A 53,421-nucleotide genomic window follows, 5' to 3' on the forward strand; every position below is an offset into this window, starting at 1 on the left:
CTGCTGGTGCTGACAGTGGCCCTGCACGTGGCGGCGGCACTCTGGCACCACCAGGTCAGGCGCGACACGGTGCTGCTGCGCATGCTGCCCGGCCGATGGGGCCGGCGGGAGCGGCAGTCATGATGCGAGACTGGCTGGTGGCGCCGGCGATACTGCTGGCGCTGGTCATGGCCACGCCGGCGCTGGCCGGGCCGCCGTGCTGGACCCAGGACGCCGCGGACAGCCAGCTTGAATTCACCGGCAAGCAGGCCGGCGCCCCGGCACACGGCCGGTTCCGGCGCTTCACGGTGCAGGCCTGTTTCGATCCCGACCAGGCACAGGGCGAGCTCGAGGTCGAGGTCGATCTCGACTCGCTGGACACGCGCAATGCCACCCGCGACGCCACCCTGCGCGGCCCCGAGTTCCTCGACGTCTCCCACTACCCCCGGGCCCGCTATCAGGCGAGCGACTTCGAATCGCTGGGCGGGCAGCACTATCGGGCCAGGGGCACCCTGACCCTGCACGGCGTCAGCCAGCCCCTGGCGGCCCCCTTCACGTTCCGGGTCGACAACGACGGTCGGCAGGCCGAGGCCCGCGGCACGGCCGCCCTCGACCGTCGCGACTTCGACGTCGGCCAAGGCCGCTGGGCCGGCACCCGCTGGGTGGGCGCCGAGGTGGAACTGAGCTTCTCGCTCAAGCTGGTCCCGGCGAGCCCGCCATGATCCGCCGCCTCGGCCGGCCATCGCCTCACCCGGCCCTGTGCCGGCGCCCCCTCGCTCAGGCTGACGCCCTGCATGAAGCAAGCCCGACCGGGTGGCCGGGCTCGCTTTCATTCACGCAACGGGATGGACCAGCGAGGTCGTTCAGCCCTCGAGGCGCTCGGCGATCAGGCCCTCGAGCTTGCGCTGGTCGTCGGCGAAGCGACGGATGCCCTCGGCCAGCTTGTCGTTGGCCATGGCGTCCTGGTTGTGGCCCCAGCGGAACTGGGCCTCGGTGAGCGGCGTCAGGCGCTCGGTCTTGTCGCCGATATCGCTGACCTTGCGCTCGACCTCGCCGTCGCTCGAGGCCAGCTCCTCGAGCAGCGCCGGCGAGATGGTCAGGCGATTGCAGCCGGCCAGCGCCAGCACCTGGCCCGTATTGCGGAAGCTCGCCCCCATCACCACGGTGGCGTAGCCGTAGCGGCTGGCGGTGTCGCACACCCCGCGCACAAAGCGCACGCCGGGGTCGGTCTCCGGCGTGTAGTCCTCGCCGGTCTCCTTCTTGTACCAGTCGGTGACCCGGCCGACGAACGGCGAGATCAGGTACACGCCGGCGTCGAAGCAGGCCTGCGCCTGGGCTTCCGAGAACAGCAGGGTCAGGTTGCACTGGATGCCCTCCTTCTCGAGCACCTCGGCGGCACGAATACCTTCCCAGGTCGCGGCCAGCTTGATGAGGATCCGCTCGCGGTCCACGCCGTGACGCTCGTAGAGCGCGATCAGCCGGTGCGCCTTGGCGATGCTCGCTTCGCGATCGAAGGACAGCCGCGCCGGTACCTCGGTGGAGACGCGACCGGGCACGATGCCGGCGATCTCGCTGCCGATCGCCACCGACAGCCGGTCCACGGCCTGCTCGATGCGCGTCTCGGCATCGGCGACGTCCTGCTTCACCTGCGCCAGCGTCTCGTCGATCAGCGCCTGATGGCCGGGCAGGTCGAAGGCCTTGAGAATCAGCGACGGGTTGGTGGTGGCATCGTGGGGCTGATAACGGCGGATGGCTTCCAGGTCACCGGTATCGGCAACCACCAGGGAAAGGCGTTTCAGCGCGTCGAGTTGGGTCATGGCTTGTCGTCCTGACTGTCGTTCAATGAATGCATCCGCGATCACGGCGCCACGGCATGGTGCGCCTGCAGCGCCTGCCGGTAGCGGTGATAGAGCTCATCATACCGCGCCCCCTATCAACCAACCCAACCCTACCCGGCGTCATCGCGCTTGCCGATGCACCTCAGCGCCGCCCCGGCGTCCGTCCGCCGGGCAGCTCGACCCGTGCCGCCAGGCCACCGAGCGAGGCGGTCTCGAGGCTCAGCGAGCCGCCGTAGAGGCTCATCAGGTCCTCGACGATCGCCAGGCCCAGCCCCGAGCCCGAGCGGTGCTCGTCGAGGCGGGCGCCGCGCGCCAGCGCCGCGCGACGCTGCTCGGCGGTCATCCCCGGGCCGTCGTCCTCGATGCACAGTACCGCCGCGCCGGCCGCCTCGTGCAGGCTCAGCCGCACCCGCGAGTTCGCCCAGCGCAGGGCGTTGTCGAGCAGGTTGCCGACCAGCTCCTGGAGATCCTGCGGGTCCATGCGCACCGTCAGCGCGTCGTCCAGATCGCGCTCGAGCGCGATGCCCCGGCGCCCGGCCAGCCGCGCCAGGCCGTCGACCACCGGGGCGATCGCCTCGCCGACCCTGACCCGGCCGGTGAGCGTCGCGCCGCCCGCCGCCGAGGCCCGGGCAAGATGGTGACGCACCGCCTCGTCGATGCGCCCCAGCTCGTCGTGCACCTGGCGGCGCTGGGCCTCGGGCAGGCGCTCGGAGACGGTCCTCAGCACGCTGACCGGGGTCTTCAGGGCATGCGCCAGGTTGCCGGCGGCGCTGCGGCCGCGCTCGATCAGCCGACGGTCGCGCTCGAGCACCTCGTTCATGGCCCCGGCCAGTTCGCTGAGCTCCCCGGGCAGGCGGGTATCCAGACGCTCGCCCGCCCCGGACTCGACACGCTCGAGGTCCGCATGCAGGCGCCGCAGCGGCGCCAGACCCCAGCGGATCTGCAGCGCCAGGCCGCCGAGCAGCAGCGCCCCCAGCGCCAGCAGCGACAGGCCCAGCAGCCACTCGAAGCGCGCCACCTCGGCGTCGAGTTCCTCGCGGGAGACGGCGACGCTGACATGCAGGGTGCGGGGCCAGCCCGGCAGCCGCACATCGCGCTCGATGACGCGCAGCGGCTCGCCGCGCGGCCCCCGGATGTCGCGCACGCTGACCCCGTCGACCGTGGTCACCGGCAGCCGCTGATCCCACAGCGAGCGCGAGACCAGTGCGGTATCGTGACGGTCGGTGACCTGCCAGTACCAGCCGGAGAACACCCGCTCGAAACGCGCATCGCCCAGCGAGCGCGTCATCGTCAGCCGGTCGTTGCGCGCATCGTGGCCCAGGTCCGCCAGCACCACCTGCAGCAGCGAGGACAACCGCTGGTCGAAGGCGGCGGTCGCCGATTCGCGGAAGTTGTAGGCCAGCCCCAGCCCGGCCAGTGGCAGCACCACCAGCACCAGCGCCAGCGCCGCGGCGAGCAGCCGCTGACCCAGCGTCCAGCCGGCCGGCCGGGCCAGCCAGGCGCGCAGGCGTGCCGTCACCCCTCGCCCTCGAGGGCCACGGCGCGATAGCCCTGGCCGCGCAGCGTCTCGATGCGACCGCTGCCCAGCTTGCGGCGCAGCCGGCTGATCTGCACGTCGATGACGTTGGAGTCGGGCTCCTGATCACGGTCGTAGACGTGCTCGGCGAGCTCGGCGCGGCTGACGATGCGCGGCGCGGCATGCATCAGGTAGGCGAGCAGTCGCGACTCCTGGGCGGTCAGCGTCACCGGCCGTCCGGCGACGCTGACGCTGGCGGAGTGGGTGTCGTAGGTCAGCTCGCCGAGCGTCAGCACCGGGTGCGCGTGGCCGTGGCTGCGCCGTACCAATGCCCGCAGGCGGAACAGTACCTCGGCGGTCTCGAACGGCTTGGTGACGTAATCGTCGGCACCGGCGGAGAAGCCCGCCGCCTTGTCCGACCAGCGCTCGCGGGCGGTGAGCACCAGCACCGGCAGGTCGATGGCGTCGTCGCGCCACTGCCCCAGCCAGCGGGTACCGTCGCCGTCGGGCAGCCCCAGGTCGAGCACCACGGCATCGTAGCGCTCGGTGCGTACCAGAAAGTCGGCCTCGCCGCCGGTGCCGGCGATCTCCACGAGCAAGCCGGCATCGCGCAGGGCCTCGCCGAGCGCCTCGGCCAGCGCCCGATCGTCTTCGACCAGTAGAATCTTCATGATGTTGTCAGCGTCGTTTCATGGCGTCGATATCCTGCCCTCGACTGTCGACCAGCTCGCCGGTCGCGGCATCGAAGACGAACTCGACCAGCTGCCCATCGGGGCCGATCATCTCGATATCGTACCGGATGGCCTCGTCCTCGTGCTCGAGCTCGACCTCCAGAACCTGACCCGCGTAGCGCTGCTGCAGCCAGTCGAGCACGCCGGGCAGCGCCACCAGCCGCCCGGCGCGGACGGCGTCGTGCAGGCCGTGCCAGTCATCCTCGGCCGCGGCCGGGGGCAGGCTGACCAGCGCCGTGCCCAGCACGACGACGCCGGTCGCCAGGAGACGATTGCATGCGTTCATGGTCCCTATCCTGCCAGCGTCCGCCTGAATGCATCATGAATCGTCCCTGCCGCATGAACCCACCATGAACGCATTCTTCAGCTCACGGCAAGGTGACGCGGAGTACAACGGGGTCTGACGCCGACGGTCGACGGACCGACGCATCGGCATTCGTTGCACGACAAGGAGACTCGCCATGACACCATTGCGCCTGATGATGCTTCCCGTCGCCTTCACCGGCGGGCTTTCCGGTCTGGCCCTGGCCGAGGAGGGCGGCCTTTCTCCTGACAGGCTCGACGCCCTGCACGCCCGGGGCGAGCCGCAGAGTCGCCCGGCCTATCGGCAGCTCGAGGCCCGTCCCGGCCATCTGGCGCTGGAGGCACGCCACGACGACGCCTGGCAGGCCACGGCCGAGCGGCTGATGCGCGACGGCACGCTGACCGCCCGGGACGACGCCGCCGCCTGGCAGCTGTCCGGCACCGAACTCACCCGTACCCTCGACACCGCCCGCCATGCCCCCATGCAACGATTCGCGTCTCTCGCTGTCGACTCCACGGGGCATGTCGAGATCGGCGATCCGGCGACGTCCGTTCACACGGCCTGATCCGCACCGTCCCCTCTTCCCGGCCATCGGAGCGAACCATGACGGAACATCAAGAGACTCTCCATACCCGCAGCCGCCGCCACAATGCCGCCTGGCAGGCGGCACGCGACTGGCAGCAGCGCGCGCACCGCGCCCGCCCGTCGTCGGCCTCCGGTGGCCTCCGGCTGGTCGTCACCTGGCTGCTGTTCGGCGCCCTGATGGTGCTGGGCTCCCTGCTGGGGCTGTTTCTGCTGGTGGTGGGCTGGCTGATGATGCCACTGATCCGCCATCGCCTGAAAAAGCAGGCCGAGGCCTACCGGGCCGGCCACGCCCGCGACATAGGCGGCAATGGCGCGTCTTCCCGGGCGCCGGAAAGCGGCGGCCACCCTCGGGTTCTCGAGGGCGACTATCAGGTGCGAAAGCCCCGCGACTGAGCGCCGATCCCGCGCTCACCACCCTGCCTGCACGACAAGGATCGCCATCGCCCATCATGATCGGTGAGGAGTCTCCGGTGCCGCTATCGAGTCGTCGGGCACCTCCACGGGCGGCGGCTCGTCAGGCGCCATTTCCGGGTAGCGTCGTGCCAGCATTTCCCGCAGGGCGCGGACCTCCTCGTTGAGCATCGCCACCTGCTGATTGAGATGGCGCATCATCTCGCGGTCCGCGCGATGCTGACGCGATTCACGTTCGCCCTGGTCGGCGACGAACAGCGAGCCGATGTAGGCCGCGAAACTGCCGAACAGCCCCACCCCGCTGACCATCAGCAACACCGCTACTACTCGCCCCAGCGTCGTTACCGGGTAGTAGTCGCCGTAGCCCACGGTGGTCACCGTGACGATCGCCCACCACAGCGCCTCCTCGGCAGTATCGATCGGGCTGTCGGGATTGGGGCTCTCGACCAGCAGCATGGTCAGCGCGCCGAAGGCCACCAGCAGCACCGTCGCCGTGGCAGCCGACGCGAACAGCCCCTTGGCGCGATTGCGGAACAGGATGCGCCAGATCAGCTCCAGGGACTTGAGTGCCCGCAGCAGGCGAATCAACTGAACCACGCGGAACGCCTTGGCCCCCATCAGCCAGCCGGCGGGGATGCTCGCCAGCAGATCGATCCAGCCCCAGCGCATGTAGTGCCACTTGTTCTTCGCCGCGCGAAAGCGCAGACAGAAGTCGATGAAATAGAATACACAGACCAGCAGGTCGATGTACTGCAGTAGACGCGACACCTCCGGCGAAAGCGAGAAGAAAGTATCAGCGATCAACGCGCCGAGAACATAGAAGGACAGGGCGAGGATAAACAGCTTAAAGGGAGTGATGCGATCTTCCATGGCGCGGAACGCGTCTCCGGCTGGGGCAGGACGAACCGTGTCAGGATACTCGCGGGAAGCCAGGCTGGCGACCCCGAGGGTCAACGCGGCCGCGACGTATCGTGCCGCCCCATCCGGAAAAGGACCCGCCGTGGCGGGTCAATTAAGGACGCGAAAATGCCGGGTCACTCCAGGGCTTCGTAGGGCAGCCCCACGTAGTTCTCGGCGATGGTCGTCAGCCCGGCCCGGGAGCGGGTGTAGTAGTCGAGTTCGGCCTGCTGGATGCGCCGGTTGAAATCCTCCTCCGCGGAGAAGGTGTGCAGGTTGGAGGTCATCCACCAGGAGAAGCGTTCGGCCTTCCAGATGCGTCGCAGGCAGACCTCGGAGTAGCGGGCGACGAGATCGTCGCGCCCGTCGTGGTACACCTTGACCAGCAGCCGGTAGAGGGTGTTGACGTCGCTGGCCGCCAGGTTGAGCCCCTTGGCGCCGGTCGGCGGCACGATGTGCGCGGCGTCACCGACCAGGAACAGCCGGCCGTGCTGCATGGGCTCGGCGACAAAGCTGCGCAGCGGGGCGATGCTCTTCTCCAGCGAGGGGCCGGTGACCAGGTTCGCGGCGACGTCGTCGGGCAGACGCGATTTCAGCTCGTCCCAGAAACGCGTGTCGGACCAGTCCTCCACCTTCTCGTCGGCGCCGACCTGGACGTAGTAGCGGCTGCGGGTGGCCGAGCGCATGCTGCACAGCGCAAACCCCCGATCATGGGTGGCATAGATCAGCTCGTCCGAGACCGGCGGCGTGTCGGACAGCAGGCCCAGCCAGCCGAACGGGTAGACCCGCTCGAAGGTCTTGAGGCGATCGGCGGGGATCGAGCGCCGCGAGATCCCATGATAGCCGTCGCAGCCGGCCACGTAATCGCAGTCGAGGCGCAGCGTCTCGCCGTCCTTCTCGAAGGTCACGTAGGGATGGTCGGTCTCCAGATCGTGCGGTTGCACGTTCTCCGCCTCGTAGACAGTGGTGGCGCCGACGTCGCGGCGTGCCTCCATCAGGTCGCGGGTGACTTCCGTCTGGCCGTAGACCATCACCCGCTTGCCGCCGGTGAGCCCGGCCAGGTCGACGCGCACGCGGCGGTTGTCGAAGGTCAGCTCGAAGCCGTCGTGGGGCAACCCCTCGGCGTCCATGCGCTCATCGACCCCGGCCTCGCGCAGCAGGTCGACCATGCCCTGCTCCAGCACGCCGGCGCGAATGCGGCTGAGCACGTACTCGCCGCTGCGCCGCTCGAGAATCACGTTGTCGATCCCCCGGCGCTGCAGCAGTTGCCCGAGCAGCAAACCGGATGGGCCGGCCCCCGATGATGGCCACTTGTGTCTTCATGATTCTGCCTCCGTCAACTGCACTCGCCACGGCGAGCACGGCCGCGACATCGATGAATTGCATTTTTCATCGATTCTGCGCCGCGAGTAAGGCAAAATTCCTGCCCAGCCTTGGACTTTTACAAGAACCACCCCTGACTTTGGTCGGAGATCCCACGAACGGTGCGACATGCAGAACTGGCCGGATGACCGCGTCCCCGTCTTTCAACTCTACGGCGAAACCGGCCGCTGGCCGACGCCCGACCTGCTGCACTGCGAGTCGATCGCCGCGCGCAGTCGCCTGCACGACTGGCACATCAAGCCGCACCGCCATGCCGACCTGCTGCACCTGCTGCATATCCGCCACGGCGAGGTGCAGCTCACCCTCGAGGAGGACGAGCGCCGCCTCGACGGCCCCCAGGTGATCATCGTGCCGCCGGTGGTGATCCACGGCTTTCGCTTCTCGACGGACACCGACGGGCACATCATCAGCCTGGCACCGCCGCTGGCCGGCCACCTGCGCGAGCGCCTGGCAGCGCTCGGCGAGGTTTTCTCGCGGGCAGCCCACTACCCGCTGGCCGACCAGCCGGAGGCGCGCCCCATCGCCACGCTGATCGAGACCCTCGTCGGCGAATATCACCGCCCGGCCCCGGGACGCGAGCCGCTGCTGCACGCGCTGATGCAGGCACTGGCGGTACAGGTAGCCCGGCGCGCGTCACGCCGGCGCACGCGCCAGGCCACACTGCGCCAGGACCGGGGCCGGGTGCACCTCGAGCAGTTCCTGGCGCTGATCGACGACCACTATGCCGAGCAGCCCACCATCGACGATCTCGCCGCCCGAGTGGGCATCACCAGCGCGCACCTCAACACCCTGTGCCGCCGTCTGGCGGGGCGCAGCGCCCTGCAGCTGCTGCACGAACGCCTGCTGCTCGAGGCCAAGCGCCAGCTGACCTACACCAACATGACCATCGGCCAGATCGCCGACCAGCTGGGCTTTTCCGAGCCGGCCTACTTCACACGCTTCTTCAAGCGCCTGAGCGGGCAGTCGCCCAAGACCTTCCGGCAGTCGCGTTGAGTGGCAAATTTGCGGATCGCCGGGGAGTGCCGCCCTGTGGCCGGCCTCTTTGAGAAAGCAGGACGCGGCGATATCGTTGGCTCAACCCATCCCCGGCTTTCTCGACGCCTTTCCAGGAGTGACCGTTCATGATGTTGACACGCCGATCCTTCCTTGCTGCAACGTCTCTGGCAGGAGGTGCTGCGTTGGTAGGCCCATTCGCCTGGCGCCAGGCAATGGCCAACGAGCCCAGTGAGCTGAAAATTCCCGAGCTGATTGATGCTCGCGATCACGGCCAATCGATTTCACTGAAGGCGCAACCGGGGAAAACCTCGTTTTATCCTGGTCGAGAAAGCGAGACGCTTGGCTATAACGGAAGCTATCTTGGCCCGACGCTACGTGTCCATCGTGGCGATGACGTCGAGGTCGCGGTCAGCAATACTCTGGGCGAGGACACCACCGTTCATTGGCATGGCTTGCTGATTCCCGGCGAGCTGGATGGCGGCCCCCACCAGACCATCGCGAATGGGGCTACCTGGCGGCCGGTACTGCCTATCCGCCAGCCGGCCGCCACCCTGTGGTACCACTCGCATGCCCATGGCCGCACTGCGGAGCAGGTCTATGCCGGTCTGGCCGGTCTCATGATCGTCACCGATGACGAGGAAAAGGCCCTGGGGCTTCCCTCGGAATATGGCATCGATGATATCCCCCTGGTACTTCAGGACCGGCAGTTCGAGGAGGGCATCCTCGCGATTCCACAGGGCATGATGACGATGATGCATGGGCGTCAAGGCGACACCCTGGTGGTGAATGGAACGGTCAACCCATTCGCCCGTGTTCCTCGCCGACGGGTGCGACTGCGACTGCTGAACGGGGCCAATGCAAGGTTCTTCAACCTGTCCTTCTCGGACGGCCGAGCCTTTCACTGGGTGGCGTCCGAAGGTGGCCTGCTTGAGAGCCCCGTCGAGTTGCGCTCATTACACCTGGCACCGGGCGAACGGGCTGAAATCCTGGTCGACTTCTCCGATGGGCGCCCTGCCACTCTGGAAACCGGACAGAACGCCAGCACCGCCATGATGCGCATGATGTCCCGCACCGCCGGCGCTGAAAAAGAGGCCGTTGTCAGATTCGCCCCCCAGGGCGCTGAAGCCTCCCCCGTCCAGATTCCAGACCAGCTCTCGAGCCATGCACACCTCGAGGCCTCCCAGGCCATCCGGCGGCGCCATTTCGAAATGACCATGGACATGAGACAAATGATGAGCGGCAGATCGGGAAGTTTCGGCATCAATGGGCGCTCGTTCGACAGGGGGCGGATCGATCAGCGCATCGGCCTCGGCGATGTGGAAATCTGGGAAGTCTCGTCAGCGATGATGGTGCATCCGTTCCACATCCACGGCGTGCACTTTACCGTGCTGAGCCGAAACGGCTCGCTTCCGGATGTTCGAGACCGGGGCCTCAGGGACACCATCGTGGTCCAGGAACCCGTCGAACTGCTCGTGAAATTTACACAGCCGGCGGAAACCCTCCCCTTCATGTATCACTGCCATATCCTCGAGCATGAGGATAACGGGATGATGGGGCAGTTCTCCGTGAGTTGAAGCCGCTCGGGGCCGGCCGTTCAAGACTGGCTGGCCCATGGCTCACGGCAGATAAAGCACCACCGCCCCGCGTCATGGGCGGGGCGACGGCTCGACAAACACGCGACGGGCCATCAGTGGCGCTTGAGATGCTCGGCGTGATAGCGCAAGTGATCGTCGATGAAGGTGGCGATGAAGAAGTAGCTGTGGTCGTAACCGGGGTGACGGCGCAGGGTCAGCGGATGGTCGTGCGCCTCGCACACCGCCTCGAGCCGCTCGGGCCGCAGCTGCTCTTCGAGGAAGCCGTCGGCCTCGCCCTGGTCGATGAACAGCTTCTGGCGCGAGACGCCCTTGGCGACCAGCTCGCAGGCGTCATACTGGGTCCACAGGCCGTGATCGTCGCCCAGATAGTTGGCGAACGCCTTCTGTCCCCAGGGCACTACGCTGGGATTGACGATCGGCGCGAAGGCCGACACCGAGGCGAAGCGCCCCGGCTGACGCAGCGCCAGCACCAGCGCGCCGTGTCCGCCCATCGAATGGCCGCTGATCGCCTCCCGGCCGTTGACCGGGAAGTGCTGGCGCACCACCGACGGCAGCTCGTCGTTGACGTAGTCGTACATCCGGTAGTGACGCGACCACGGCTCGCTCTTGGCGTTGACGTAGAAGCCGGCCCCGGAACCGAAGTCATAGCTGTCGTGCTCGCCCGGCAGGTCGAGCCCGCGCGGGCTGGTGTCGGGGCAGACGATCGCCAGCCCCAGCTCGGCGGCGAGCCGCTGGGCACCGGCCTTCTGCATGAAGTTCTCGTCGGTGCAGGTCAGCCCCGACAGCCACCACAGCAGCGGCACCTTGCCCTCCTCCGCCTGGGGCGGCAGGTAGATGGCGAAGACCATCTCGCAGTCGAGCGAGCGGGCGTGGTGCTTGTAACGCTTGAGCCAGCCGCCGAAGGACTTGGTGGCGGAAACCAGCTCCAGCGATTCGGACATGGTCATGCGCTCTCCTCGTGTCGTGGGCGGCGGGCGCATCAGGCACCCGCCGCACGGGCTCAGTAATGCAGGACGGTACGGATGCTCTTGCCCGCGTGCAGCAGCTCGAAGGCCTCGTTGATCTGCTCGAACGGCATGTCATGGGTGACGAACTCGTCGATCTTGAGCTTGCCGTTCATGTAGTCCTCGACGTAGCCCGGCAGCTGCGAGCGGCCCTTGACGCCGCCGAAGGCGGAGCCCTTCCAGACGCGCCCGGTGACCAGCTGGAAGGGCCGCGTGGATATCTCCTCGCCGGCCCCGGCGACGCCGATGATGATCGACTCGCCCCAGCCCTTGTGGCAGCACTCCAGCGCCGAGCGCATGACATTGACGTTGCCGATGCATTCGAAGGAGTAGTCGACGCCGCCGTCGGTGAGCTCGACGATCACCTGCTGGATGGGATCCGCGTAGTCCTTCGGGTTGACGAAGTCGGTGGCGCCGAACTGGCGAGCCAGCTCGAACTTGTCCGGATTGACGTCGATGGCGATGATCCGCGAGGCCTTGGCCATCACCGCGCCCTGGATCACCGCCAGGCCGATGGCACCCAGGCCGAACACCGCGACGGTGGATCCCGGTTCGACCCTGGCGGTATTGAGCACCGCGCCGATGCCGGTGGTCACCCCGCAGCCCAGCAGGCAGATCTTGTCGAGCGGCGCCTCACGGGACACCTTGGCCAGCGACACCTCGGGCAGCACGGTGTACTCGGAGAACGTCGAGCAGCCCATGTAGTGATGGATCGGCTTGCCGTCCAGCGAGAAGCGGGTGGTACCGTCGGGCATCAGCCCCTGGCCCTGGGTGGCCCGCACCGCGCTGCACAGGTTGGTCTTGCCGGACAGGCAGAACTTGCACTTGCCGCACTCGGCGGTATACAGCGGAATCACGTGATCGCCCGGCTGCAGGCTGGTCACGCCCTCGCCGACCTCCTGCACGATGCCGGCGCCCTCGTGGCCGAGAATCGAGGGAAACAGGCCTTCCGGATCCTTCCCGGACAGGGTGTAGGCATCGGTGTGGCAGACGCTGGTCGCGGCGATCTTCACCAGCACCTCACCGGCCTTCGGGCCCTCGACGTCGATCTCGGCGAGCTCCAGCGGCTTGCCCGCCTCCCAGGCGATCGCGGCGCGTGTTTTCATCGAACCCTCTCCTTCTCGAGTGGTGAACGTCCGGGCACGGGCCCGAACGTGGCATCATGGACCTTGGGACTCCCAGTCTAGGTACTGCCGGACGCCCGATAAACGTCGCAACCGTCACAAGATTATTGCCAGGGAGCAACAATGCAGCGCTGGGATCGCATCGAAGCCTTCGTCGAGGTGGTTCGCCAGGGCAGCTTCTCCGCGGCCGCCCGTCATCTCAAGGTCTCCGGCTCCCACGTCAGCCGCCTGGTGGCGCAGCTGGAAGGCAGCCTGGAGACCCAGCTGCTCTACCGCACCACGCGGCGACTCAGCCTCACCGACGCCGGCACCCTCTACTACGATCGCTGCCGCCACCTGCTCGACGGCTTCCGCGAGGCGGAAACCGCGCTCAACGACTTCCAGGCCCGGCCGCGCGGCACCCTGCGACTGACCAGCGCCACCACCTTCGGCGAGCGCTACATCGCGCCGCTGGTCAACGACTTCCAGCGCCTGCACCCGCAGCTCGAGGTGCAAATGCACTTCACCAACCGCCAGGTGGACCTGATCGACGAGGGCTACGACGTGGCGGTCCGGCTGGGCATCCTCAAGGACTCGAGCCTGATCGCCCGGCGGCTCGGCGAGCGCCGCGAATATGTGGTCGGCTCCCGCGACTACTTCGAGCGCATGCCGCGACCGCACAGCCTGGCCGAGCTGGCCAGCCACAACTGCCTGCTCGGCTCCCGCGACAGCTGGCTGTTCAGCGTCGACGGGGCGCGCCGCGAGGTGCGGGTCAGCGGCCGCTGGCAGGCCAACTCCGGCCCGGCGCTGCTGGATGCCGCTCTCAAGGGGCTGGGGCTGGCGCAACTGCCGGAGTATTACGTCGCCCCTCACCTGCGCAGCGGCGAGCTGATCTCGGTGCTCGACCGCCACCAGTTCACCGACACGGCGGTGTGGGCGGTCTACCCGCGCCACCGGCACCTGTCCGCCAAGGTGCGCCAGTTCGTCGACTTCCTGGTGGAGCGGCTGGCCGCCGACTGACCCACCGGGCCGGTCATTGTCAGGTCTTGAGCGCCGCCGCGCCGTTGGACGGACGCATGGCGGCGGCATCCTCCTCGAGGAAGATCGGTCGCACGCTGTCGTTGAGATAGCAGGCATCGAATTCGGCGACATTCGCCAGTGCCTCGGGGTCGGGCAACGTCACCTTGTGGCGCTCGCGCAGCACCAGCTCTTCCTCGCGGAAGGCCGAGAAGGTACGACTGACATGCACGGCGCTCAGGCCCAGGGTGTCGGCCAGCTGCTCCTGGGACAGCGGCAGACGGAAGCGGCCATCGATGGCGGCGCCGGTCTGGTCGAGACGCACGTACATCTCGTAGAGGAAATGCGCCAGCTTCTGGTGGGCGGTGCGACGCGCCAGGTTCACCAACCGTTCGGTGAGCAGCGCCTGCTGGCGGCTCGAGATCGAGAACAGCACGGCGGTCAGGGTGGTCGACTGGCGAAAAATGTCGAGCAACCGGCGGTGCGGGAAGTGGCAGACGACCCCGTCGTCGATCATCGCGACCCCGGCCAGGCGCTGGGAAAAGGCGAATTCGCGCAGGCCGATGATGTCGCCGGGCAAAAAGACCTCGAGGATCTGGCGGCTACCGTCCCCGAGGTTGCGAAAGGAATACGCCCAGCCGCGACTGACGGTGCAGAACTCGGTGGCCTGTTCGTTCTCCTGCCACAGCACCTCGCCCGCCCGGACGTCCCGCGGGCTTTCCTCGAGTTCATGAAGCAGCGCCTTGTCCTGCTCCGAGAGCCGGCAGTAGTGGCTGAAATGGCGAATGATACAACTGTCGTGATTAGTCACGGTGTTACGCTCTCCCGTTATCCAGCGTATCGCGGCATGTTCTTCTTGGCGGGCCGGTGCGAGTCGCCCGGCCCGTGCCGTCAGACAGCGCGCCACATGGTGGCCCGTCACACCCCGGATCGCCGATAACTCAGGTTATCGTCACCCGAGCGCGATCACGGCAGGGAGAGAGGGCCCGGCAGCCAGTCATTTCTTACTAGCAGCCGAAGCCCGGGATACGCAAGCGTCGACCAATGGCGACGCTTGCGGCCATTCAGCACTCGATGGCATTGACGGCAAGGCCGCCGCGGGAGGTTTCCTTGTACTTGTCCTGCATGTCGGCGCCGGTATCGCGCATGGTGCGAATCGCCTTGTCGAGCGAGATGAAGTGCTCGCCGTCACCGCGCAGCGCCATCTGGGCGGCGTTGATCGCCTTCACCGAGGCGATGGCGTTGCGCTCGATGCAGGGCACCTGCACCAGGCCACCGACGGGATCGCAGGTCAGCCCCAGGTTATGCTCGAGGCCGATCTCGGCGGCGTTCTCGACCTGGGCGGGCGTGGCCCCCATCACCTCGGCAAGCCCCGCGGCGGCCATGGCGCAGGCCGAGCCGACCTCGCCCTGACAGCCCACCTCGGCGCCGGAGATCGAGGCGTTCTTCTTGCACAGGATGCCCACCGCGCCGGCGGCAAGCAGGAAGTCCACCACGTCGCGCTCGCTGGCCCCGCGCTGGAACTTCATGTAGTAGTGCAGCACGGCCGGAATGATGCCCGCCGCCCCGTTGGTGGGCGCGGTGACCATGCGCCCGCCGGCGGCGTTTTCCTCGTTGACCGCCAGGGCGAAGACATTGACCCAGTCCATCGCCGAGAAGGTCGAGGCGATCAGGCACGGGTCGTCCTCGGCGGCCAGCAGCCGCTCGTGCAGGCGCTTGGCGCGACGCTTGACGTTGAGCCCGCCGGGCAGCACGCCCTCGTGGCTCAGGCCGTTGTCGACGCACTCCTGCATCGCTTCCCAGATCGCCCACAGCCCGCCGCGGATCTCGGCCTCATCGCGCCAGGCGGTCTCGTTGGCCAGCATCAGCTCGCTGATGCGCAGGCCGTGCAGCCGGCACAGCGCCAGCAGCTCGCCGGCGCTGTTGAAGTCGTAGGGCAGCGGCGTGGTGTCGACATCCAGCTGGCCGTCGCGGGCCTGCTGCTCGTCGATGACGAAGCCACCGCCCACCGAATAGTAGGTGTTCTGGTACAGCTCGTCGCTGTGGCCGTGAGCGATCAGCCGCATGGCGTTGGGGTGGTGCGGCAGGCTCTCGTCGTGCAGCTGCATGTCGCGCGCCCAGAGGAAGGCGATGGCCAGCCGACCGTCGAGCATCAGGGTCTGCGCCTCGAGCAGTTCCTCGATGCACGGCGTGATGATCGCCGGATCGATACGGTCGGGACGCTCGCCCATCAACCCCATGATCACGGCGCGGTCGGTGCCGTGGCCGATGCCGGTCGCCGACAGCGACCCGAACAGCTGCACCTCGACACGCGCGACGCGCTCGAGCAGATCCCGGGACCGCAGCGACTCGACGAAGTCATGGGCAGCCTGCATCGGCCCCACGGTGTGCGAACTCGACGGCCCGACGCCGATCTTGAACAGGTCGAATACACTGATGGCCACGTTGCCTCCCTTGTCGTCGCGACAGTCGGATGAATCAGATTGGCTAAACCCGGTGCCGAAGCACCGCCATTGACTCTACGTTGCGCGGCGTTTATACGGAGAGCAACGGAGAATTACTGGCCACCCCTTTAGAATTGCTAAATCATGAGCCGTACCCTCAACGCCCAGACCCATGCCTGGCTGAAGGTCTTCGCGGTCAGCGCCCGCCATCTGTCCTTCACCCGCGCCGCCGAGGAGCTGCACGTCACCACCGGCGCGGTCAGCCAGCAGATCAAGCAGCTCGAGGAACGCCTGGGCTTCAAGCTGTTTCGCCGCCTGCCGCGGCGCCTCGAACTCACCGATGAAGGCCGGCGCCTGGCCGGCGTGGTCGACGACGCCTACCAGGCGGTGGGCCAGGAGGTACGCCGCCTGCGCTCGGGGCTGATGAGCGGCGTGCTGCGCCTGCGCTGCGTGCCCTCCTTCCTGACCAAGTGGCTGATGCCGCGCCTGCCACGACTGCAGGCCCGCTTTCCCGACATCGAGATGCACGTCAGCGCCGAGGACAGCAACCTGTCGCTGCGCGACGGCGACTTCGACCTGGCCATCGACCTCAACGACGGCCACTACCCGGGGCTTTCCATCACCCCGCTGATGGACGAGGTGATCTTCCCGGTCTGCGCACCGGGGCTGATGCGCGGCCGCCCGCCGCTGCGCCGCGCCGAGGACCTCGCCTGGTACCCGCTGCTGCACGACGTGACCGCCTGGCGGGGCAGCCACGACTACGCCGAGTGGGAGCACTACCTCACCGCGATCGCCGCCCCGCACATCAACGTGCGACGCGGCTATACCTTCAACCGCAACCAGCTGACCATGGAGGCCGCCATCAGCGGCATGGGCGTGGCCATCGCCCGGCGCACCCTGATCACCACCGAGCTCAAGACCGGCGCCCTGATCGCGCCCTTCCCGGAGCAGGTGGCCACCGACAAGCGCTACGGCATCGTGCATGCTCCCGGGGCGCTGGACGACCGCCGCCTGCGCGCCGTGCACGACTGGCTGGTCGAGGAGGCCCGGCGCCACCAGGACGCCGTCGGACGCCCATGAAAAACGCCCGCGAGACAGGCTCGCGGGCGTCGGGAGAGGCAGCAGCGGCGTTCGCCGCGTGACTCACTCGTCCAGGAAGGAGCGCAGCGGCTCCGAGCGGGACGGGTGGCGCAGCTTGCGCAGCGCCTTGGCCTCGATCTGGCGGATGCGCTCGCGGGTGACGTCGAACTGCTTGCCGACCTCCTCGAGGGTGTGGTCGGTGTTCATGTCGATGCCGAAGCGCATGCGCAGCACCTTGGCCTCGCGCGCGGTGAGCCCGCCCAGCACGTTGCGGGTCGCCTCGATCAACCCCTCGCCGGTGGCCGAATCGATCGGCAGCAGCATGGTGCCGTCCTCGATGAAGTCGCCGAGGTGCGAGTCGTCGTCGTCGCCGATCGGGGTCTCCATGGAGATCGGCTCCTTGGCGATCTTGAGCACCTTGCGGACCTTGTCTTCCGGCATCTCGAGGCGTTCGCCGAGCTCTTCCGGGGTCGGCTCGCGGCCCATCTCCTGAAGCATCTGCCGGGAGACGCGGTTGAGCTTGTTGATGGTCTCGATCATGTGCACCGGGATGCGGATGGTGCGGGCCTGGTCGGCGATCGAGCGGGTGATCGCCTGACGGATCCACCAGGTGGCGTAGGTCGAGAACTTGTAGCCGCGGCGGTACTCGAACTTGTCCACCGCCTTCATCAGGCCGATGTTGCCCTCCTGGATCAGGTCCAGGAACTGCAGGCCGCGGTTGGTGTACTTCTTGGCGATCGAGATCACCAGGCGCAGGTTGGCCTCGACCATCTCCTTCTTGGCGCGGCGCGCCTTGGCCTCGCCGATGGAGAGCCGACGGTTGACCTCCTTGATCTCGCTGACCGGCAGCTGGATCAGCTCCTCCTCGAAGGCGATCTTGCGCTGGGCACGCTGGACGTCGCCGCGGAACGGCCCCAGCCTGTCGGCGTAGCGCGGGTTGTCCGCCAGGAAGGCGTCGAACCATTCGAGTCGCGACTCGTTGCCCGGGAAGGACTTGATGAAGGTCTTGCGCGGCACCTTGCCCTTCTTGACGAAAAGCTGCAGGACCGACTTCTCCTGCTCGCGGACCTGCTCGACGCTGATGCGCACCTGGCCGACCAGGCGCTCGAAGTGCTTGGGCACCAGCTTGATCGGCGAGAACAGCTCGGCCAGGCGCGCCTGTTCGGCATTCGCCTCGGCCGACCCCAGGCCGTGCTTGGCGACGGCCGCCTTGGCCCGCTCGTTCTGGTCGCGGATCTGCTCGAAGCGCGCCCGCGCCTCCTCCGGATCCGGGCCGCCCTCGTTACTGCTGGAATCGTCCTCGTCGTCCGCCTCGTCGGCGTCGCCGTCATCGTCGCTCTCGCCGTCGTCGAGGTCGGCCACCGGCTCCTCCTCGGGGACTTCCGCCTCGGCGACTCCCGGGATGCCCTCGTCGGGGTCGATGAAGCCGGAGAACAGGTCGGACAGACGGCCCGGCGCCTCCTCGTCCTGGGTCGCGTCGTAGGCCTCGAGGATCGAGTCGACGGCACCCGGCAGATAGGCGAGCGAGGACATCACCTCGCGGGTGCCCTCCTCGATGCGCTTGGCGATCTCGATCTCGCCCTCACGGGTCAGCAGCTCGACGGTGCCCATCTCGCGCATGTACATGCGCACCGGGTCGGTGGTGCGACCGACATCGCTCTCCACCGCCGCCAGCGCGGCCACCGCCTCCTCGGCGGCGGACTCGTCGGTGGAGTGGTCCGCCATCATCAAGGTGTCTTCATCAGGGGCTTCCTCAACGACATTGATACCCATGTCGTTGATCATGCCGATGATGTCTTCCACTTGGTCCGGGTCGGCGATATCCTCGGGGAGGTGGTCGTTGACCTCGGCATAGGTCAGGAAGCCCTGCTCCTTGCCGCGCGCGATCAACTCCTTCAGACGTGACTGCTGTGTATTTCCAGCCATAGAAACCCTATATCGACGAAGAAGAATGGAGCACCTGAACGAAAAGGCGGTGAAAATCGAGTAAGCCCGCTAGTATAGCGGATTAGCGCCCTGCCCTGCCACTTTTTCTATTTGCGCCGCATTTCAGGTGTGTTAGTTTGTCCGGTTACGTTGCCGTTCGCTTTTCCCTTAGATGGGGGAAGCGGGCAATAATTCAACCCCCGCCCGCTCGACCGTCGCGCCCGCGACCGGCTCACCGGTTGAGCGACATCAGCAGCTCCATGAGCCGCTGCTTCTCTTCCCGGGACAATCGCTCGCCGCCACGCTCCTTGGCCAGCAACGCCGCGTACTCGCTTTCCGGCGTCTGCCGCGAGCGTCGCCGCCGAAAGTGGGCGACCAGCCCGTCGATCTCGGTGGCGCGCGCGCTGCGCGGGATCAGCAGCTCGCGACGCGCCAGCGCCTCCAGCCGCTGGCCCTCCCGCGTGCCGTGGAAGTGCGCCAGCAGCACCTGAGGGCTGCGATAACGCCCGGCGCGGAGCAGCTCGATCACCTCGCGGCACAGGGCGCCGTCGCCGTCGCCCTCGGTGCACCAGTCGAGCTCGTCCGGCAGGCGCTCGACCAGCGTCGGCTCGTGCACCAGCAACTGCAGTACCCGGTCGAGCATCGACAGCGCCCCGGCCAGCCGCGGCCCGGGCTGCGACACCGGCGCCATCGGCCCCGTCGCCGGCTCGGCGGGCTCGCCCGCCGCCTCGGCAGCGCCCGCCGGCGCGTCCGCCATCAGCGCCGTGAAGCGCGCCTGCTCGATGCCGGTACGCTTCGACAGCTCGCCGAGCAGCAGCGACTTCAGCACGCCCTCCGGAAGCCGCTTCAGCGCCGCCAGCACCGTACTGGCGAAACGCTCGCGTTCCTCGATGCGCTGCAGGTCGCGTCCCTCGGCCGCCTGCTCGAACAGGAACTCCGACAGCGGCATGGCACAGGTGATGCGATCGCGGAACGCCTGCGTCCCCTCGCGTCGCACCAGGCTGTCGGGGTCCTCGCCGTCGGGCAGGAACAAAAAGCGCACCTGGCGACCGTCGATCATCTGCGGCAGCACCGCCTCCAGCGCGCGGCGCGCGGCCTGGCGCCCGGCGGCATCGCCGTCGAAGCAGAACACCACCTCGCCGACCAGCCGGAACAGCCGCTGCACATGCTCCTCGGTGACCGAGGTGCCGAGCGTGGCGCAGGCGTTGCGAATGTCGAACTGCGCCAGCGCCACCACGTCCATGTAGCCTTCCACCACCAGCAGTCGCTCGAGCCGGCGATTGGCCTGACGCGCCTCGTGAAGGCCGTAGAGCTCGCGCCCCTTGTGGAAGACCGGGGTCTCCGGCGAGTTGAGGTACTTGGGCTTGGCGTCGCCCAGCACGCGCCCGCCGAACCCCAGGGTGCGCCCCTTCCAGTCACGGATCGGGAACATCACCCGGTCGCGGAAGCGATCATAGACGCGCCCGCTGTCCTCGCGCTGCACCAGCAGACCGTACTCGACCTGCACGGCGTCATTGATGCCCTGGTCGTGAAGGTGACGCCGCAGCGCCTCCCAGCCGTCGGGCGCGTAGCCGATGGCGAAGTCGCGCAGCACGTCGGGCGACAGCCCGCGTCGCTCGAGATACTCGCGCCCGGCTCGCCCCTCGCTCATGGTCAACCGCTCGCGAAAGAAGCGCGTCGCCAGTTCCAGCAGATTGACCCCTTCTCGGCGCTGGCGTTCCCGCGCCTGGGCGCGCGGATCATCCTGCCCCTCGCGCGGCACCTCCAGCCCCAGGCGCGAGGCCAGCTGCTCGACCGCCTCGGGAAAGCGCAGGTTGTCGTATTCCATCAGAAAGCGTAGCGCATTGCCGTGCGCGCCACAGCCGAAGCAATGGTAGAACTGCTTGTCCTGACTGACGGTGAACGAGGGCGACTTTTCCTGATGGAAGGGGCAGAGCCCGGCGTGGTTGCGGCCCGCCTTCTTCAGCTGGACGCGTTCGCCCACCACGTCGACGATATCGACGCGTGCCAGCAGGTCATCGAGAAAGCGCTGCGGAATGGGTCCGGCCATGCTCGAACTCTGTGTGGAGACGATGCCGTCACGGTTCCTGGCCGTCCGGGACGCATGCCGCCCCGGGGCGGACACAAAAAACAAACGGCCGCCGAGGCGGCGGCCGCTTGGAGTCCCTCTGAGGCAGCAACTGCCTCAAGTACGATCAGTACAGCCGTTCGAAACGCTTGCGCTCACGCTGCAGCTTCTTGGCGTGACGCTTCACGGCCGCTGCCGCCTTGCGCTTGCGAACCGCAGTCGGCTTCTCGTAGCTCTCGCGACGACGCACTTCGGACAGAACGCCGGCTTTCTCGCAGGAACGCTTGAAGCGACGCAGAGCGACGTCGAACGGCTCGTTATCACGTACTTTGACAGAAGGCATTAAGCACTCACCTACCTTGGAATCATGAGTTCGGTTTGAACGCACGCCCCATGTCTGACGCATTCCGTGGCGATGCGTGCCAGGCATGAAAGCTGGCACGACCGGCGATCGTCGGGAATCGGGCGCACGACCCAGTCTTGCAGAGTCGGGTATTTTAGTGACGAACCGCCAGCTTTGCAAACCTCGCCGCTCGCGCCCCAGAGCAATCGCAGTTGGCTTCGACGAGGGCGCCGGAGGCAGGCTGGAGAGGAGGTCCGATGCCAGGGACGGCATCGGTAGCGCCCAGGTAAGGGTTTACAGCGCCTCCTCGCAGGCCTGCCGTAGGCTCAGCCCAAGCCATGTTTCAGTTATCTGCAATAGCCCTGGCTCGCGCCCTGCCGAGGGATCGCCGAAAAGGTTAGAATGCCCCTTTCACCGATCGACGAGCCGAACCATGCGCGTACTGGGGATCGAAACCTCCTGCGACGAAACCGGTGTCGCCCTCTACGACACCGAGCACGGCCTGCTGGCCGACGCCCTCTACAGCCAGATCGCGATGCACGCCGACTTCGGCGGCGTCGTGCCGGAACTCGCCTCCCGCGACCACACCCGCAAGCTGCTGCCGCTGATCCAGCAAGTGCTCGACGATGCCCGCCTGTCCCGCGGCGATCTCGACGGCATCGCCTACACCGCCGGGCCCGGCCTGGTCGGCGCGCTGATGGTCGGCGCCACCACCGCCCACGGCCTGGCTCGTGCCCTGGACCTGCCGGTGCTCGGCGTGCATCACATGGAAGGTCACCTGCTGGCGCCGATGCTCGAGGCCGACCCGCCCGCCTTTCCCTTCGTCGCCCTGCTGGTCTCCGGCGGCCATACCCAGCTGGTGGCAGTGAAGGGGCTCGGCGACTATCGCCTGCTCGGCGAGTCGGTCGACGATGCCGCCGGCGAGGCCTTCGACAAGGCTGCCAAGATGCTCGAGCTGCCCTACCCCGGCGGCCCGCAGGTGGCGAAGCTGGCCGAATCCGGCGACCCGGGGCGCTTTCGCTTCCCGCGACCGATGACCGATCGCCCCGGGCTCGACTTCAGCTTCTCGGGGCTCAAGACCCACACCCTGACCACCGCCCGCGCCCTGCGCGAGGCCGGCGAGCTCGACGACCAGGGGCGCGCCGACATCGCCCGGGCCTTCGAGGACGCGGTGGTCGACACCCTGGTGATCAAGTGCCGCCGCGCGCTGGACGAGACCGGCCTCAAGCGGCTGGTGGTGGCCGGCGGGGTGAGCGCCAACCGGCGCCTGCGCGAGCGGCTCGACGCCGAGCTGACCAAGCGCCGCGCCCGCGCCTACTACCCCCGGGGCCGCTTCTGCACCGACAACGGCGCGATGATCGCCTACGTGGGCGCCCAGCGCCTGCTGGCCGGGGAGCGTGACGCCGACGCCATGCGCGCCGTGCCGCGCTGGCCGCTGGCCGAGCTGACCGCCCCGACCATTGCGTCCTGAAACGACAGGCGATGATCGCGCTCTCCATAACTCCAGCGCCCAGCGCCTGCTGGCCGGCGAGCGCGACGCCGACGCCATGCGCGCCGTGCCGCGCTGGCCGCTGGCCGAGCTGACGCCGCCGCGCGGCGAGCGCTGAGCGCGTTCAGTGCTCGCCAAGGTCGGGACCGCTACGCCCCAGCCGGCGAATGTTCCAGGCATGGCGCAGCAGCACCAGCGCCGCCAGCACGCCGATCACGCCGACGTACTCGGGGGCCAGCCACAGGCCGAGCAGCGGCGCGGCCAGGGCGCTGACCAGCGACGCCACGGCCGCCGTGCGCACCCGCCAGGCCAGCAGTGCCCAGAGCGTCGCGCAGCTCAGCGCCACCCAGGGGGCCAGCACCAGCAACACGCCGAAGGCGCTGGCCACCGCCTTGCCGCCGCGAAAGCCGTACCACAGCGGGTAGCTGTGCCCCAGCAGCACCCCGAAGCCGACCACGCCCTGCGCCCAGGGCGGCAGCTCGGCGGCCCGGGCCAGCCACAGCACCGGCATGCCCTTGGCGGCGTCGACGGCCAGCGTCGCCAGCGCGAGCCGCGCGCCGTGCAGGCGCAGCACGTTGGAGAAGCCGGGATTGCCCGAACCCGAGACACGCGGGTCCGCGACGCCGGCCAGCCGACAGACCCACACGGCGCCCAGCAGGGTGCCGCAGGCATAGCCCAGCCCGGCGAGAACGACGAGGGCGAGAACGAGAGCATCAGGCATGGCGGCAATCCGGAACGCGGCGGCACCCGAGATTCTGCCATGGCGATTCGGTACAATCGACGCTTTACCCATCAGCGGGAGAACGACGTGGACCGCGTGCTGATCGAAGGGCTGACGGTGGAGACGGTGATCGGCGTCTACGACTGGGAGCGCACCATCCGCCAGCGTCTCGAGCTCGACCTGGAGCTGGCCACCGACATCCGCCCCGCCGCGGCGGACGACGACCTGACCCACACCCTCGACTATGCCGCCATCTGCGAAGCCATCGCCGGCTTCGCCGCGGCGAGCCGCTTCGGCCTGGTCGAGACCTTCGCCGAGCGTCTCGCCGCGCACCTGCGCGAGGCCTTCGGCATCAGCGGGCTGCGCCTCACCGTGCGCAAGCCCGGCGCCGTCGCCGCCGCCCGCGCGGTGGGCGTGAGCATCGAGCGGGGGACCCTCTGATGGCGCGCGTGGTGGTCAGCATCGGCAGCAACATCGAGCGCGAGCACCATGTGTGCCGCTGCCTGGATGCGCTGGATGCCGCCTTCGCGAACCTGCGCCTGTCCCGGGTCTTCGAGAGCGTGCCGGTCGGGTTCGAGGATGGGCGCAACTTCTACAACCTGGTCGCGGCCGTCGACAGCGAGGCCACGGTGGGCGAACTGCGGGCCTGGTGCAAGCGCCTGGAGTTCGTCCACGGCCGCCGCCCGGACAGCCCCAAGTACAGCCCCCGGCGCCTCGATGTCGATCTGCTCACGGTGGGCGAGCTGACCGGGCACATCGACGGCGTCGACCTGCCCCGCGACGAGATCCTCACCAGCGCCTTCGTCCTGCAGCCGCTCGCCGAACTGCTGCCGGAGGCCCGCCACCCAGGCCGCGGCGAGCGCTACGCCGACCTGTGGTCGCGCTTCGACGCCGGCGACCAGCCGTTGTGGCCGGTCGCCTTCACCTGGCGCGGCCGGCGCATCTCGAGCCCCGACCCGGCGCCCGCCTCCGGCCGATGATGTCGCGGGGACGATTCATGCCACGTCCAGCGCCGCGGCGATCGCCGCCTGCCGCCGCCGGGCGAGCTCCGCGCCCAGCGCCCCGCCCTTGAAGCCCTCGTCGAGCAGATCCCGCGGCGACACCGCGGCCGCCGCCCGCCAGGCCCGCGAGACGGGCACGGCCAGCGCGGCGTGCTCGCGCTCGAGCAGGGCCAGCAGCGGTGCCACCCGCTCGCTGCGCCGCCAGGCATCGATGCCGTCGAGCCAGGCGCGAAGCCGCTCGGCGGTCAGTGCCTGCGGCGTCGACGCCTCCCGCCACAGCCGCCGGGTCAGCGCCACCTGACGCGCCAGGTCGGAAAAGGCGTTGGGCACCTTGAGCCGGGCCTGCAGCGCCGCCCGCGCCGGGTCGTCGAGAGACTCGCAGAGCCGCGCCCAGCGCCACTGTGCCGACGTGCCAGCCTCGGTTTCCGGCAGACGCTCGAGGCGCGCCAGGGCCGCTTCGAGCACGGTCCGGTCGGCGGCCAGTTCGGGCATCAGCACGGCGAGCGCGCCGCAGTCCATCAGGCAGGCGAAATAGGCCGCCGCGTCCCGCTCGCCCAGCGCCTTCTCGGTTTCGGTCCATACCCGTTCGGCCACCAGGTGAGCAAGCTCGCCGCTCTCGGCCAGCCGGCGCATCAGCGCGACGGTGTCGTCGGCGATGCGAAAGCCCAGCGAACGATAGCGGGCCAGAAAGCGCGCCGTGCGCAGCACCCGCAGCGGGTCCTCGACGAAGGCCGGGGAGACGTGGCGCAACCGCCGTGCCGCGAGATCGACGCGGCCGTGGAAGGGGTCGACCAGGGTGCCGTCCGGCGACTCGGCCATGGCGTTGATGGTCAGGTCGCGCCGCTCGAGATCCTCCTCGAGCGTCACCGACGGGTCGGCATGGACCACGAAGCCGGTATAGCCGTGGCCCTGCTTGCGCTCGGTACGCGCCAGGGCATATTCCTCGTGGGTCTCGGGATGCAGGAACACCGGAAAGTCGCGTCCCACCGGCTTGAAGCCGCGCCGGGTCATGGCCTCCGGCGTGGCCCCCACCACCACCCAGTCCCGATCGACCACCGGCCGGCCGAGCAGCGCATCGCGCACCGCGCCGCCCACCCGGTAGACCGCGAGCCCGTCGAGACGCGGGTCGCGGGTCATCGCGCGACCCGCTGCGGGTGGCGGTGCTCCCAGTCGGTGAAGCCGCCGTCGAGGCTGTAGACACGCTCGAAGCCCTGTCCCGCCAGCCAGGTCGCGGCCTGCTGGCTGGAATGGCCGTGGTAGCAGACCACCACCAGGGTCGCGTCGTGGGGCGTGGCGTCGATCAGCTCGCCGACGGTGGCGTTGTCGACGTGGCGGCTGCCGGGGATGTGCCCGCGCGAGAAGCTCAGCGGGTCACGGATGTCGACCAGAGTCACGGCGGCGCCCTCGTCCAGCCAGCGGGTCAGGGTGGCGTGATCGAGGTGTTCGAAGGCGGGTTGCGTCATGCAGACCTCCCGGGAAAGTGTGCGGGCGACGCGTCAGCGCCGCGTCGTGCAGGGTACGCTGACCCGTGTGCCGTCGGCCAGGTCCAGGGCGGTGAGAGAGCCGCCCCACACGCAGCCGGTGTCCAGCGCCTCGACCCGCACCGCGGCCTGCGGCGCCTGCCCTTCCAGCGCCGCCCAGTGGCCGAACAGGATGCGCGGATCGTCGTCGCGGGCATAGCGGAACCAGGGGGCATAGCCCGGCGGCGCCGAGTCCAGCCCCTCCTTGGCGTCGAAGTCGAGCGTGCCGTCGGCGGCGATGAAGCGCATGCGGGTGAAGACGTTGACGATCGCCCGCAGCCGGTCGACGCCCGTCAGGTCGTCGCGCCAGCGCGCCGGGGTGTTGCCGTAGAGTTGCGTGAGAAACTCGCCGGCCCGCTCGCCACGCAGGCAGGCGGCGACCTCGTCGGCCAGCGTGCGGGCCTGGTCGAGTCCCCAGTGCGGCAGCAGCCCGGCATGGGTCATGAGGGTGCGGTCGGCGGTGCCGCGACCGTCGTCGACCCACAGCGGGCAGCCCTGCAGCCAGTCGAGCAGTGCCGTGGCGTCGGGTGCCTCGAGAATCGGCGCCAGGGTGTCCTTGCGCTTGAGCCCCTGCCCGCCGCGCGCCACGGCCAGCAGGTGCAGGTCGTGATTGCCCAGCACCACGCGCGCCGCATCGCCCAGCGCGGCCACTTCGCGCAGGCAGGCCAGCGAGCCCGGGCCGCGGTTGACCAGGTCGCCGGCGATCCACAGGGTGTCGCGGCCCGGGTCGAAGCTCAGTCGCTCGAGCAGGGCGACGAACTCGGCATGGCAGCCCTGCAGGTCTCCGATGGCATAGGTCGGCATGAAATCCTCGCACTCGGGTCGGTGAAACCGTCAGTGAACTTGGTTGGGGCCGGCCAGGCGGAACGGCGCGATGGGCACCTCGAAGGGCCGGCTGGCGGCCGTGTCCAGGCAGGTATAGGCCCCTTCCATGACCCCCACCGGCGCTTCCATGACGGCGCGGCTGGTATAGCGGAAGGTCTGCCCCGGGGCGATCATCGGCTGCTTGCCGACCACCCCCTTGCCGCGCACCTCCCGCACCTGGCCGCTGCCCTGGGTGATCCGCCAGTAACGCGCCAGCAGCTGGATCGACTGCGACGAATGGTTGTGCACGGTGATGGTGTAGCTGAAGACGTAGCGCTGCTCGGCGGGCGATGATTCATCGGCCCGGTACTGCGGCACCACATCGACATGCACGGCCTCGCTCAACGCCTCGATCACGATGCTTCTCCCGCCAGGTAGTTGGTGATGGCGACCAGTTCGGCCACGCTCAGGGTCTGCGGCCGCCGCGAGGGATCGATGCCCAGTGCCTCGAGCGCTTCGCCGGACAGCCGCCCCTTGAGGTTGTTGCGCAGCGTCTTGCGCCGCTGATTGAAGGCCTCGCGCACCATGTCGGCGAACAGCGCCTCGTCCGTCGCCGGATGCGGCAGCTCGGCGTGGGGCTCCAGCCGCACGATCGCGGAATCCACCTTGGGCCGCGGCGTGAACGCCTCGGGCGGCACGGTGAACAGCGCCGTCACGCGGCAGTGATACTGGGCCATGATCGACAGCCGCCCCCAGTCGGTGCTGCCGGGCGTGGCAGCCAGCCGGTCCACCACTTCCTTCTGCAGCATGAAGTGCATGTCGGCGATCGCCGCGCGCGACTCGAGCAGATGGAAGATCAGCGGCGTGGAGATGTTGTAGGGCAGGTTGCCCACCACCCGCAGCGGCTCGCCGTCACCGCGCAGTGCCGCGAAGTCCAGGGTCAGGGCGTCGCCCTCGTGGATCACGAACTCGGGATGGTTGAAGAACTGCACGCGCAGGCCCGGGATCAGGTCGCGGTCCAGCTCGATCACCTCCAGCACGCCGTCGGTCGCCTCGACCAGCGGCTCGGTCAGGGCCCCCTGGCCGGGGCCAATCTCGACCAGGCGCTGCCCGGGGCGCGGCGCGATGGCGCGCACGATGCGCGAGATGACGCCCGGGTCGCGCAGGAAGTTCTGGCCGAAGCGCTTGCGGGCGCGGTGCCGGGGCGGCCGAGTGTCGGTGGTGCGAGAAGGCATCGAAAGCGAATTCCTTGGATAAGACGAACGTCGGGCGAACCGCCGGGCAGCATCAGGCCCGACGGGCTCGCGCCATGTCGGCGGCCATGCTCAGCGCGACCTGCAGGCTGCCCGTGTCGGCGCGGCCGCTGCCGGCCAGGTCGAGCGCCGTGCCGTGATCCACCGAGGTACGGATGATCGGCAGCCCCAGGGTGATGTTGGCGGCGCGGCCGAAGCCGGCGTACTTGAGCACCGGCAGCCCCTGGTCATGATACATCGCCAGCACCGCATCGATCCCGTGCAGGTGGCGCGGGGTGAACAGGGTGTCCGCCGGCAGCGGGCCGACGAGATCGAGACCGCCCTCGCGCAGCCGCGCCAGGGTGGGCGCGATCACCTCGATCTCCTCGCGGCCCAGGTGCCCGCCCTCGCCGGCATGGGGATTGAGGCCGCACACCGCGATGCGCGGCCGGGCAATGCCGAACTGGCGCTTGAGATCCGCATCGAGAATCGTCAGCACGCGGCTCAGCCCCTCGGTGTCGATGGCATCGGCCACCTCGCGCAGCGGCAGATGGGTGGTGGCCAGCGCCACGCGCAGCGCGCGACCGCCATCGCCGTGAGCCAGCCGGGTGGCGAGCATCATCACCACCTCGTCGACACCGCAGGCGTCGCGCAGGTACTCGGTATGTCCGGTGAAACCGGGGTGGCCGCCGTCGATGATCACGCCCTTGTGCAGCGGCGCGGTGACCATCGCCTGGGCGCGGCCGTCACGGCAGGCGGCGATGGCCACGTCGAGCGTCTCGAGCACGTAGCCGGCGTTGGCCGGGTCGAGCACGCCCGGTTCGGCGGGGGCCGCCAGCGCCACCGGCCAGACCGGCAGCACGCCGGGGCGCGGTGCGGGCAGCGCCGTACCGGGATCGCAGGGTTCGAGCACGAGCTCGAGCCCCAGCTGCCGGGCGCGATCGGCGAGCAGCTGCGGATCGCCGATTGCCACGACCCGCCCGGGCAGCGCCGATGCCGTGGCGGCCAGCTGCAGGGTCAGGTCGGGGCCGACACCGGCCGGCTCGCCGGTGGTCAGGGCCAGGACGGGCGCAGGCATCACGACCCCTGGTCGAGACGTTCGTCGACGTAGGCCTCGGCGCGGATCTGCTGCTGCCAGGCCTCGAGCTCGTCGTTGACCTTGCGCTGGAACAGCGTCTGGCGAACCTTGTCGCGACGGGCCTCGTCGCTCACGTCGCGCTGACGCCGGTTCTCGACCTGGATGATGTGGTAGCCGTAGCGCGAGCGCACCGGCTGGCTGATCTCGCCGACCGCCAGGCGGTTGGCGGCATCCTCGAAGGCCGGCACCATCTGCCCCGGGCGCACCCAGCCCAGCTCGCCGCCGTTGAGCGCGCTGCCGCGATCGTCGCTAACCTGCTGGGCGACGCTGGCGAAGTCCTCGCCGCCCATGATGCGCGCCCGGGCCTTCTCGGCGAGCCGCCGGGCCTGATCGGCATCGCGGTTGGGGTTGGTCTGGATCAGGATGTGGCGGATCTTCTGCTCCTGGACCAGCTTGGGCTGCTGGTCCTGGCCGCCCTTGCGCTCGAGCAGCTTGACCAGATGGAAGCCGCTGGGGCTGCGCAGCGGCTGGCTGACATCGCCCACCGCCAGCGTGGGCACCACATCGGCGAACACCGTGGGCAGCTCGGCGCCGCTGCGCCAGCCCAGGTCGCCGCCCTGCAGGGCGTTGGCGCCATCGGATTTCGCGGCCGCGAGCTCGGCGAAGTCGGCACCGCCCTGCAAACGCTGATAGAGCGACTCGGCCTGCTGCTGTGCCTGACGCACCTGGTCCGGCGACGGCGACTGGGGCAGCGCCACCAGGATGTGGCCCAGATGGTAGCGGACATTGGCGTCGGCCCCCTGCTGCGCCAGGGTGCGGTCGACCTCCTGATCGGAGATCTTGACCTGGCTGGCCACGCGGCGCTCCTGGAGCTGGCGGATCAGCATCTGGCGACGCACCTGATCGCGCACGTCGGCCAGCGTCAGGCCGTCCTTCTTCAGGGCCTCGGCGAACTGGTCGAGACTCATGCCGTTGTTCCTGGCGACCGAGCGCACGGCGCGGTTGAGCTCGGTATCGTCCACCGTCAGGTTGGCCTTCTTCGCCATCTGCAGCTGGATCTGCTCGAGCACCATGCGGTCGAGCACCTGCTGGCGCAGCACCGAATCCGGCGGCTGGTCGATGTTGCGCTGGGCCAGCTGGCTGCGCGCCTGGGCCACCCGGTCGGCGAGTTCACTGGCCATGATGGCGTCGTCGTTGACCACCGCGACGATCCGGTCGAGCGGCTGCTCGGCGGCCGACGCCACGCCGGAGACGGCCAGCACCAGCGCCAGACCGAGCGATGCAAACAGACCTCTGCGCATGAAAAACCTCGTTACGTTCAGAATCGGGTCGGTTGATATCCGGGAATGGACTGCACGAAGACGTTGTCGGTTCCCTGGCCGACGCCGCCCAGCCCCTTGAGCACGAACCGCAGGAACAGCCCGCTGTCCGTGTAATCGTCGGCGATGGTATTGGCAGTGTCGTTGTCCTCGATCCATTCGCGCCAGGCCACCTGGACACCGTAGCAGCAGTCGTTCCACTGCACGCCGAGCAGCTTGTCCAGCGCCCGGCGGTTGGTGTTGTCGTAGGTGTAGCGGCCGATCAGGTCGAGCTGCGAACCGGCCTTGTAGGCGAAGGACACGTCGAAGTCCTCGCGATTGTAGCCCAGCTGGTCCTCGGGGTCCCCGGAGGGATCGAAGCCCTGGAGCTCCCAGCGATAGCCCAGGTTGAGGACATGCCCCGCCGGATGCCGGTAGCGCAGGTAGGCGGCGCTGCGTTCGGTCAGCTGGCGATGCGCATCGTAGAGCCACTCGTAGCGGGTGCTCCAGCGCTCGCTGAGCTGCCAGTCGAGGCGCGTGACCACCGGCGAGTGATCCCGCGTGGCATCGTACCAGCGGGCGGGCTGGGTCTGGCGATCCGGCAGCGCGAGATCACCCTCCATGCCGATGACCCGGTCGTCGAAGTAGGTGCTGCGGCCGACGCTCAGCGCGAACCGCTCGCGACCGCTGGCATCCTCGAGAAAGCGTGTGCTCAGCCCGTAGGAGACCTTGTTGACGTCGCCCACCCGGTCGCTGCCGACGAAGCGGTACGGCGACCACAGCCGGTCGTAGGAGAACGCCTGGGCGTCGGTGTCGAAGTCGGGAAACTCGCTCTGGTCGCGCGCCGGCACGTAAGCGTAGTAGAGGCGCGGCTCCAGCGTCTGCCGCCAGGCCTCGCCGAACAGCTGCGCATCGCGCTCGAAGGTCAGCCCCGCATCCAGCGAGGAGACCGGCACGGTGCGACTCAGCGAGGTATCACGCGTGGTGTCGAGCTCCTGGTAATCGAGCTGATAACGAGTGTCACGCAGCGTGAAGCGCGGCTCGAGAAAGCCCCAGGGGCGCTCGAAGCGCCAGCCCACCGTCGGCGCCAGGTCCAACCGGGTGCCCACGGCCGCCTCGCGGATCGGCACCTGGCGCGCATCCACGTCGCGCCAGAAATAGGTCACGTTGGACCGCCACTGGGTGTAGAAGCCGCCGGGCCGGCTCCAGCGGGCATCGGCGGTGAGGCTGGGCAGCCGGTAGAAGGGCTTGTCGCGGTCGAGCAGCGGGTAGTCGAGATACTGGTAGCCCTGCGCCCTGGCCTGCAGGTGCCAGGTGTTGCCGTTGTAGTCGAGCTGCGCCAGCCGCGGCAGGTAGTCGGTGCCCATCTCGGCGAAGCTGCGGCCGAAGTCGTCGAAGTAGCGGCCATCGCTGGCGGCGCCGTAGCGCAGCCGATACGGGGTTCGCGACGAGAAGCGCCCGGCGTGGCGATAGTCGATGTACCAGCGATCCTCCCCCTCGAAGGCGTTGGCGGGATCGTTGGGATTGGCGTGGCTGCCGCCCTGATCGTTGGCCAGGTAGGCGCCCTCGATCTGGCCGGCATCCTCGCCGAACAGGTAGCGGAACTGGCCGCCGAGCATCATGCCGTGATTGCTGATCCAGCGCGGCGTGAGGGTGGCGTCGTAGTTGGGCGCCAGGTTCAGGTAGTAGGGCTGGGTATAGTCGAGCCCGCCCCCGGTGAAGCCGAAGGTCGGCCACAGGAAGCCGGACTGGCGGCGATCGTCGAGCGGGAAGCGGACCCACGGCCAGTAGAAGACCGGCACGTGGCCGACCTCCAGCCGGGCGTGCCTCGCCGTGCCGTAGCCCGCCTGGCGATTCAGGATCACGTCGCTGCCCACCACCCGCCACAGCCGGCTGCCGGGCTCGCAGGTGGTGAAACTCGCCTCGCGCAGGCGATAGCGGCCATCCGCGAGGCGTGCCAGGCGCACCGCGTCGCCCCGCAGACGCTGGCCGTGGAGCACGTAGTGGGCGGTATCGACGCTCGCGGCGTCGCTGTCCAGGGACAGCTGGCCGGCCCCGCCGCGCACCAGCACGCCCTGGTCGCGCAGGGTCAGCGGCCCTTCGGCGAAGGCGGTATCACGCGCCGCGTTGACCCGCACCTGCGGCGCCTCGAGCTGGCTGCTGCCGCGGCGCAGCACCACCTCGCCGCGCAGGATCGTCTCCCCCGAATCGCCGTACTCGGCCTGGTCGGACGTCGAACGCACCTCGCGGGGCGTATCCCCCGGGGGCAAGCGATAGGCCGGCATCACGTAACGACCGCGACAGACGGCACCGGCCGGAGCATCGTCGCCCCACGGCTGCCAGTCGAGCTGGGCCGCCGGCAGGGGGGGCGGCGGCGCGGCCTGGGCACCGTGGGCGACCAGGCCGGCCAGGGCAGTCCACAACAATCGCTTGCCCATGGGTCCTCGTGTCCTTGGCGTTTGGAATCGGTATTATACAGTCCCCGTGACGCACGTCCTCCCCGAGCGCGGGGCGCGACGTGGCAGCCCCTGAGCATGCGGCGGCGAATCCACCCCGTCAACCAAGGAGAGCGCATGTCCGACGCGCCACACACCGCCCGCCGCGAGGCCCTGCGCCGCTGGGCCGGGCGGCTTCATGACCGTCCTCCCGAAGCCCTGGACATCGCGCCGGCGGCCGGCGACGCCAGCTTCCGGCGCTACTACCGGCTGTGGCTGGACGACGCCACCTCGCGCATACTGATGGACGCGCCGCCCGAGCAGGAGGACAGCCGCCCCTTCGTGGCCATCGCCGAGGCCTGGCGCGCCGCGGGCCTGCCGGTGCCGGCGGTTCACGCGCGGGATCTGGCGCAGGGCTTCCTCGAGCTCGAGGACCTCGGCGACACCCCGCTGCACACCGGCCTGGGTGCCAGCGAGACGCGCGACGCGACCGGCTACGACGACGCCCAGACCCTGCTCGGCGAGCTGCAGAACCGCGCGCCCGGCGAGGCGCTGCCCGTCTACGACGCCGCCCTGCTGGGCCGCGAGCTGGACCTGTTTCCCGACTGGTGCCTGGGGCAGTTTCTGGACATGCCGGCGCCCGCCGAATGGCCCCACCTGCGTGACCGCCTGATCGAGATCGCGCTGACCCAGCCACGGGTCGTCGTGCACCGCGACTTCGATGCCATGAACCTGATGCGCCATCGTGACCGGCTGTGGCTGATCGACTTCCAGGATGCCGTGACGGGGCCGTTGAGCTACGACCTGATCTCGCTGCTGCGCGGGCGCTATCGGCGGTTCCCGCGCGAGGCCTTTTGCGCGCGGGTCGAGGCCTTCCGCCGGCGCGCCGTGCTCGACGGCCGACTCAGCGGCCAGCTCGACGCCGAAACGTTCCGTTTCCAGGCCGACGCCATGGCGGCGCAGCGCTCGCTCAAGGTGCTGGGGATCTTCTGCCGGCTGACGCTGCGCGACGGTCGCCGCGGCTACCTCGAGCGCCTGCCGCGGTTTCTCGACCACCTGAGCGACAGCCTGGCGCCCTGGCCGGAATTCGCCACCTTCGACGCCTGGCTGTCGGGCACCTTCACGCCGGCGCTGACCTCGGCGCTCGCCGCACGCCGGGAGACGACGCCATGAAGGCGATGGTGCTGGCCGCCGGGCTGGGCACGCGCATGCGCCCGCTCACCGACCACTGCCCCAAGCCGCTGCTCGAGGCGGGCTGCCGGCCGCTGATCGTCCACCACCTGCAGCGTCTGGCGGCGCTGGGCATCCACGAGGTGGTGATCAACGTCAGCTACCGCGCCGCGCAGATCGTCGATGCCCTGGGCGACGGCGCCTCACTGGGCCTGCGACTGCACTTCAGCCACGAGCCCGAGCCGCTGGAGACCGGCGGCGGCATCCGCCAGGCACTGGGGCTGCTCGGCGAGGCGCCCTTCCTGCTGGTCAACGGCGACGTGTGGTGCGAGCTGGACCCGCGCTGGCTGGCGCCGCTCGACGGCGATCTGGCCCGGCTGGTGCTGGTCGACAACCCGCCGCACCACCCCGAGGGCGACTTCCACCTCGACGCCGCGGGCCGCGTGCGGGCCGACGGCCGGCCCCGGCTGACCTTCGCCGGTATCAGCCTGCTCGACCCGGCCCTGGTCGCCGATCAGCCACCCGGCGCCTTCAAGCTGGCGCCGCTGCTGCGCGACGCGATGGCAGACGCGCGTGTCGCGGGCTGTCATCATGACGGCCACTGGGTGGATGTCGGCACGCCGCAGCGGCTGGCCGAGCTGGATGCCTGGCTGCGCCGACACAACTAGCCTCGCCTTGACCGACTCACGACACAGGAGCCTGCCTTCATGAAAGCCCACGTCAAATGGACCGATGGCCGCCAGTTCGTCGCCGAATCCGGCAGTGGCCACAGCGTGGTCATCGACGGCCCGCCCGACCACGGCGGGCGCAACACCGGCCCGCGCCCCATGGAGATGCTGCTGATGGGCATGGGCGCCTGCACGTCCTTCGACGTGATGGAAATCCTCGAGAAAACCCGCGCCCCGGTGAGCGACTGCGTCGCCGCCCTCGAGGCCGAGAGGGCCGACAGCGTGCCGAGCGTGTTCACCAGGATCCACGTGCACTTCACGGTCACCGGCCGGGGCCTCAAGGACAAGCAGGTCAAGCGCGCCGTGGAGCTGTCCGCCGACAAGTACTGCAGCGCCTCGATCATGCTCGCCCAGGGCGGCGTCGAGATCACCCATTCCTACGAGATCGTCGAGGAAGACGCCTGACCCCGGCGCCTCGCCGCATCCGCGTCGCCGCGAGCCAGCCAGCGCCCGCCCCATCCGGGCGGGGGCTGGCGTATCACAGCCGGTAGACGCTCTTGGTCATCACCCTGGACATCAGCGCCATGCCGAACTTCACCGGCGCCGGGAAGGGCGTGCCGCCGGCCTCCAGCGCCCAGCGGGCATGGTGGGCCTCGTCCTCGCGCATCTGCTCGAGCACCGCCCGGGAACGGTTGTCGCCCCGAGGCAGCTTGCCCAGATGCGCCTCGAGGTGCTTGCCGACCTGCTCCTCGGTGGCGTTGACGAAGCCGAGGCTGACATGATCGCCGACCGCCCCGGCCACCGCCCCCATGCCGAAGGAAGCCGCATAGAACAGCGGATTGAGGTAGCTGGTTCGGCTGTCGAGCTCCACCAGGCGGGCATCGCACCAGGCCAGGTGGTCGATCTCCTCCTGGGCGGCCTGCTCCATCTGCGCCCGGGTATCGGCCAGCCGGGCGGTCATGCCCTGGCCCTGATAGAGCGCCTGGGCGCACACCTCGCCGGTGTGATTGATGCGCATCAGCCCGGCGGCGTGATGGCGCGCCGCGTCGTCGAGGGGCTCGTCGCGAATGTCGTCGGCCGGCGAGGGACGCGAGGGCTGGGCCGCGTGGGGGACCAGGGTCCGCAGCACGGTATCGAATTGGTGGATCAGCTGGTCGGTTCGCGTCAACTTGCGAAGCATGCGGCAATTCCTGTGATCGTCAGCGAGTCACGGCGGGAAGGCCGGGCACGGCACCCCTCGGGCGGCAAGACGGCCGCCCGAGGGGCATCGCGCACCGGCGAGAGGGCGGTCATCGGGCCGGCTAGCCGGCCGGCCAGGTGAAGCGGCGCCCGCCCATCAGGTGCATGTGGATATGATAGACCGTCTGCCCTCCCTGTTCATTGCAGTTCATCACCACCCGGTAGCCGTCGTCGGCGAAGCCGAACTTGCGGGCCAGCTGGGCGGCGGTGTACTGCAGCCGACCGACCAGCGCCAGGTCATCGGCGTCGATGTCGTTGAGGGTGGCGATGTGCTTCTTGGGCACGATCAGCACATGCGTCGGGGCCTGGGGCTTGATGTCGCGGAAGGCCAGCACATGCTCGTCCTCGTGGACGACGTCGGGCTCGATCTCGCGGTTGACCATCTTGCAGAACAAACAGTCCATGCGTCACCTCGTGTAGCGAATTGCGATGCGGCCGTCAGCGAAAGCGGCGCTGCGCCAGCAGGTGGCGCACCAGCGGCGCCAGTATCAGTTCCATCGCCAGCGACAGCCGCGCACCGGGCACCACCAGGGTGTGCGGACGGCTCATGAAGGCATCCTGAATCATCGTCAGCAGGTAGGGAAAGTCCACCGTCGAGGGATCGCGGAAGCGGATCACCACGAACGACTCGGCATCGGTGGGGATATCCTGGATCTCGAAGGGGTTGGAGGTGTCCACGGTGGGCACCCGCTGGAAGTTGATATGGGTCCGCGAGAACTGCGGCTGGATGTAGCGCACGTAGTCGTGCATCCGCCCGAGGATGGTGTCGATCACCGCTTCCTGGGAGTAGCCGCGCAGCTTGGTGTCGCGATCGATCTTCTGGATCCATTCCAGGTTCATGGTCGGCGCCACGCCGATCAGCAGGTCGACGTGGCGGGCGATGTCGTGATCGGCGGTGACCAGACCGCCGTGCAGCCCCTCGTAGAACAGCAGGTCGGTGCCCATCGGCAGCGCCTGCCACTCGGTGAAGGTGCCGACCCGGTAGCCGGCCTCGATCATCCGCTTGTCCTCGGCGTGGATGTAGTGCCGGGAGGTGCCGGTGCCGTGCTCGCCGTACTCCTGGAACAGCGTCTCGAGATCGTCGAGCAGGTTGGCCTCGACCGCGAAGTGGGACAGCTCGTCGGTGCGCTCGGGCTCCTCGCGGAAGATCCGGGTCAGCTCGTCCTTGGTGTAGCGATGGAAGGCATCGCCGTCGACCAGGGCGGCGTGCACGTCCTCGCGCTGGAACATGCGCTCGAAGGTACGCCGCACGGTGGTGGTGCCGGCCCCGGAGGAGCCGGTCACGGCGACGATCGGGTATTCCCTGGACATCTCAGTCGCTCCCCGGCGCTCGGCTACGCTGCACCGCCTGTACCAGCACCGGGGGCACGGCGATCGGCCGGTGGGTGTCAGGGTCCAGCCACAGCAGGGTGACGCAGGCCACGGCCACGGTCCGCGCGTCCGCCTCGCGCACCAGCCGCTGGTAGACCGGCATGCCCTTGCCCGTCGGCGTCGGCATGGCCGTTTCGGCGACCAGCACGTCGCCCCAGTGCGCCTCGGCGCGGTACTGCACCGTCAGTTCGGCCACCACGCTGGGCGAGCCCGCGACATCGGACTCGCTGAACCCCAGGGCCGCGATGGCCCGGGCGCGCGCCTCGTGGAGCAGCGTGACCAGGGCATCGTGCCCCAGATGCCGGCCGTAGTTGATGTCGCCGAGACGCACCGTGAGGGGCTGGCGATGGATGCACTCCGCCTCGGGAAACGCGAGTCGCTGCATGGCTCTGCTCCGGGCGCCGTGGCGCGTTCAGGCCTCGCGGGCAATGGCCCGATAGGCGATGTCACGGCGGTAGAGAACGTCGTCCCAGTGGATCGCCGCCACGCCGTCGTAGGCGCGGTCGCGGGCCCGGGAGACCCGCTCGCCCAGCGCCGTGACGCACAGCACGCGCCCGCCGCTGGTGACCACGCGCCCCCGGGCGTCCTCGGCGGTACCGGCATGGAACACCTTGCAGCCGGCGGCCTGGGCCGCGTCCAGCCCGTCGATGACATCCCCCTTGCGATAGCTGCCGGGGTAGCCGCCGGCGGCCATGACCACGCCCACCGCGGCGCGCGGATCCCACTCGCAGGTCTCGCGGTCCAGCTGCCCCTCGACGGCGGCCAGGCACAGCGTGACCAGGTCGCTCTTCAGGCGCATTAGGATCGGCTGGGTTTCCGGGTCACCGAAGCGGCAGTTGTACTCGATCACCTTCGGCGCGCCCTGGGCGTCGATCATCAGCCCGGCATACAGGAAGCCGGTGTAGGGCGTGCCCTCCTCGGCCATGCCGCGCACCGTGGGCAGGATCACCGCGTCGAGGATGCGCTGATGAACCGCTGCGGTGACCACCGGGGCCGGCGAGTAGGCGCCCATGCCGCCGGTGTTGGGGCCGGTGTCGCCGTCGCCGACGCGCTTGTGGTCCTGGCTGGTGGCCATCGGCAGCACGTGCTCGCCATCGACCATGACGATGAAGCTGGCTTCCTCGCCCTCGAGATACTCCTCGATCACCACCCGGGCCCCGGCGTCGCCGAAGGCGTTGGCCTCGAGCATGTCGCGGATGGCCGCCTCGGCCTCGATCTCGGTCATGGCGACGATCACCCCCTTGCCCGCCGCCAGGCCGTCGGCCTTGATGACGATCGGCGCGCCCTGCTCGGCGAGATAGGCCAGCGCGGCGCCGACCTCGCTGAAGGTGGCGTAGGCCGCGGTGGGAATGCGATGGCGGGCCAGGAAGTCCTTGGAGAAGGCCTTGGAGCCCTCGAGCCGGGCGGCGTCCCGGGTCGGGCCGAAGGCCTTGAGCCCGGCCTCGCGGAAGCGGTCGACCACCCCGGCCACCAGCGGCGCCTCGGGGCCGACGATGGTCAGGCCCACGGCCTGCTCGCGGGCGAAGGTCACCAGGCCCTCCAGGTCATCGGCGGCGATGTCGACGTTGGTCAGCTTGGACTCGCGCGCCGTGCCGGCATTGCCCGGGGCCACGTAGACGGTCTCCACATAGGGCGACTGCGCCGCCTTCCAGGCCAGGGCGTGTTCGCGGCCACCGCCGCCGATGATCAGAACCTTCATGGACAAACCTTGCTCGAAAGTGGGAATCGACTGGCCGGCATTATGTCAGAAAGCGGGCGCCGCCGCTGCATGGCGCCTCGCCCCGGGCCGGCCGGTCAGCGCGACTCGTCGTCCTCGTCGTTGCCGCGGGGCGTCATGGTCTTCTGCCAGAAGCGCATGTTCTCCTCGGCCATCTCGCGCATCATCTCCATCGGCGAATGGCGCATCGCCTGCTGCCACTGGTCCTGGAAGCGCTTCTGCTGTTCCAGCATCAGGTGGGTGCCCTGTTCCAGATAGCGCGCCAGCGGCAGCGGCTGGGCCATGTCGTAGACGCGGATGAACTGGGCCAGCAGGTCGTTGGAAAAGACCTCGGCCCCCCCATCGGCCTGTTCCTGCTCGATGATGATCGACAGCAGGATGGTGCGCGTCAGGTCCTCCCCGCTCTTGGCATCCTCGACCCGGAACGGCTCGTCCTCGAGCACCAGGCGCCGCAGATCCTCGAGCGTGACGTAGCGACTCTGCTGGGTGTCGTAGAGTCGACGGTTGGCATACTTGCGTATCACTCGCACGGCGCTGTCCCTCTCGGTTGTCGGTATTCCTGCATTGTGCATTGCCCCCCGGGGGTTGCAAACCACTGTCAGCGCCCCGCGGGTCCGCTATCATGGCGGCCTGCAGCCTGGAGAGCCCATGAACCTGATCCTGCTCGAACCCGGCGACTGCGGTCCCGACGGCCGCGTCCGCCTCACCGACCCGCGCCGCCTGCGTCACCTGCACGAGGTCCACCGCGCCGAGGCGGGCGACACCCTGACCGTGGGCGTGCGCGACGGCCGGCGCGGGCGCGCCCGGCTCGAGCGCTTCGAGCGCGAGGCGGCCTGCTTCACGCTGCTCGACCTCGACCAGCCGCCCCCGGCGCCGCTGCCGGTGCACCTGGTGCTGGCGCTGCCCCGGCCGCGCATGCTGGCGCGGACCCTGGAGCATGTCACCGCCCTGGGCGTCAAGCAACTCACGCTGCTGCACACCCGCCGGGTCGAGAAGAGCTACTGGCAGTCGCCGGAACTCGACCCCGCCCGCATCCACGATCACCTGGTGCTGGGCCTCGAGCAGGCCGGCGACACCATGCTGCCGACGGTGACGGTCGAACGCCGCTTCAGGCCCTTCGTCGAGGACCGGCTGCCGGCGCTGCTCGCCGGGCGCCGCGGCCTGCTCGCTCACCCCGGCATGCCCGATCCCTGCCCGCGCGGCCTCAGCGAGCCCTGCACGCTGCTGGTCGGCCCCGAGGGCGGCTTCATCCCCTACGAGGTGGAGCGCCTGCGCGAGGCCGGCTGCGAGGGCATTCACCTCGGCGAGCGCATCCTGCGCGTGGAAACCGCCGTCACCGCGCTGCTGGCCCGCCTGTTCTAACGCCCTTCCGCCAGCCGCCGCTTTTTCTGACGCCTGCTCTGTCACCGTCATCCGCACGCCCCCGGCGCCGGACGACGGTGCGCACCGTTGAATCCCCATTTTGCTTTCCACAAGTTGGACAACGTATAGTTTTTGTATAACTATTATCGGCGACGCCGGTCACCGACGCGACATCGCCCGGTCCCCTTCCCTATCCCACGGGGCCGTCACCGCCAGCACACGGAGTCCCGCATGCCCTTCTCACGCACCGCTCGACGGAACGCCGCCATCATCGATGCCCTCGACCGCTCCCAGGCGATGGCCGAATTCGCCCCCGACGGCACCCTCCTCGAGGCCAATGACCGCTTCCTGGAGGCCAGCGGCTATCGCCTCGAGGAGTTGCGGGGCCAGCACCATCGCCGGCTCTGCGCACCCGACTACGCCGCCAGCCCCGAGTATCGCGACTTCTGGGCGCAGCTGGGCGCCGGCCGCAGCCTCTCGGGACGTTTTCTCCGCGTCGACAAGGCGGGCCGCGAGCTGTGGCTGGAAGCCACCTACAGCCCGGTGCTCGATCGCGCGGGGAAGGTGCGGCGGATCATCAAGATCGCCCGTGTCATCACCGATAAGGTGCGCCGGGAGCAGGACATGCGCAGCCGCCTCGACGCCCTGGACCGTTCCACGGCGATCGTCGAGTTCACGCCGGACGGCCATATCCTGACCGCCAACGACAACTTCCTGGCCACCGTGGGCCACGACCGCGACACCCTGATCGGCGCCCACCACCGCACGCTCTGCGATCCCGAGTACGCGGCCAGCGCCGAGTACCGGGATTTCTGGACCCGGCTCAACGCCGGCGAGTTCTTTTCCGGGCAGTTCCGGCGTCTCGACAGCCGAGGAAACGAGCTGTGGCTGGAAGCCACCTACAACCCGGTCTTCGACGCCCGGGGACGCCTGTACAAGGTGGTCAAGTTCGCCACCGACATCACGCCACGCGTCCAGCAGCACCAGGCCGAGACGAACAGCGCGCGCATCGCCTACCGCATCTCGGCGGCGACCGAGGTCAGCGCCAACGACGGCGCGCGCATCATCGAGAGCACCGTCGCCGAGATTCGCCACATCGCCGAGTCCATCGTCCAGGCCTCCCGTGTCATCGACGAGCTGGCCGAGCGTTCCCAGGACATCACCCGGGTGATCGAGAGCATCCACCACATCGCCGAGCAGACCAACCTGCTGGCGCTCAACGCCGCCATCGAGGCCGCCCGCGCCGGCGAACACGGCCGCGGCTTCGCCGTGGTCTCCCACGAGGTGCGCCAGCTCTCGGTCAGCACCACCCGGGCGACCCGCGACATCGTCGCCACCATCGACACCCTGCGCACGCTCGGCCAGCAGGCCCACGAAAGCATGCAGACCTGCCTGGAACGCACCGGCAACGGCGTGCAGCTGGCGGGCACCGCCGGCGAGACGATCCAGCGCATCCGCGAGGGCGCCAACGACGCCGTCGTGGCCATCGAGCGCTTCTCCGCCACCCTGGCCGACGATGCCCCGGAGACGCGGACCGCCAGCGACCTGCCGGCGCTCGCCACGGCCTGAGGTCAGGGCGCCGGACGCAGGCGCTCGAGCAGCGCGCGGGTGACGAAGCCGTCCGGCGTCTCGCCCCGCGCGCGCTGGTAGGCCCGCACGCCACCACGGGTGGCGGGGCCGATCACGCCGTCCGGCGTGCCGGTATCGAAACCGCGCGCGTTGAGGGCCTGCTGCAGCAACCGGATCTGGTCATGCGACAGGGCCGCCTGTTCCCGGGGCCAGTCCCCTTGGACGCCCGGCCGCCCCGCCAGGCGGTCGGCCAGCAGCCCCACGGCCAGGGCATAACTTGTCGAGGCGTTGTAGCGCATGATCACCCGGAAATTGTGACCGACCAGAAACGCCGGCCCCTGGGCGCCGGCCGGGGCGATCACCGAGGCGTCGGCGAGCGCCGGCAGGGAGCCGCCATCGACCGCGGTCACGCCGCGCTCGGCCCAGTCCGCGGCCGGCGCGCGCACGTCGAGCTCCGTGCGGGCGTAGTCGAATCCCCGGGGCAGTCGCACCTCGACGCCCCAGGGCTCCCCGGGGCGCCAGCCGGCCTCGGCCAGGTAATCGGCGGTGGAGGCCATGACATCGGCAATGCTGCCCCAGATATCGCGGCGCCCGTCACCGTCGGCGTCCCGGGCGTGCCGCTCGAAGCTCGACGGCAGGAACTGGGTGTGCCCCATGGCGCCGGCCCAGGAGCCGCGCATGTGCGCACGGTCGATGTCGCCCCGGGCGAGGATGCGCAGCGCCGCCATCAACTCGCGCCGCGCGAAGTCCGGCCGCCGCCCGTCGTAGCCCAGGGTGGCCAGGGCATCGATGGTCGAGACGTCCCCGAAGTGCTCGCCGTAGCTGCTCTCGATGCCCCAGATCGCCACCAGGATCGGCGCCGGCACGCCGGTGCGCGTCGCGGCGGCCTCGATGACCGACCGATGGGCCTGCCAGCGGTCGTGCCCCCGGCGGATGCGGGCCGGCGAGACCGCGCCGTCCAGATAGGTCCATACCCGGCGGGAAAACTCCGGCTGGGCGCGATCACGGCGGATGACCTCGGGCAGGTAGGTGGCGTCGTCGAAGGCTGCCGCCAGGGTCGCGGCGTCGATGCCGGCGGCCGCCGCCTCGCGACGGAAATCGGCCACCCAGGCGGCGAAGCTGGGCGCCGTCGGGCGCGCCGGCGCCATGGACGCGGCCTCGCGCGAAGGCGTGCCGGCGGCGTCAGCGGCGGGAGATGCGGCGCCGGGGCCGCTCTGGCACCCCCACAAGGGCAGCAGCACAACGGACAATAGGCACAGGCGACGGGCGGAGAGGCTCATGAGGGGTCCTTGCGTACAGGGGCGGCGTGACGCTTGCCGATGACGAACAAGCGCGCCCATCTTGTCGCAAGCCGCCCCTTGAATCCACGCCCTTTCACCCGCATTGATAGGGCAAATTCGCAGCTATCAAGGCCATCACCATGCCGATCGTCGATCCCCGCACCGGAGCGCCGCTGACGTCGTCCGAATCCCAGTCCAGCCAGGGCGAGTCGATCGACCCGTCCCGCTATATCGTCGACGTCGACATGTCGAACTTCCAGCAGATGGTGCTGGAAGGCTCTCTCGAGATCCCGGTGGTGCTGGACTGCTGGGCGCCGTGGTGCGAACCCTGCAAGAACCTGATGCCGATCCTCGAGAAGCTGGCCATGGAATACGCCGGCGCCTTCGTGCTCGCCAAGCTCAACATCGAGGACAACCAGCAGATCGCCGCCCAGCTGGGCATCCGCTCGGTGCCGGACGTCAAGCTGATCATGCAGGGCCAGCTCTACGACCAGTTCCAGGGCGCCCTGCCGGAACGCCAGATCCGCGAGTGGCTGGCCAAGTACCTGGAAGCGCCGGCCGAGGCCTCGGCGAGCCCCGAGGAACAGGCCGAGGCGGCACTCGCCGCCGGCGATGCCGCCACCGCCAAGGCGATCTATCAGGAGCTGATCCAGGCCTATCCCGACTACCCGGACTACCAGATCGGCCTGGCCAGTGCGCTGGTCGGCGAGGGCCAGGGCGACCAGGCACGCGAGATTCTCGACAACCTGCCGCCGGAACATCGCGACGGCGCCAAGGCCCGCGGCGTGCGGGCGCGCATCGAGTTCGGCGAGGAAGCGCCGGGCCGCGAGGAACTCGCCGCGCTGGAAGGTCGCGACGACAGCGAGGCCCGCTTCAAGCGCGCCCTGCGCCAGGTCGCCGACGGCGACTACGAGAACGGCCTGGAAGGCCTGCTGGCGCTGCTCAGGCAGGATCGCGGCTACGGCGACGACATCGCCCGCAAGACCCTCCTGCGGGTCTTCGACGCCCTGGGCGCCGATCATCCGCTGACCGTGGCCTATCGCCGCAAGCTCTTCGCCCTGCTCTACTGAGCCCGCGGCCGTCGGGGCCTCCGGCCCCCCGCTGCCCCAGTCCCAGCGGCGCCCGTGCCTGTCACCCGGCACGGGCGCTTTTTCATGTCCGCCCGCCGAGCACCCCGTCCAGCCGTTCTAGCGCCGCGTCGAGCACGCTCGCCGGGGTGCCGAAGTTCACGCGCACGAAGCCCGGCCAGCCGAAGTCGGCGCCATCGGACAGCGCCACCCGGGCCTCCTCGAGCAGCCGCTGCTGGGGCGCGGCGCCCAGGCCGGCCTCGCGCAGGTCGAGCCAGGCCAGATAGGTCGCCTCGGGCGGCGTGGCGCGGACGCCCGGCCAGCCCTCCACCGCCGCGAACAGCCGCCGGCGATTGTCGCGCAGCACGGCCAGCAGCGCCTGCCGCCAGGGCTCGCCGTCGGTGTAGGCCACCTCGGCGGCCAGCATGCCCAGCACGTTGACATCGGGCATGGCCCCGCGCATCGCCGCACGCCAGCGCTCGCGCAGCGCCGGGTCGGGGATCACCGCGCAGGCACAGCCCAGCCCCGCCACGTTGAAGGTCTTCGACGGCGCCCACAGGGTGACGATGCGCGCCGCCAGGTCCGGGAAGAGCGCCGCCAGCGGGCGGTGCGGGGCGTCGTCGAGGATCAGGTCGCAGTGCAGCTCGTCGGAGACGATCGTCAGATCGTGGCGCTCGGCCAGTTCGGCGAGCAGCGCCAGCTCGCCGACGCTCCACACCCGTCCGGTGGGATTGTGCGGGTGGCACCACAGCAGCAGCCGGGTCTCGGGGGTGATCGCCGCCTCCAGCGCCTCGCGCTCGAGCCGCCAGGGCTCGCCGGACGCCGCCGGTTCGGAAAGTGCCACCGTCTGCGCGAGCCGGCCGTGCTGTTCGGCCACCTTGAGAAACGGCGGGTAGATCGGCGTGACCGTCAGCACGCCCTCGCCCGGCGCGGTGAGCAGTCGGCAGGCCAGGTGCAGGGCCGGCACCACGCCGGGCAGCCAGACCTGCCACTCGGGGGCGATGGACCAGTCGTAGTGCGTGGCGCTCCAGCGACACAGGGCCTCGCGCAGGCTGTCGGGCGTGGTACCGTAGCCGAACACGCCATGCGCCACCCGCGCCTCGAGCGCCTCGACGATCGCCGGGGGCGAGACGAAGTCCATGTCGGCCACCCACAGCGGCAGCACGTCCGGCGCGTAGCGGTGCCATTTCTGCGACGGATGCTGGCGACGGTCGATGGGCGTGGCAAAATCGAAGGACATGAAACCTCCCGAGACGGATGGATCCTGCAAAAAACGGACACGTGACGCGAACATGCCCGATTCCCTCTTCTATGCCAAGGCCGTGCGCGGCACCTCGCGCCTGGTCGACCACTGGCTGCAGATCGGCCAGGCCGCACCCGACCGCCTGGCGATGATCCTCGCCGATACCGCGCGGCTGGCGGGGCTCGGCGAGCCCGAGGCCACCCCCGACGGTGCCACCCTGCACGCTTGGAGCCGTGACGACCGCCCGCCGCTGTGGGCGGCCCGCACGGCGCTGTTCCTGCTGGTGCAGATGCCCTCGCGCCCGGTGCCGCGCGACGCCGACGAAGGCTGCGCCTGGGCCTACTGCTGGCTGCGCAACCGCGAGTTCGCCTCGCTCGAGGCGGCCCGCGACGCCCTGCCCGAGCACCTTCGGACCCCGCTGGAAGCGCCGCTGGCCGAGGCCTGGGCCGACCAGCGCGGCCGGCGCCTTGTCTAGTGCCCGAGAGGATGCCCCGACAGTGCGGGCCCCGAGGGAGGCCTGCGGGAGAGGACTCATCCTCGACAGTGGCGGCCCGGTGGCGCCGTCATCGCGACGGAAGTCGCTCCCACGGCCTGGCTCCGGATGCCCCCTGTCGAGCGATCACACCCAGGGTACTACAAAGCCTAAAGGGGAATGGCGGTGCGGCCGCACTGCCTCTAGCGCAGAGGGCTTTTGCGCCGCCGAGGGCGCGGTATCCCCGTGTCGAGGAGAGTCATGGACTTCTCGTTGCTGTTGCAGGTCAGCAAGCTGCTGGTGTCGATCGGCGTGGTGCTCGGGCTGTCGCTGGTCGCCGAGCGCCTGAGCACCCGCGTGGCCGGGCTGCTGTCCGGCTACCCGCTGGGCACCGCCATCGCGCTGTTCTTCATCGGCGTGGAGATCGGCCCGGGCTTCGCCGCCGAGAGCGCCGTGCATACCCTGGCCGGCTTCACTGCCACCCTGGCGCTGGGCGGCGGCTACCTGCTGTGCGGCCGCCGCGACGGCCTGCCCGGCGTGCTGCTGGGCACCGTCGGCGGCCTCCTCGCCTGGCTGGCCGCCAGCACGGTACTGGCGGCCATCGACTTCACCCGGGTCAGCGGCACGCTGACCACCTTGGCGGCCATCGCGCTGTTCATCGGGCTCTACCGGGGCATCCCCGAGCGCCCCGCCACGGGCCGGCGCGCCTTCTCGTGGGTGGCGCTGGCGTTTCGCGCCGGGCTGGCTGCCGCCATCATCTTCCTCATCACCGGCCTCGCGCACGTGCTGCCGGCGGCCTGGGCCGGGCTGCTGTCGGCCTTCCCGGTGACCATGTTCCCGTTCCTGGTGATCCTGCACCTGACTCACGGCGCCGGGCCCACCGCCACGGTCATCAAGCACTATCCGGCGGGGCTGGGCTCGCTGCTCAGCTATGCGCTGTGCGTGTCGCTGACCTATGACGACTGGGGACTCGCCGCCGGCACCCTGGCCGGCTTCGCCGCCGCCACCCTGTGGTTGCTGATCTGGACGCGCCTGCAGGCGCTGCATCGGCGCCGGCAGCTGGGCGAGGCGGCTTGACCGGACCCGCCGCGGGATGGATGCTGAGCCGTCGACAAGGAGTTCGCCATGTTTACCCAGACCCTGACGCCGACCTTCAGCGACACCGATGCGCTCGGCCATATCAACAACACCCGGATTCCGGTGTGGTTCGAGCTGGGCCGCAACGACGTCTGCCGCCTGTTCACCCCGGACCTGGACCCGCGCCACTGGGTGCTGATCCTGGCCCGCATGGAGATCGAGTACCGCGCCGAGCTGTTCTTCAATGCGCCGATCGAGATGCGCACCGGCATCTCGCGCATCGGCACCAGTTCGTTCACGGTCGAGCAGACGCTGCACCAGCACGGCCGCCTCGGCGCCGAGGGGCGCACGGTGATGATCCATTTCGACCATGCCGCCAAGCAGGCCCGGCCGATTCCCGACGCGATCCGCGAGGCGCTGGAGGGCCACCGCATCGCCGCCGCCGAGGCGGCCACGTGACCCCGGCCATCCGCCGGCTCGAGCAGGCCGGCGTCGCCTTCGCGGTGCACGAGTACGCCCACGACCCCGCGACGCCGGCCTACGGCCAGGAGGCCGCCGAGGCGCTGGGCCTGTCGCCCGACGCGGTCTTCAAGACCCTGCTCGCCCGGCTCGACGGGCAACGCCTGGCGGTGGCGATCGTGCCGGTCTCCGCCAGCCTGGACCTCAAGGCGCTGGCACGCGCCGCCGGGGCCAAGAAGGCCGCCATGGCCGAGGCCGCCGATGCCCAGCGCGCCACCGGCTACGTGGTCGGCGGCATCAGTCCGCTGGGCCAGAAGCAGCGCCTGGCGACCTTCCTCGATGTCAGTGCCGAGCCCCTGGAACGCCTCCACGTCAGCGGCGGGCGCCGGGGCCTGGAGATCGCCCTGGCCCCCGCCGACCTGCAGCGCCTCACCGGGGCGCGGCTGGCCGCCATCGCCCGCCGCTGAGCCGCACCCCGACCGGGAGCTTTCCCATGGCAATCCGTTACGACCTGTGGCTCTTCCCCGACGACGTCGAGCGCCACCGTCGGGTGGAGGGCGAGCTCGAGCGCTACTTCCTCGAGCGCTTCGCCGACTATCCGCACATCCGCTTGTTCGACGCCGACCCCTACGATTATGATGCGCCGTTCAATCGCCTTTACGATGCCCTGATCGCCCGCGCCACCGACTATTGCGCACGGGAGTGGGCCTACACGCCGACCCCCGCGCAGCTCAACCAGGCCTTCTTTCGCGCGGTGGCGCGCTCGACCAAATTCCTGCGGAACCCCAGTGATGCTGATCCGAACCGACGTCCCCCCCGATGAGCGGCAACTGGCGATCATCGCCGAGCAACTCGGCCGCGCCCCGCGCGGCATCCAGGCCGTCACCGCCACCGATGGCGAAGGCACCCCGCTGGTGCTGCGCATGGAGTCGATCGTCGACGACAAGCCCTTCCCCACCCTCTACTGGCTGTGCTCCGAGCGCCTCAAGATCGAGCTGTCGCGGATCGAGGCGGCCGGGGTGATCAAGCAGCTCGAGGCGCGCCTGCAGGACGACGCCGAGTTCCTCGCCGCCTATCGCCGCAGTCACGAGGACTATGTCGCGCGGCGCTGGGCGAGCATGCACCCCGAGCACCGCCGCCTGGCCGCCGAGCGCGGCTACGAGACGCTCTTCCGCGAGCGCGGCATCGGCGGCATCGCCAACTGGAACCAGGTGCGCTGTCTGCATACCCAGTACGCCCATCATCTGGCCGGCGACAACGTGATCGGCCAGTGGCTCGACCGGGAGTACGGCGTGATCGACTGCCTGCCCTGACCCCGCCGCCTCAAGGAGTTCTGCATGCCCAACGTCTGTGTCTATCTGGGATCCCGCGAGGGCAAGGCCCCGCATTTTCGCGACGCCGCGATCGCGCTGGGCCGGGCGATCGCCGAGCGCGGCTGGGGGCTGGTCTACGGCGGCGCCCGGGTCGGCCTGATGGGGGCCGTCGCCGATGCCGCCCTGGCCGCCGGCGGCTGGGTCATCGGCGTGATTCCGCATCACCTGGTCGATCGCGAGATGGCCCACGAGGGGCTGAGCGAGCTGATCCGGGTCGACGACATGCACGAGCGCAAGGCCGCCATGGCCGCCCAGGCCGATGGCTTCGTCGCCCTGCCCGGCGGGATCGGCACCCTCGAGGAGCTGTTCGAGGCATGGACCTGGCAGTACCTGGGGCTGCACGACAAGCCGGTGGGCGTGCTCGACGTCGACGGCTTCTACCGGCCGCTGCTGCACTTCCTCGACCATGCCGTCGACTGCGGCTTCCTCAACGCCGAGACCCGTGCCCGTCTCGTCGCCGCCGAGACCCCACCGGCACTGCTCGACCGTCTGCTGCCTGCCGACGCCCGCCTGTCGTGACGACGGCCGCCTCGCTTGGGTAGAGTGGAACGTCCCCAACAGCGAGGAGAGACGCATGTTCGCCATCGCCATCGATGACCAGCAGGGGTTGAACTGGCAGGAACAGGAGGCACCGCCGCGGCCCGGCCCCGGAGACGTGCGGATTCAGGTGGCCTGGGCCGGCATGAATCGCGCCGACCTGATGCAGCGGGCGGGCCACTACCCGCCGCCGCCGGGCGTGACCGACACCCTCGGTCTGGAAATCAGCGGCACGGTGGTCGAGGCCGGCCCGCGCGTCGAACGGCTGCGCCCGGGCGACAAGGTCTGCGCCCTGCTGGCCGGCGGCGGCTACGCCGAGGAGGTGGTCGTCGACGCCGCCCAGGTGCTGCCGCTGCCCGCGGGCCTGGGGCTGCGGGAGGCCGCGGCCCTGCCCGAGGTCTTCGCCACGGCCTGGCTCAACCTGTTCATGGAGGGCGGGCTGCGCCACGTCGACGGCAGGCCCGAGCGGGTTCTGCTGCATGCCGGGGCCAGCGGCGTGGGGACCGCCGCGATCCAGCTCTGCAAGGCCTTCGACTACCCCTGCTTCGTGACGGTGGGCAGCGAGGCCAAGGTGGAGGCCTGCCGCCGCCTCGGCGCCGAGGCGGGCTGGAATCGCCACGACGGCAGCTTCGTCGACGCGGTCCGCGACTGGGGCGGTGCGGATGTCATCCTCGACCCGGTGGGGGCCGGCTACCTGGCGGACAACCAGCGCGTGCTGAACCAGGACGGCCGGCTGGTGCTGATCGGCCTGATGGGCGGGCGCACCGCCGAGCTGGACATGGGCCGCATGCTCATGAAACGCCAGCGCTTCATCGGTTCCACCCTGCGCAGCAAGTCGCCGCGCGCCAAGGGGGCCATCCTCGACAGCCTGCACACCCACGTCTGGCCGCGTCTGAGCCGTGGCGAGATACGCCCGCTGATCGACCGCGACTGGCCGATCCAGCAGGCGGAGGCCGCGATGACCTATCTGGAAAGCAACGAAAGCACCGGCAAGGTGCTGCTGGCGGTCAGCGGCGAGGGCTGACGACGCCACACCAGAGGCGGTTCAACGGGGCGTGTCGCGGCGCATCGCCGCGACCGCCTCCCGGGTGCGCAGGTAGGTCAGCTGCAGCAGCCGGGCGTCCTCCCCGGCGCGGTGGCGCTGGATGCCGCGCTCCCGGATCAGACTTTCCTTGGTGCGCTTCCAGGCCGCCAGCTGCGCATCGCACAGCAGGGAGCGCAGCGCCTCGAGGCGAAAGCGGGGCAGCATCCCGGCGTGGTGGAACAGCAGCGACAGCCAGGTATTGTCGTAGCCCCAGCTGTCGCTGTAGGCGATGCCCGCCTCGCTCAGTTCGTCGTTGAGCCAGCGCGCCACTTCCTTCACCGGGTAGCCCTCGCGGGCCAGGCGATCGCGACTGATGCCGTGCAGCAGCTCCGCCTTGGGATCCCAGTGCGTCCATTCCGCCTGCGGCTGGATCAGGAAGGCACAGACGCTGCCGTCGCCCCGGGCCAGGCCGATCTCGATGGGATAGCTGCCGCGGCCAAAGCCGGACGCTTCGATATCGAGGAGAATGGGCAGCGTCACATCAGCGGTCCTTTGTCATTGACGAACGATGCCCGGCCCGGAGTCGGGACGTTCCGGAGCGCGAGCAGACGAGCGCGCCGGTGACTGCCGCCCGGGGCGCAGTCACCGGCTCTCGCCAGCTATCTAGCCTAAGGGGTTGTGGCCTCGGGGGCGAGCCCCGGGAGCCGAATTCCCGTCAGTGGGTCAGCGCACCGGGCTCGGCGTGAGTCTCGCCGAGCTGGTGGCGCTCGGCCAGCGCCTGCCACTGGGCGGCCCGCCGCGGGTCCACGGACAGGCCCAGCTCGCCACGCCGATAGGCCTCCGCCAGGCGCCGGGCCGCCGGGGCATAACCGGCCTCGCCGGCACGGGCATACCAGGTCACGGCATGGTCGTCGCGGCGCGGATACTGCGCGCAGCCATGCTCGTAGATGGAGGCCGCCTGGTACTGGGCCTGGACATCGCCGGTCTGGGCGGCCTGCAGCACGTAGCGGGCGCCCCGGGCCTTGTCCTGGGGAGAGATGCCGCGCTGGAAGAGCATGTGCCCGTAGACCGAGAGCGCGGTGATGTGACCGGCATCGGCACAGCGCTGGAGCAGGCGCAGCGTCAGACGCTGGGTGCGCGGCGAACGCGGTAGCCAGCGGGTATGGAAGAGTTGTTCGGCCAGCCGAAATTCGAGCCGGGTGAACAGGGAAGATGCCTGCGGCATGGCGATAGACCTTGATCGAGTTTGCCTTGGGTGACGACGCCGACCTTGCTCCACTCCTGAGCCCAGCCCACGCCTCATCTCCTGACTGCCAACCGTCCGGACCTCCGCCGGAGCGACGGGGCGCAAGCATACGCCCACCACAGGCCCGACTCAACCCCTCGATTGCCGCCCTTTTCGCCCCCCGTTACCATGCCGTTTTCCCCACTTCACGGAGCCCCCTCATGGAGTACCGTCCGCTAGGCGATACCGGCCTCGATGTCAGCCGCCTGTGCCTGGGCACGATGACGTTCGGCGAGCAGAACAGCGAGGCCGACGCCCACCAGCAGCTCGATCGCGCCGTCGCATTCGGCATCAATTTCATCGACACGGCCGAGATGTATCCGGTGCCGCCCAGGGCCGAGACCCAGGGGCTGACCGAGGCCTACATCGGCACCTGGCTCAAGGCGCGCGGCAAGCGCAATGACCTGATCATCGCCACCAAGGCGGCCGGCCCCCGCCTGAGCCACATCCGCGGCGGCCCGCGCTTCACCCGCGAGCATCTGCACGCCGCGGTCGACGCCAGCCTGGCCCGGCTGCAGACCGACTATATCGACCTCTACCAGCTGCACTGGCCGGACCGCAGCACCAATACCTTCGGCAAGCTCGGCTATGCGCCCGACCCCGACGAGGAGGTCACGCCACTGGAGGAAACCTTGGCCGCGCTCAAGGAGCTGGTGGACGCCGGCAAGATCCGCGCCATCGGGCTGTCCAACGAGACGCCCTGGGGCGTGATGCGCTGCCTTCACCTGGCCGAGACGCAGGGCCTACCGCGGGTCGCCAGCATCCAGAACCCCTACAGCCTGCTCAACCGCAGCTTCGAGGTGGGGCTGGCGGAGATCGCCCACCGCGAGAACGTCGGCCTGCTGGCCTACTCGCCGCTGGCCTTCGGCGTGCTGTCGGGCAAGTATCTCGACGGCGCGCGCCCGCCGCAGGGCCGGCTGACCCTGTTCGAGCGTTTCCAGCGCTACACCTCCGATGTCGCCGAGGAGGCGACCCGCGCCTACGTCGACATTGCACGCCGTCACGATCTGGACCCGGCGCAGATGGCACTGGCCTTCGTCAATTCGCGTCCCTTCCTGACCAGCAACATCATCGGTGCCACGACCCTGGAGCAGCTCGAGAGCAACCTGGCAAGCGAGTCCCTGTCGCTCGACAGCACCGTGCTCGAGGAGATCGAGGCCGTCCACCGGCGGATTTCCAACCCCTGCCCGTGAGCCCATGAGGCCGATAGCGGGGGCCGTATCGGCCCCCGCCGCCACGCTTGGTATACTCGCCGGCCTGACCCCGCGCTGCTTCAGGAGCCCCGCATGCTGAGCGTGATTTCTCCGGCCAAGACGCTGGACTTCGATACCCCGCCGACCACGGCGCGCTATACCCAGCCGGACTATCTGCAACACAGTCAGGCGCTGATCGACATCCTGCGCGAGTACTCGCCACAGCAGCTGGCCGAGCTCATGGGCATCAGCGACAAGCTGGCGGGTCTCAACGCCGCCCGCTACGGCGAATGGCAAACGCCCTTCACGCCCGACAACGCCAAGCCTGCCGCCCAGGCCTTCCAGGGCGATGTCTACCAGGGCCTCGATGCCGCGAGCTTCAGCGAGGCCGACAACGACTTCGCCCAGGCGCATCTGCGCATTCTCTCCGGCCTCTACGGCCTGCTGCGCCCGCTGGACCTGATTCAGCCCTATCGCCTGGAGATGGGCACGCGCCTGCCCAACCCGGCCGGCAAGG

The 53,421-nt window shown here is 69.5% G+C and carries 59 protein-coding genes and 1 pseudogene (2 of these 60 cut by a window edge); 28 read left to right on the top strand and 32 right to left on the bottom strand.

Annotated features, from left to right (window positions below):
* A protein-coding gene (locus tag KGQ91_RS01985; protein ID WP_224416483.1) for a cytochrome b crosses the window boundary here: on the top strand, window positions 1-123 show its end. 447 nt of this gene lie to the left of the window's left edge; 123 of the gene's 570 nt are visible here — the last part of the coding sequence; its start codon lies beyond the left edge, outside the window; it ends in the stop codon at window positions 121-123.
* A complete protein-coding gene (locus KGQ91_RS01990; protein ID WP_224416482.1) occupies window positions 120-701 on the top strand; it encodes a YceI family protein in 582 nt (193 codons plus the stop codon). The genes KGQ91_RS01985 and KGQ91_RS01990 overlap by 4 nt, the downstream gene beginning before the upstream one ends.
* 141 nt (window positions 702-842) lie before the next feature.
* On the opposite strand, the gene tal is transcribed toward KGQ91_RS01990, so the two are convergent.
* From tal to KGQ91_RS02010, 4 genes are all read right to left on the bottom strand, one after another.
* Window positions 843-1,796, bottom strand: coding sequence for a transaldolase (gene tal / locus KGQ91_RS01995; protein ID WP_224416481.1), 954 nt, complete (start codon window positions 1,794-1,796; stop codon window positions 843-845).
* A gap of 163 nt (window positions 1,797-1,959) precedes the next feature.
* The gene (locus tag KGQ91_RS02000; RefSeq protein WP_224416480.1) at window positions 1,960-3,336 is read right to left on the bottom strand and encodes a sensor histidine kinase; all 1,377 of its coding nucleotides are present in this window, start codon (window positions 3,334-3,336) and stop codon (window positions 1,960-1,962) included.
* Window positions 3,333-4,004: a winged helix-turn-helix domain-containing protein gene (locus KGQ91_RS02005; protein WP_224416479.1), complete on the bottom strand. Its 672-nt coding sequence runs from the start codon at window positions 4,002-4,004 to the stop codon at window positions 3,333-3,335. The genes KGQ91_RS02000 and KGQ91_RS02005 overlap by 4 nt, the downstream gene beginning before the upstream one ends.
* Window positions 4,005-4,011: 7 nt before the next feature.
* On the bottom strand, window positions 4,012-4,350 hold the full coding sequence (locus KGQ91_RS02010; RefSeq protein WP_224420150.1) for a PepSY domain-containing protein: 339 nt from the start codon (window positions 4,348-4,350) through the stop codon (window positions 4,012-4,014).
* Between the two features lie 175 nt (window positions 4,351-4,525).
* On the opposite strand from KGQ91_RS02010, the gene KGQ91_RS02015 reads away from it, so the two are divergent.
* On the top strand, window positions 4,526-4,933 hold the full coding sequence (locus KGQ91_RS02015; protein WP_224416477.1) for a hypothetical protein: 408 nt from the start codon (window positions 4,526-4,528) through the stop codon (window positions 4,931-4,933).
* 38 nt (window positions 4,934-4,971) lie between these two features.
* Window positions 4,972-5,346 carry a hypothetical protein gene (locus KGQ91_RS02020; protein WP_224416476.1) on the top strand — a complete coding sequence of 125 codons (375 nt, stop codon included), beginning with the start codon at window positions 4,972-4,974 and terminating at the stop codon, window positions 5,344-5,346.
* Between the two features lie 54 nt (window positions 5,347-5,400).
* Here KGQ91_RS02020 and KGQ91_RS02025 read toward each other — a convergent pair whose 3' ends face one another.
* Entirely contained in the window at window positions 5,401-6,234 is an 834-nt protein-coding gene (locus tag KGQ91_RS02025; RefSeq protein ID WP_263478931.1) for an ion transporter, read from the bottom strand.
* Between the two features lie 164 nt (window positions 6,235-6,398).
* Window positions 6,399-7,584 (bottom strand): annotated as a pseudogene (pobA, locus tag KGQ91_RS02030) (4-hydroxybenzoate 3-monooxygenase).
* A gap of 168 nt (window positions 7,585-7,752) precedes the next feature.
* Between pobA and KGQ91_RS02035 the strand changes: the two are divergent.
* A complete protein-coding gene (locus KGQ91_RS02035; protein WP_224416475.1) occupies window positions 7,753-8,637 on the top strand; it encodes a helix-turn-helix domain-containing protein in 885 nt (294 codons plus the stop codon).
* Between the two features lie 128 nt (window positions 8,638-8,765).
* Entirely contained in the window at window positions 8,766-10,214 is a 1,449-nt protein-coding gene (locus KGQ91_RS02040; RefSeq protein WP_224420151.1) for a multicopper oxidase domain-containing protein, read from the top strand.
* Between the two features lie 113 nt (window positions 10,215-10,327).
* Here KGQ91_RS02040 and fghA read toward each other — a convergent pair whose 3' ends face one another.
* Both fghA and KGQ91_RS02050 read right to left on the bottom strand, forming a co-directional pair.
* Entirely contained in the window at window positions 10,328-11,182 is an 855-nt protein-coding gene (fghA, locus tag KGQ91_RS02045) for an S-formylglutathione hydrolase (RefSeq protein ID WP_224416473.1), read from the bottom strand.
* 53 nt (window positions 11,183-11,235) lie between these two features.
* Window positions 11,236-12,345: an S-(hydroxymethyl)glutathione dehydrogenase/class III alcohol dehydrogenase gene (locus KGQ91_RS02050; RefSeq protein WP_224416472.1), complete on the bottom strand. Its 1,110-nt coding sequence runs from the start codon at window positions 12,343-12,345 to the stop codon at window positions 11,236-11,238.
* A gap of 141 nt (window positions 12,346-12,486) precedes the next feature.
* Between KGQ91_RS02050 and KGQ91_RS02055 the strand changes: the two genes are divergently transcribed.
* The gene (locus KGQ91_RS02055; RefSeq protein WP_224420152.1) at window positions 12,487-13,362 is read left to right on the top strand and encodes a LysR substrate-binding domain-containing protein; all 876 of its coding nucleotides are present in this window, start codon (window positions 12,487-12,489) and stop codon (window positions 13,360-13,362) included.
* Window positions 13,363-13,381: 19 nt separating this feature from the next.
* Here KGQ91_RS02055 and KGQ91_RS02060 read toward each other — a convergent pair whose 3' ends face one another.
* A complete protein-coding gene (locus KGQ91_RS02060) occupies window positions 13,382-14,170 on the bottom strand; it encodes a Crp/Fnr family transcriptional regulator (RefSeq protein ID WP_224420153.1) in 789 nt (262 codons plus the stop codon).
* 253 nt (window positions 14,171-14,423) lie between these two features.
* A complete protein-coding gene (locus tag KGQ91_RS02065) occupies window positions 14,424-15,803 on the bottom strand; it encodes an L-serine ammonia-lyase (protein ID WP_224420154.1) in 1,380 nt (459 codons plus the stop codon).
* Window positions 15,804-15,947: 144 nt separating this feature from the next.
* Here KGQ91_RS02065 and KGQ91_RS02070 point away from each other — a divergent pair, with 144 nt between their 5' ends.
* Complete coding sequence (locus KGQ91_RS02070; protein WP_224416468.1) at window positions 15,948-16,883, top strand: LysR substrate-binding domain-containing protein; 936 nt, start codon at window positions 15,948-15,950, stop codon at window positions 16,881-16,883.
* Window positions 16,884-16,946: 63 nt separating this feature from the next.
* Here the strand turns inward: KGQ91_RS02070 and rpoD are convergent, their stop codons facing one another.
* The 3 genes from rpoD to rpsU form a co-directional block, all read right to left on the bottom strand.
* Window positions 16,947-18,809 carry an RNA polymerase sigma factor RpoD gene (gene rpoD, locus KGQ91_RS02075; RefSeq protein WP_224416467.1) on the bottom strand — a complete coding sequence of 621 codons (1,863 nt, stop codon included), beginning with the start codon at window positions 18,807-18,809 and terminating at the stop codon, window positions 16,947-16,949.
* Between the two features lie 232 nt (window positions 18,810-19,041).
* A complete protein-coding gene (dnaG, locus tag KGQ91_RS02080; RefSeq protein ID WP_224420155.1) occupies window positions 19,042-20,859 on the bottom strand; it encodes a DNA primase in 1,818 nt (605 codons plus the stop codon).
* Between the two features lie 145 nt (window positions 20,860-21,004).
* The gene (rpsU, locus tag KGQ91_RS02085; protein ID WP_031382407.1) at window positions 21,005-21,220 is read right to left on the bottom strand and encodes a 30S ribosomal protein S21; all 216 of its coding nucleotides are present in this window, start codon (window positions 21,218-21,220) and stop codon (window positions 21,005-21,007) included.
* Between the two features lie 433 nt (window positions 21,221-21,653).
* Between rpsU and tsaD the strand changes: the two genes are divergently transcribed.
* Window positions 21,654-22,691, top strand: coding sequence for a tRNA (adenosine(37)-N6)-threonylcarbamoyltransferase complex transferase subunit TsaD (tsaD, locus tag KGQ91_RS02090; protein WP_163650386.1), 1,038 nt, complete (start codon window positions 21,654-21,656; stop codon window positions 22,689-22,691).
* Window positions 22,681-22,827 (top strand): hypothetical protein, encoded by a 147-nt coding sequence (locus KGQ91_RS02095; protein ID WP_163650385.1) that lies wholly within the window; start codon window positions 22,681-22,683, stop codon window positions 22,825-22,827. Before tsaD ends, KGQ91_RS02095 begins: the two co-directional genes overlap by 11 nt.
* Before the next feature lie 6 nt (window positions 22,828-22,833).
* Here the strand turns inward: KGQ91_RS02095 and plsY are convergent, their stop codons facing one another.
* On the bottom strand, window positions 22,834-23,430 hold the full coding sequence (gene plsY, locus KGQ91_RS02100) for a glycerol-3-phosphate 1-O-acyltransferase PlsY (RefSeq protein WP_163650384.1): 597 nt from the start codon (window positions 23,428-23,430) through the stop codon (window positions 22,834-22,836).
* An 87-nt stretch (window positions 23,431-23,517) separates the two neighbouring features.
* On the opposite strand from plsY, the gene folB reads away from it, so the two are divergent.
* Complete coding sequence (folB, locus tag KGQ91_RS02105) at window positions 23,518-23,871, top strand: dihydroneopterin aldolase (protein WP_163650426.1); 354 nt, start codon at window positions 23,518-23,520, stop codon at window positions 23,869-23,871.
* Window positions 23,871-24,410 (top strand): 2-amino-4-hydroxy-6-hydroxymethyldihydropteridine diphosphokinase, encoded by a 540-nt coding sequence (gene folK, locus KGQ91_RS02110; RefSeq protein WP_163650383.1) that lies wholly within the window; start codon window positions 23,871-23,873, stop codon window positions 24,408-24,410. The genes folB and folK overlap by 1 nt, the downstream gene beginning before the upstream one ends.
* Window positions 24,411-24,425: 15 nt before the next feature.
* On the opposite strand, the gene KGQ91_RS02115 is transcribed toward folK, so the two are convergent.
* From KGQ91_RS02115 to KGQ91_RS02150, 8 genes are read right to left on the bottom strand one after another with little or no spacing between them, the layout of a single operon-like run.
* Entirely contained in the window at window positions 24,426-25,568 is a 1,143-nt protein-coding gene (locus KGQ91_RS02115; RefSeq protein WP_163650382.1) for a tRNA nucleotidyltransferase/poly(A) polymerase-related protein, read from the bottom strand.
* Window positions 25,565-25,894 (bottom strand): thiosulfate sulfurtransferase GlpE, encoded by a 330-nt coding sequence (gene glpE, locus KGQ91_RS02120; RefSeq protein WP_224420156.1) that lies wholly within the window; start codon window positions 25,892-25,894, stop codon window positions 25,565-25,567. Before glpE ends, KGQ91_RS02115 begins: the two co-directional genes overlap by 4 nt.
* Before the next feature lie 33 nt (window positions 25,895-25,927).
* A complete protein-coding gene (locus tag KGQ91_RS02125) occupies window positions 25,928-26,755 on the bottom strand; it encodes a symmetrical bis(5'-nucleosyl)-tetraphosphatase (protein WP_224420157.1) in 828 nt (275 codons plus the stop codon).
* Window positions 26,756-26,785: 30 nt separating this feature from the next.
* Window positions 26,786-27,169: a Co2+/Mg2+ efflux protein ApaG gene (gene apaG, locus KGQ91_RS02130; protein WP_163650425.1), complete on the bottom strand. Its 384-nt coding sequence runs from the start codon at window positions 27,167-27,169 to the stop codon at window positions 26,786-26,788.
* The gene (rsmA, locus tag KGQ91_RS02135; protein WP_224420158.1) at window positions 27,169-27,990 is read right to left on the bottom strand and encodes a 16S rRNA (adenine(1518)-N(6)/adenine(1519)-N(6))-dimethyltransferase RsmA; all 822 of its coding nucleotides are present in this window, start codon (window positions 27,988-27,990) and stop codon (window positions 27,169-27,171) included. The genes apaG and rsmA overlap by 1 nt, the downstream gene beginning before the upstream one ends.
* A gap of 52 nt (window positions 27,991-28,042) precedes the next feature.
* Window positions 28,043-29,065 (bottom strand): 4-hydroxythreonine-4-phosphate dehydrogenase PdxA, encoded by a 1,023-nt coding sequence (gene pdxA, locus KGQ91_RS02140; protein ID WP_224420159.1) that lies wholly within the window; start codon window positions 29,063-29,065, stop codon window positions 28,043-28,045.
* A complete protein-coding gene (locus KGQ91_RS02145) occupies window positions 29,065-30,366 on the bottom strand; it encodes a peptidylprolyl isomerase (protein WP_224420160.1) in 1,302 nt (433 codons plus the stop codon). Before KGQ91_RS02145 ends, pdxA begins: the two co-directional genes overlap by 1 nt.
* 17 nt (window positions 30,367-30,383) lie before the next feature.
* Window positions 30,384-32,801 carry an LPS-assembly protein LptD gene (locus tag KGQ91_RS02150; protein ID WP_163650376.1) on the bottom strand — a complete coding sequence of 806 codons (2,418 nt, stop codon included), beginning with the start codon at window positions 32,799-32,801 and terminating at the stop codon, window positions 30,384-30,386.
* A gap of 135 nt (window positions 32,802-32,936) precedes the next feature.
* Here KGQ91_RS02150 and KGQ91_RS02155 point away from each other — a divergent pair, with 135 nt between their 5' ends.
* Genes KGQ91_RS02155 through KGQ91_RS02165 form a run of 3 tightly spaced genes read left to right on the top strand, consistent with a single transcriptional unit; the run spans window position 32,937 to window position 35,101 of the window.
* Window positions 32,937-33,971, top strand: a complete 1,035-nt coding sequence (locus KGQ91_RS02155) for an aminoglycoside phosphotransferase family protein (protein WP_224420161.1) — start codon at window positions 32,937-32,939, stop codon at window positions 33,969-33,971.
* Complete coding sequence (gene murU, locus KGQ91_RS02160) at window positions 33,968-34,636, top strand: N-acetylmuramate alpha-1-phosphate uridylyltransferase MurU (RefSeq protein WP_224420162.1); 669 nt, start codon at window positions 33,968-33,970, stop codon at window positions 34,634-34,636. The genes KGQ91_RS02155 and murU overlap by 4 nt, the downstream gene beginning before the upstream one ends.
* 39 nt (window positions 34,637-34,675) lie before the next feature.
* Complete coding sequence (locus tag KGQ91_RS02165) at window positions 34,676-35,101, top strand: OsmC family protein (RefSeq protein WP_224420163.1); 426 nt, start codon at window positions 34,676-34,678, stop codon at window positions 35,099-35,101.
* A 73-nt stretch (window positions 35,102-35,174) separates the two neighbouring features.
* Here the strand turns inward: KGQ91_RS02165 and coq7 are convergent, their stop codons facing one another.
* From coq7 to phaR, 6 genes are all read right to left on the bottom strand, one after another.
* Window positions 35,175-35,816, bottom strand: coding sequence for a 2-polyprenyl-3-methyl-6-methoxy-1,4-benzoquinone monooxygenase (coq7, locus tag KGQ91_RS02170; RefSeq protein ID WP_224420164.1), 642 nt, complete (start codon window positions 35,814-35,816; stop codon window positions 35,175-35,177).
* 121 nt (window positions 35,817-35,937) lie between these two features.
* The gene (locus KGQ91_RS02175) at window positions 35,938-36,279 is read right to left on the bottom strand and encodes a histidine triad nucleotide-binding protein (RefSeq protein WP_224420165.1); all 342 of its coding nucleotides are present in this window, start codon (window positions 36,277-36,279) and stop codon (window positions 35,938-35,940) included.
* A gap of 34 nt (window positions 36,280-36,313) precedes the next feature.
* Window positions 36,314-37,186 (bottom strand): phosphoribulokinase, encoded by an 873-nt coding sequence (locus KGQ91_RS02180; RefSeq protein ID WP_163650370.1) that lies wholly within the window; start codon window positions 37,184-37,186, stop codon window positions 36,314-36,316.
* 1 nt (window position 37,187) lies between these two features.
* Window positions 37,188-37,631: an acyl-CoA thioesterase gene (locus KGQ91_RS02185; RefSeq protein WP_224416450.1), complete on the bottom strand. Its 444-nt coding sequence runs from the start codon at window positions 37,629-37,631 to the stop codon at window positions 37,188-37,190.
* Window positions 37,632-37,658: 27 nt separating this feature from the next.
* Complete coding sequence (purD, locus tag KGQ91_RS02190; RefSeq protein WP_224420166.1) at window positions 37,659-38,945, bottom strand: phosphoribosylamine--glycine ligase; 1,287 nt, start codon at window positions 38,943-38,945, stop codon at window positions 37,659-37,661.
* Window positions 38,946-39,040: 95 nt separating this feature from the next.
* The gene (gene phaR / locus KGQ91_RS02195) at window positions 39,041-39,493 is read right to left on the bottom strand and encodes a polyhydroxyalkanoate synthesis repressor PhaR (RefSeq protein WP_163650367.1); all 453 of its coding nucleotides are present in this window, start codon (window positions 39,491-39,493) and stop codon (window positions 39,041-39,043) included.
* 118 nt (window positions 39,494-39,611) lie between these two features.
* Between phaR and KGQ91_RS02200 the strand changes: the two genes are divergently transcribed.
* Both KGQ91_RS02200 and KGQ91_RS16865 read left to right on the top strand, forming a co-directional pair.
* Entirely contained in the window at window positions 39,612-40,325 is a 714-nt protein-coding gene (locus tag KGQ91_RS02200; protein ID WP_163650366.1) for a 16S rRNA (uracil(1498)-N(3))-methyltransferase, read from the top strand.
* Between the two features lie 231 nt (window positions 40,326-40,556).
* Window positions 40,557-41,894, top strand: coding sequence for a methyl-accepting chemotaxis protein (locus tag KGQ91_RS16865; RefSeq protein ID WP_318010232.1), 1,338 nt, complete (start codon window positions 40,557-40,559; stop codon window positions 41,892-41,894).
* 2 nt (window positions 41,895-41,896) lie between these two features.
* Here the strand turns inward: KGQ91_RS16865 and KGQ91_RS02215 are convergent, their stop codons facing one another.
* Window positions 41,897-43,174, bottom strand: coding sequence for a lytic murein transglycosylase (locus KGQ91_RS02215; protein WP_224420167.1), 1,278 nt, complete (start codon window positions 43,172-43,174; stop codon window positions 41,897-41,899).
* A gap of 140 nt (window positions 43,175-43,314) precedes the next feature.
* On the opposite strand from KGQ91_RS02215, the gene KGQ91_RS02220 reads away from it, so the two are divergent.
* Window positions 43,315-44,244, top strand: a complete 930-nt coding sequence (locus KGQ91_RS02220) for a thioredoxin family protein (RefSeq protein WP_224420168.1) — start codon at window positions 43,315-43,317, stop codon at window positions 44,242-44,244.
* Window positions 44,245-44,326: 82 nt separating this feature from the next.
* Here the strand turns inward: KGQ91_RS02220 and KGQ91_RS02225 are convergent, their stop codons facing one another.
* On the bottom strand, window positions 44,327-45,481 hold the full coding sequence (locus KGQ91_RS02225) for a MalY/PatB family protein (RefSeq protein WP_224420169.1): 1,155 nt from the start codon (window positions 45,479-45,481) through the stop codon (window positions 44,327-44,329).
* A gap of 52 nt (window positions 45,482-45,533) precedes the next feature.
* Here KGQ91_RS02225 and KGQ91_RS02230 point away from each other — a divergent pair, with 52 nt between their 5' ends.
* The 8 genes from KGQ91_RS02230 to KGQ91_RS02265 all read left to right on the top strand — a co-directional run bounded on the left by KGQ91_RS02230 (window position 45,534) and on the right by KGQ91_RS02265 (window position 50,426).
* On the top strand, window positions 45,534-45,959 hold the full coding sequence (locus tag KGQ91_RS02230; protein ID WP_224420170.1) for a hypothetical protein: 426 nt from the start codon (window positions 45,534-45,536) through the stop codon (window positions 45,957-45,959).
* A 258-nt stretch (window positions 45,960-46,217) separates the two neighbouring features.
* Entirely contained in the window at window positions 46,218-47,033 is an 816-nt protein-coding gene (locus tag KGQ91_RS02235; RefSeq protein ID WP_163650360.1) for a hypothetical protein, read from the top strand.
* A gap of 48 nt (window positions 47,034-47,081) precedes the next feature.
* Window positions 47,082-47,492 carry an acyl-CoA thioesterase gene (locus KGQ91_RS02240; protein ID WP_163650359.1) on the top strand — a complete coding sequence of 137 codons (411 nt, stop codon included), beginning with the start codon at window positions 47,082-47,084 and terminating at the stop codon, window positions 47,490-47,492.
* Window positions 47,489-47,959: a Cys-tRNA(Pro) deacylase gene (gene ybaK, locus KGQ91_RS02245; RefSeq protein WP_163650358.1), complete on the top strand. Its 471-nt coding sequence runs from the start codon at window positions 47,489-47,491 to the stop codon at window positions 47,957-47,959. Before KGQ91_RS02240 ends, ybaK begins: the two co-directional genes overlap by 4 nt.
* A gap of 26 nt (window positions 47,960-47,985) precedes the next feature.
* Window positions 47,986-48,315 carry a hypothetical protein gene (locus tag KGQ91_RS02250; protein ID WP_163650357.1) on the top strand — a complete coding sequence of 110 codons (330 nt, stop codon included), beginning with the start codon at window positions 47,986-47,988 and terminating at the stop codon, window positions 48,313-48,315.
* On the top strand, window positions 48,284-48,805 hold the full coding sequence (locus tag KGQ91_RS02255) for a DUF501 domain-containing protein (protein ID WP_163650356.1): 522 nt from the start codon (window positions 48,284-48,286) through the stop codon (window positions 48,803-48,805). The genes KGQ91_RS02250 and KGQ91_RS02255 overlap by 32 nt, the downstream gene beginning before the upstream one ends.
* A 24-nt stretch (window positions 48,806-48,829) precedes the next feature.
* Complete coding sequence (locus tag KGQ91_RS02260) at window positions 48,830-49,384, top strand: LOG family protein (protein WP_224420171.1); 555 nt, start codon at window positions 48,830-48,832, stop codon at window positions 49,382-49,384.
* 55 nt (window positions 49,385-49,439) lie between these two features.
* Window positions 49,440-50,426: an NAD(P)H-quinone oxidoreductase gene (locus tag KGQ91_RS02265; RefSeq protein ID WP_224416437.1), complete on the top strand. Its 987-nt coding sequence runs from the start codon at window positions 49,440-49,442 to the stop codon at window positions 50,424-50,426.
* A gap of 21 nt (window positions 50,427-50,447) precedes the next feature.
* Here KGQ91_RS02265 and KGQ91_RS02270 read toward each other — a convergent pair whose 3' ends face one another.
* Window positions 50,448-50,966, bottom strand: coding sequence for a 3'-5' exonuclease (locus KGQ91_RS02270; protein WP_163650353.1), 519 nt, complete (start codon window positions 50,964-50,966; stop codon window positions 50,448-50,450).
* A 175-nt stretch (window positions 50,967-51,141) separates the two neighbouring features.
* Entirely contained in the window at window positions 51,142-51,651 is a 510-nt protein-coding gene (locus KGQ91_RS02275; RefSeq protein ID WP_163650352.1) for a tetratricopeptide repeat protein, read from the bottom strand.
* 221 nt (window positions 51,652-51,872) lie between these two features.
* On the opposite strand from KGQ91_RS02275, the gene KGQ91_RS02280 reads away from it, so the two are divergent.
* Both KGQ91_RS02280 and yaaA read left to right on the top strand, forming a co-directional pair.
* Entirely contained in the window at window positions 51,873-52,904 is a 1,032-nt protein-coding gene (locus tag KGQ91_RS02280) for an NADP(H)-dependent aldo-keto reductase (protein WP_224420172.1), read from the top strand.
* 93 nt (window positions 52,905-52,997) lie between these two features.
* Window positions 52,998-53,421 carry the 5' portion of a peroxide stress protein YaaA gene (gene yaaA, locus KGQ91_RS02285; protein WP_224416436.1) on the top strand. 359 nt of this gene lie beyond the right edge of the window, so the window shows 424 of its 783 coding nt (coding positions 1-424); it begins with the start codon at window positions 52,998-53,000; the stop codon falls past the right edge of the window.

The sequence above is a fragment of the Modicisalibacter tunisiensis genome, from assembly GCF_020148005.1.
In the GTDB taxonomy this organism is placed as follows: Bacteria; Pseudomonadota; Gammaproteobacteria; order Pseudomonadales; family Halomonadaceae; genus Modicisalibacter; species Modicisalibacter tunisiensis.

Bases quoted from the DNA above. Each gene is read 5' to 3' on its own strand.
- KGQ91_RS01990 (WP_224416482.1), top strand. From the start codon at position 120: ATGATGCGAGACTGGCTGGTGGCGCCGGCGATACTGCTGGCGCTGGTC.
- tal (WP_224416481.1), bottom strand. From the start codon at position 1,796: ATGACCCAACTCGACGCGCTGAAACGCCTTTCCCTGGTGGTTGCCGAT.
- KGQ91_RS02005 (WP_224416479.1), bottom strand. From the start codon at position 4,004: ATGAAGATTCTACTGGTCGAAGACGATCGGGCGCTGGCCGAGGCGCTC.
- KGQ91_RS02010 (WP_224420150.1), bottom strand. From the start codon at position 4,350: ATGAACGCATGCAATCGTCTCCTGGCGACCGGCGTCGTCGTGCTGGGC.
- KGQ91_RS02015 (WP_224416477.1), top strand. From the start codon at position 4,526: ATGACACCATTGCGCCTGATGATGCTTCCCGTCGCCTTCACCGGCGGG.
- KGQ91_RS02020 (WP_224416476.1), top strand. From the start codon at position 4,972: ATGACGGAACATCAAGAGACTCTCCATACCCGCAGCCGCCGCCACAAT.
- KGQ91_RS02025 (WP_263478931.1), bottom strand. From the start codon at position 6,234: ATGGAAGATCGCATCACTCCCTTTAAGCTGTTTATCCTCGCCCTGTCC.
- KGQ91_RS02035 (WP_224416475.1), top strand. From the start codon at position 7,753: ATGCAGAACTGGCCGGATGACCGCGTCCCCGTCTTTCAACTCTACGGC.
- KGQ91_RS02040 (WP_224420151.1), top strand. From the start codon at position 8,766: ATGATGTTGACACGCCGATCCTTCCTTGCTGCAACGTCTCTGGCAGGA.
- fghA (WP_224416473.1), bottom strand. From the start codon at position 11,182: ATGACCATGTCCGAATCGCTGGAGCTGGTTTCCGCCACCAAGTCCTTC.
- KGQ91_RS02050 (WP_224416472.1), bottom strand. From the start codon at position 12,345: ATGAAAACACGCGCCGCGATCGCCTGGGAGGCGGGCAAGCCGCTGGAG.
- KGQ91_RS02055 (WP_224420152.1), top strand. From the start codon at position 12,487: ATGCAGCGCTGGGATCGCATCGAAGCCTTCGTCGAGGTGGTTCGCCAG.
- KGQ91_RS02070 (WP_224416468.1), top strand. From the start codon at position 15,948: ATGAGCCGTACCCTCAACGCCCAGACCCATGCCTGGCTGAAGGTCTTC.
- rpoD (WP_224416467.1), bottom strand. From the start codon at position 18,809: ATGGCTGGAAATACACAGCAGTCACGTCTGAAGGAGTTGATCGCGCGC.
- dnaG (WP_224420155.1), bottom strand. From the start codon at position 20,859: ATGGCCGGACCCATTCCGCAGCGCTTTCTCGATGACCTGCTGGCACGC.
- rpsU (WP_031382407.1), bottom strand. From the start codon at position 21,220: ATGCCTTCTGTCAAAGTACGTGATAACGAGCCGTTCGACGTCGCTCTG.
- tsaD (WP_163650386.1), top strand. From the start codon at position 21,654: ATGCGCGTACTGGGGATCGAAACCTCCTGCGACGAAACCGGTGTCGCC.
- plsY (WP_163650384.1), bottom strand. From the start codon at position 23,430: ATGCCTGATGCTCTCGTTCTCGCCCTCGTCGTTCTCGCCGGGCTGGGC.
- folK (WP_163650383.1), top strand. From the start codon at position 23,871: ATGGCGCGCGTGGTGGTCAGCATCGGCAGCAACATCGAGCGCGAGCAC.
- KGQ91_RS02115 (WP_163650382.1), bottom strand. From the start codon at position 25,568: ATGACCCGCGACCCGCGTCTCGACGGGCTCGCGGTCTACCGGGTGGGC.
- glpE (WP_224420156.1), bottom strand. From the start codon at position 25,894: ATGACGCAACCCGCCTTCGAACACCTCGATCACGCCACCCTGACCCGC.
- KGQ91_RS02125 (WP_224420157.1), bottom strand. From the start codon at position 26,755: ATGCCGACCTATGCCATCGGAGACCTGCAGGGCTGCCATGCCGAGTTC.
- rsmA (WP_224420158.1), bottom strand. From the start codon at position 27,990: ATGCCTTCTCGCACCACCGACACTCGGCCGCCCCGGCACCGCGCCCGC.
- pdxA (WP_224420159.1), bottom strand. From the start codon at position 29,065: ATGCCTGCGCCCGTCCTGGCCCTGACCACCGGCGAGCCGGCCGGTGTC.
- KGQ91_RS02145 (WP_224420160.1), bottom strand. From the start codon at position 30,366: ATGCGCAGAGGTCTGTTTGCATCGCTCGGTCTGGCGCTGGTGCTGGCC.
- KGQ91_RS02150 (WP_163650376.1), bottom strand. From the start codon at position 32,801: ATGGGCAAGCGATTGTTGTGGACTGCCCTGGCCGGCCTGGTCGCCCAC.
- KGQ91_RS02155 (WP_224420161.1), top strand. From the start codon at position 32,937: ATGTCCGACGCGCCACACACCGCCCGCCGCGAGGCCCTGCGCCGCTGG.
- murU (WP_224420162.1), top strand. From the start codon at position 33,968: ATGAAGGCGATGGTGCTGGCCGCCGGGCTGGGCACGCGCATGCGCCCG.
- KGQ91_RS02165 (WP_224420163.1), top strand. From the start codon at position 34,676: ATGAAAGCCCACGTCAAATGGACCGATGGCCGCCAGTTCGTCGCCGAA.
- coq7 (WP_224420164.1), bottom strand. From the start codon at position 35,816: ATGCTTCGCAAGTTGACGCGAACCGACCAGCTGATCCACCAATTCGAT.
- KGQ91_RS02175 (WP_224420165.1), bottom strand. From the start codon at position 36,279: ATGGACTGTTTGTTCTGCAAGATGGTCAACCGCGAGATCGAGCCCGAC.
- KGQ91_RS02180 (WP_163650370.1), bottom strand. From the start codon at position 37,186: ATGTCCAGGGAATACCCGATCGTCGCCGTGACCGGCTCCTCCGGGGCC.
- KGQ91_RS02185 (WP_224416450.1), bottom strand. From the start codon at position 37,631: ATGCAGCGACTCGCGTTTCCCGAGGCGGAGTGCATCCATCGCCAGCCC.
- purD (WP_224420166.1), bottom strand. From the start codon at position 38,945: ATGAAGGTTCTGATCATCGGCGGCGGTGGCCGCGAACACGCCCTGGCC.
- KGQ91_RS02200 (WP_163650366.1), top strand. From the start codon at position 39,612: ATGAACCTGATCCTGCTCGAACCCGGCGACTGCGGTCCCGACGGCCGC.
- KGQ91_RS16865 (WP_318010232.1), top strand. From the start codon at position 40,557: ATGCCCTTCTCACGCACCGCTCGACGGAACGCCGCCATCATCGATGCC.
- KGQ91_RS02215 (WP_224420167.1), bottom strand. From the start codon at position 43,174: ATGAGCCTCTCCGCCCGTCGCCTGTGCCTATTGTCCGTTGTGCTGCTG.
- KGQ91_RS02220 (WP_224420168.1), top strand. From the start codon at position 43,315: ATGCCGATCGTCGATCCCCGCACCGGAGCGCCGCTGACGTCGTCCGAA.
- KGQ91_RS02225 (WP_224420169.1), bottom strand. From the start codon at position 45,481: ATGTCCTTCGATTTTGCCACGCCCATCGACCGTCGCCAGCATCCGTCG.
- KGQ91_RS02230 (WP_224420170.1), top strand. From the start codon at position 45,534: ATGCCCGATTCCCTCTTCTATGCCAAGGCCGTGCGCGGCACCTCGCGC.
- KGQ91_RS02235 (WP_163650360.1), top strand. From the start codon at position 46,218: ATGGACTTCTCGTTGCTGTTGCAGGTCAGCAAGCTGCTGGTGTCGATC.
- KGQ91_RS02240 (WP_163650359.1), top strand. From the start codon at position 47,082: ATGTTTACCCAGACCCTGACGCCGACCTTCAGCGACACCGATGCGCTC.
- KGQ91_RS02250 (WP_163650357.1), top strand. From the start codon at position 47,986: ATGGCAATCCGTTACGACCTGTGGCTCTTCCCCGACGACGTCGAGCGC.
- KGQ91_RS02255 (WP_163650356.1), top strand. From the start codon at position 48,284: ATGCTGATCCGAACCGACGTCCCCCCCGATGAGCGGCAACTGGCGATC.
- KGQ91_RS02260 (WP_224420171.1), top strand. From the start codon at position 48,830: ATGCCCAACGTCTGTGTCTATCTGGGATCCCGCGAGGGCAAGGCCCCG.
- KGQ91_RS02265 (WP_224416437.1), top strand. From the start codon at position 49,440: ATGTTCGCCATCGCCATCGATGACCAGCAGGGGTTGAACTGGCAGGAA.
- KGQ91_RS02275 (WP_163650352.1), bottom strand. From the start codon at position 51,651: ATGCCGCAGGCATCTTCCCTGTTCACCCGGCTCGAATTTCGGCTGGCC.
- KGQ91_RS02280 (WP_224420172.1), top strand. From the start codon at position 51,873: ATGGAGTACCGTCCGCTAGGCGATACCGGCCTCGATGTCAGCCGCCTG.